57 protein-coding genes and 1 tRNA gene (1 of these 58 cut by a window edge) are annotated in these 56,585 nt (G+C 58.4%); 24 read left to right on the forward strand and 34 right to left on the reverse strand.

From position 1 onward, the window contains the following. Positions 1-68 precede the first annotated feature (68 nt). Complete coding sequence (locus tag IEW09_RS10190; protein ID WP_229739227.1) at positions 69-1,100, forward strand: isoaspartyl peptidase/L-asparaginase family protein; 1,032 nt, start codon at positions 69-71, stop codon at positions 1,098-1,100. Between the two features lie 217 nt (positions 1,101-1,317). Here the strand turns inward: IEW09_RS10190 and IEW09_RS10195 are convergent, their stop codons facing one another. Next, a complete protein-coding gene (locus IEW09_RS10195; RefSeq protein WP_188554030.1) occupies positions 1,318-1,788 on the reverse strand; it encodes a DUF3761 domain-containing protein in 471 nt (156 codons plus the stop codon). A gap of 187 nt (positions 1,789-1,975) precedes the next feature. Here IEW09_RS10195 and IEW09_RS10200 point away from each other — a divergent pair, with 187 nt between their 5' ends. The 4 genes from IEW09_RS10200 to IEW09_RS10215 all read left to right on the forward strand — a co-directional run bounded on the left by IEW09_RS10200 (position 1,976) and on the right by IEW09_RS10215 (position 5,575). Next, positions 1,976-2,164: a hypothetical protein gene (locus IEW09_RS10200; RefSeq protein WP_188554031.1), complete on the forward strand. Its 189-nt coding sequence runs from the start codon at positions 1,976-1,978 to the stop codon at positions 2,162-2,164. Between the two features lie 50 nt (positions 2,165-2,214). Then, positions 2,215-3,138, forward strand: a complete 924-nt coding sequence (locus IEW09_RS10205) for a TerC/Alx family metal homeostasis membrane protein (protein WP_188554032.1) — start codon at positions 2,215-2,217, stop codon at positions 3,136-3,138. A gap of 155 nt (positions 3,139-3,293) precedes the next feature. Then, positions 3,294-4,880 (forward strand): DHA2 family efflux MFS transporter permease subunit, encoded by a 1,587-nt coding sequence (locus tag IEW09_RS10210; RefSeq protein ID WP_188554033.1) that lies wholly within the window; start codon positions 3,294-3,296, stop codon positions 4,878-4,880. 335 nt (positions 4,881-5,215) lie between these two features. Beyond that, positions 5,216-5,575, forward strand: a complete 360-nt coding sequence (locus tag IEW09_RS10215) for a VOC family protein (RefSeq protein WP_188554034.1) — start codon at positions 5,216-5,218, stop codon at positions 5,573-5,575. Positions 5,576-5,897: 322 nt separating this feature from the next. Here the strand turns inward: IEW09_RS10215 and IEW09_RS10220 are convergent, their stop codons facing one another. From IEW09_RS10220 to IEW09_RS10245, 6 genes are read right to left on the reverse strand one after another with little or no spacing between them, the layout of a single operon-like run. Further along, positions 5,898-6,920 (reverse strand): type II secretion system protein, encoded by a 1,023-nt coding sequence (locus IEW09_RS10220; RefSeq protein WP_229739228.1) that lies wholly within the window; start codon positions 6,918-6,920, stop codon positions 5,898-5,900. A 16-nt stretch (positions 6,921-6,936) separates the two neighbouring features. Beyond that, positions 6,937-7,536: a hypothetical protein gene (locus IEW09_RS10225; protein ID WP_188554035.1), complete on the reverse strand. Its 600-nt coding sequence runs from the start codon at positions 7,534-7,536 to the stop codon at positions 6,937-6,939. Further along, the gene (locus IEW09_RS10230; RefSeq protein WP_188554036.1) at positions 7,533-8,210 is read right to left on the reverse strand and encodes a hypothetical protein; all 678 of its coding nucleotides are present in this window, start codon (positions 8,208-8,210) and stop codon (positions 7,533-7,535) included. Before IEW09_RS10230 ends, IEW09_RS10225 begins: the two co-directional genes overlap by 4 nt. Continuing rightward, positions 8,207-8,863: a PilN domain-containing protein gene (locus tag IEW09_RS10235; protein WP_188554037.1), complete on the reverse strand. Its 657-nt coding sequence runs from the start codon at positions 8,861-8,863 to the stop codon at positions 8,207-8,209. Before IEW09_RS10235 ends, IEW09_RS10230 begins: the two co-directional genes overlap by 4 nt. After that, positions 8,863-9,966: a type IV pilus biogenesis protein PilM gene (locus tag IEW09_RS10240; protein ID WP_188554038.1), complete on the reverse strand. Its 1,104-nt coding sequence runs from the start codon at positions 9,964-9,966 to the stop codon at positions 8,863-8,865. Before IEW09_RS10240 ends, IEW09_RS10235 begins: the two co-directional genes overlap by 1 nt. 53 nt (positions 9,967-10,019) lie before the next feature. Next, on the reverse strand, positions 10,020-11,654 hold the full coding sequence (locus tag IEW09_RS10245; protein ID WP_188554039.1) for a GspE/PulE family protein: 1,635 nt from the start codon (positions 11,652-11,654) through the stop codon (positions 10,020-10,022). Between the two features lie 164 nt (positions 11,655-11,818). Between IEW09_RS10245 and IEW09_RS10250 the strand changes: the two genes are divergently transcribed. Then, a complete protein-coding gene (locus tag IEW09_RS10250) occupies positions 11,819-12,382 on the forward strand; it encodes an HdeD family acid-resistance protein (RefSeq protein ID WP_188554040.1) in 564 nt (187 codons plus the stop codon). Here the strand turns inward: IEW09_RS10250 and IEW09_RS10255 are convergent. The 4 genes from IEW09_RS10255 to IEW09_RS10270 all read right to left on the reverse strand — a co-directional run bounded on the left by IEW09_RS10255 (position 12,379) and on the right by IEW09_RS10270 (position 17,762). Further along, positions 12,379-13,074 (reverse strand): DUF2306 domain-containing protein, encoded by a 696-nt coding sequence (locus IEW09_RS10255; protein ID WP_188554041.1) that lies wholly within the window; start codon positions 13,072-13,074, stop codon positions 12,379-12,381. The two genes, IEW09_RS10250 and IEW09_RS10255, sit on opposite strands and share 4 nt — an antisense overlap. 56 nt (positions 13,075-13,130) lie before the next feature. Continuing rightward, a complete protein-coding gene (locus tag IEW09_RS10260) occupies positions 13,131-14,330 on the reverse strand; it encodes a type II secretion system F family protein (RefSeq protein ID WP_188554042.1) in 1,200 nt (399 codons plus the stop codon). Between the two features lie 80 nt (positions 14,331-14,410). Further along, positions 14,411-16,096, reverse strand: coding sequence for an energy transducer TonB (locus tag IEW09_RS10265; RefSeq protein WP_188554043.1), 1,686 nt, complete (start codon positions 16,094-16,096; stop codon positions 14,411-14,413). Positions 16,097-16,118: 22 nt separating this feature from the next. Beyond that, positions 16,119-17,762 (reverse strand): DHA2 family efflux MFS transporter permease subunit, encoded by a 1,644-nt coding sequence (locus tag IEW09_RS10270; RefSeq protein WP_188554044.1) that lies wholly within the window; start codon positions 17,760-17,762, stop codon positions 16,119-16,121. 79 nt (positions 17,763-17,841) lie between these two features. Here IEW09_RS10270 and IEW09_RS10275 point away from each other — a divergent pair, with 79 nt between their 5' ends. After that, on the forward strand, positions 17,842-18,450 hold the full coding sequence (locus IEW09_RS10275; RefSeq protein WP_188554045.1) for a TetR/AcrR family transcriptional regulator: 609 nt from the start codon (positions 17,842-17,844) through the stop codon (positions 18,448-18,450). A 55-nt stretch (positions 18,451-18,505) separates the two neighbouring features. Here the strand turns inward: IEW09_RS10275 and IEW09_RS10280 are convergent, their stop codons facing one another. Continuing rightward, complete coding sequence (locus IEW09_RS10280; RefSeq protein ID WP_188554046.1) at positions 18,506-18,886, reverse strand: HesB/IscA family protein; 381 nt, start codon at positions 18,884-18,886, stop codon at positions 18,506-18,508. A 152-nt stretch (positions 18,887-19,038) separates the two neighbouring features. On the opposite strand from IEW09_RS10280, the gene IEW09_RS10285 reads away from it, so the two are divergent. Together IEW09_RS10285 and IEW09_RS10290 are read left to right on the forward strand one after the other, a co-directional pair. Next, entirely contained in the window at positions 19,039-19,212 is a 174-nt protein-coding gene (locus IEW09_RS10285; RefSeq protein WP_188554047.1) for a hypothetical protein, read from the forward strand. A 188-nt stretch (positions 19,213-19,400) separates the two neighbouring features. Then, complete coding sequence (locus tag IEW09_RS10290; RefSeq protein WP_188554048.1) at positions 19,401-19,673, forward strand: hypothetical protein; 273 nt, start codon at positions 19,401-19,403, stop codon at positions 19,671-19,673. Between the two features lie 90 nt (positions 19,674-19,763). On the opposite strand, the gene IEW09_RS10295 is transcribed toward IEW09_RS10290, so the two are convergent. Further along, positions 19,764-20,765: an aldo/keto reductase gene (locus IEW09_RS10295; protein WP_188554049.1), complete on the reverse strand. Its 1,002-nt coding sequence runs from the start codon at positions 20,763-20,765 to the stop codon at positions 19,764-19,766. Between the two features lie 80 nt (positions 20,766-20,845). Between IEW09_RS10295 and IEW09_RS10300 the strand changes: the two genes are divergently transcribed. Genes IEW09_RS10300 through IEW09_RS10310 form a run of 3 tightly spaced genes read left to right on the forward strand, consistent with a single transcriptional unit; the run spans position 20,846 to position 22,026 of the window. Then, on the forward strand, positions 20,846-21,280 hold the full coding sequence (locus IEW09_RS10300) for a winged helix-turn-helix transcriptional regulator (protein ID WP_188554050.1): 435 nt from the start codon (positions 20,846-20,848) through the stop codon (positions 21,278-21,280). Next, positions 21,277-21,420, forward strand: coding sequence for a hypothetical protein (locus IEW09_RS10305; protein WP_188554051.1), 144 nt, complete (start codon positions 21,277-21,279; stop codon positions 21,418-21,420). Before IEW09_RS10300 ends, IEW09_RS10305 begins: the two co-directional genes overlap by 4 nt. A 54-nt stretch (positions 21,421-21,474) precedes the next feature. Next, complete coding sequence (locus IEW09_RS10310; protein ID WP_308420545.1) at positions 21,475-22,026, forward strand: SixA phosphatase family protein; 552 nt, start codon at positions 21,475-21,477, stop codon at positions 22,024-22,026. On the opposite strand, the gene IEW09_RS10315 is transcribed toward IEW09_RS10310, so the two are convergent. Beyond that, positions 21,978-23,537 carry a Ppx/GppA phosphatase family protein gene (locus IEW09_RS10315; protein ID WP_188554052.1) on the reverse strand — a complete coding sequence of 520 codons (1,560 nt, stop codon included), beginning with the start codon at positions 23,535-23,537 and terminating at the stop codon, positions 21,978-21,980. The two genes, IEW09_RS10310 and IEW09_RS10315, sit on opposite strands and share 49 nt — an antisense overlap. 133 nt (positions 23,538-23,670) lie before the next feature. Between IEW09_RS10315 and IEW09_RS10320 the strand changes: the two genes are divergently transcribed. Further along, the gene (locus IEW09_RS10320; RefSeq protein ID WP_188554053.1) at positions 23,671-25,608 is read left to right on the forward strand and encodes an ArnT family glycosyltransferase; all 1,938 of its coding nucleotides are present in this window, start codon (positions 23,671-23,673) and stop codon (positions 25,606-25,608) included. 108 nt (positions 25,609-25,716) lie between these two features. Then, positions 25,717-27,660: an ArnT family glycosyltransferase gene (locus IEW09_RS10325; protein WP_229739229.1), complete on the forward strand. Its 1,944-nt coding sequence runs from the start codon at positions 25,717-25,719 to the stop codon at positions 27,658-27,660. A gap of 4 nt (positions 27,661-27,664) precedes the next feature. Here IEW09_RS10325 and IEW09_RS10330 read toward each other — a convergent pair whose 3' ends face one another. Then, a complete protein-coding gene (locus IEW09_RS10330) occupies positions 27,665-28,042 on the reverse strand; it encodes a PilZ domain-containing protein (RefSeq protein ID WP_263369121.1) in 378 nt (125 codons plus the stop codon). A gap of 62 nt (positions 28,043-28,104) precedes the next feature. Further along, positions 28,105-29,292, reverse strand: a complete 1,188-nt coding sequence (locus IEW09_RS10335; RefSeq protein WP_188554055.1) for a glycosyltransferase — start codon at positions 29,290-29,292, stop codon at positions 28,105-28,107. Between the two features lie 157 nt (positions 29,293-29,449). On the opposite strand from IEW09_RS10335, the gene IEW09_RS10340 reads away from it, so the two are divergent. Next, positions 29,450-29,980, forward strand: coding sequence for a dihydrofolate reductase family protein (locus IEW09_RS10340; protein ID WP_188554056.1), 531 nt, complete (start codon positions 29,450-29,452; stop codon positions 29,978-29,980). 37 nt (positions 29,981-30,017) lie between these two features. Here IEW09_RS10340 and IEW09_RS10345 read toward each other — a convergent pair whose 3' ends face one another. From IEW09_RS10345 to dnaK, 6 genes are all read right to left on the reverse strand, one after another. Beyond that, positions 30,018-30,452, reverse strand: a complete 435-nt coding sequence (locus IEW09_RS10345; RefSeq protein ID WP_188554057.1) for a MerR family transcriptional regulator — start codon at positions 30,450-30,452, stop codon at positions 30,018-30,020. 28 nt (positions 30,453-30,480) lie between these two features. Continuing rightward, positions 30,481-30,723: a hypervirulence associated TUDOR domain-containing protein gene (locus tag IEW09_RS10350; protein ID WP_188554058.1), complete on the reverse strand. Its 243-nt coding sequence runs from the start codon at positions 30,721-30,723 to the stop codon at positions 30,481-30,483. 32 nt (positions 30,724-30,755) lie between these two features. Beyond that, positions 30,756-31,988 (reverse strand): DnaJ C-terminal domain-containing protein, encoded by a 1,233-nt coding sequence (locus tag IEW09_RS10355; RefSeq protein WP_188554059.1) that lies wholly within the window; start codon positions 31,986-31,988, stop codon positions 30,756-30,758. 62 nt (positions 31,989-32,050) lie between these two features. Continuing rightward, a complete protein-coding gene (locus tag IEW09_RS10360) occupies positions 32,051-32,950 on the reverse strand; it encodes an Fpg/Nei family DNA glycosylase (protein WP_188554060.1) in 900 nt (299 codons plus the stop codon). Positions 32,951-33,075: 125 nt separating this feature from the next. Next, positions 33,076-33,339: a hypothetical protein gene (locus IEW09_RS10365; protein ID WP_188554445.1), complete on the reverse strand. Its 264-nt coding sequence runs from the start codon at positions 33,337-33,339 to the stop codon at positions 33,076-33,078. A gap of 153 nt (positions 33,340-33,492) precedes the next feature. After that, complete coding sequence (dnaK, locus tag IEW09_RS10370) at positions 33,493-35,409, reverse strand: molecular chaperone DnaK (RefSeq protein WP_188554061.1); 1,917 nt, start codon at positions 35,407-35,409, stop codon at positions 33,493-33,495. Positions 35,410-35,639: 230 nt separating this feature from the next. Between dnaK and IEW09_RS10375 the strand changes: the two genes are divergently transcribed. The 4 genes from IEW09_RS10375 (at position 35,640) to IEW09_RS10390 (ending at position 38,721) form a co-directional block, all read left to right on the forward strand. Next, positions 35,640-36,128, forward strand: coding sequence for a PepSY domain-containing protein (locus IEW09_RS10375; RefSeq protein ID WP_188554062.1), 489 nt, complete (start codon positions 35,640-35,642; stop codon positions 36,126-36,128). Between the two features lie 254 nt (positions 36,129-36,382). Then, positions 36,383-36,811, forward strand: a complete 429-nt coding sequence (locus tag IEW09_RS10380; RefSeq protein ID WP_188554063.1) for a nuclear transport factor 2 family protein — start codon at positions 36,383-36,385, stop codon at positions 36,809-36,811. A gap of 474 nt (positions 36,812-37,285) precedes the next feature. Next, the gene (locus IEW09_RS10385; protein ID WP_188554064.1) at positions 37,286-38,068 is read left to right on the forward strand and encodes a slipin family protein; all 783 of its coding nucleotides are present in this window, start codon (positions 37,286-37,288) and stop codon (positions 38,066-38,068) included. Then, on the forward strand, positions 38,065-38,721 hold the full coding sequence (locus IEW09_RS10390) for an SPOR domain-containing protein (protein ID WP_188554065.1): 657 nt from the start codon (positions 38,065-38,067) through the stop codon (positions 38,719-38,721). The genes IEW09_RS10385 and IEW09_RS10390 overlap by 4 nt, the downstream gene beginning before the upstream one ends. Here the strand turns inward: IEW09_RS10390 and IEW09_RS10395 are convergent. Genes IEW09_RS10395 through IEW09_RS10430 form a run of 8 tightly spaced genes read right to left on the reverse strand, consistent with a single transcriptional unit; the run spans position 38,700 to position 47,816 of the window. Beyond that, the gene (locus IEW09_RS10395; protein WP_188554066.1) at positions 38,700-39,434 is read right to left on the reverse strand and encodes a lysophospholipid acyltransferase family protein; all 735 of its coding nucleotides are present in this window, start codon (positions 39,432-39,434) and stop codon (positions 38,700-38,702) included. The two genes, IEW09_RS10390 and IEW09_RS10395, sit on opposite strands and share 22 nt — an antisense overlap. A gap of 4 nt (positions 39,435-39,438) precedes the next feature. Further along, on the reverse strand, positions 39,439-40,881 hold the full coding sequence (mpl, locus tag IEW09_RS10400) for a UDP-N-acetylmuramate:L-alanyl-gamma-D-glutamyl-meso-diaminopimelate ligase (RefSeq protein WP_188554067.1): 1,443 nt from the start codon (positions 40,879-40,881) through the stop codon (positions 39,439-39,441). Positions 40,882-40,897: 16 nt separating this feature from the next. Beyond that, positions 40,898-41,848 (reverse strand): S66 peptidase family protein, encoded by a 951-nt coding sequence (locus IEW09_RS10405; RefSeq protein ID WP_229739230.1) that lies wholly within the window; start codon positions 41,846-41,848, stop codon positions 40,898-40,900. Further along, positions 41,845-42,648, reverse strand: coding sequence for a diaminopimelate epimerase (gene dapF, locus IEW09_RS10410; protein ID WP_188554068.1), 804 nt, complete (start codon positions 42,646-42,648; stop codon positions 41,845-41,847). The genes IEW09_RS10405 and dapF overlap by 4 nt, the downstream gene beginning before the upstream one ends. Before the next feature lie 45 nt (positions 42,649-42,693). Continuing rightward, a complete protein-coding gene (locus IEW09_RS10415) occupies positions 42,694-44,382 on the reverse strand; it encodes an ArnT family glycosyltransferase (protein WP_229739231.1) in 1,689 nt (562 codons plus the stop codon). Further along, a complete protein-coding gene (locus tag IEW09_RS10420; RefSeq protein ID WP_188554069.1) occupies positions 44,369-45,307 on the reverse strand; it encodes a PfkB family carbohydrate kinase in 939 nt (312 codons plus the stop codon). The genes IEW09_RS10415 and IEW09_RS10420 overlap by 14 nt, the downstream gene beginning before the upstream one ends. Positions 45,308-45,359: 52 nt before the next feature. Beyond that, a complete protein-coding gene (mtnP, locus tag IEW09_RS10425) occupies positions 45,360-46,220 on the reverse strand; it encodes an S-methyl-5'-thioadenosine phosphorylase (RefSeq protein ID WP_188554070.1) in 861 nt (286 codons plus the stop codon). A gap of 15 nt (positions 46,221-46,235) precedes the next feature. Then, the gene (locus tag IEW09_RS10430) at positions 46,236-47,816 is read right to left on the reverse strand and encodes a hypothetical protein (RefSeq protein WP_229739232.1); all 1,581 of its coding nucleotides are present in this window, start codon (positions 47,814-47,816) and stop codon (positions 46,236-46,238) included. Between the two features lie 57 nt (positions 47,817-47,873). Between IEW09_RS10430 and ygfZ the strand changes: the two genes are divergently transcribed. Genes ygfZ through ribF form a run of 4 tightly spaced genes read left to right on the forward strand, consistent with a single transcriptional unit; the run spans position 47,874 to position 51,346 of the window. Then, complete coding sequence (gene ygfZ, locus IEW09_RS10435) at positions 47,874-48,932, forward strand: CAF17-like 4Fe-4S cluster assembly/insertion protein YgfZ (protein WP_188554071.1); 1,059 nt, start codon at positions 47,874-47,876, stop codon at positions 48,930-48,932. Positions 48,933-48,935: 3 nt separating this feature from the next. Continuing rightward, positions 48,936-49,544, forward strand: a complete 609-nt coding sequence (locus tag IEW09_RS10440; protein WP_188554072.1) for a DUF1844 domain-containing protein — start codon at positions 48,936-48,938, stop codon at positions 49,542-49,544. A gap of 3 nt (positions 49,545-49,547) precedes the next feature. Continuing rightward, the gene (locus tag IEW09_RS10445) at positions 49,548-50,348 is read left to right on the forward strand and encodes an MBL fold metallo-hydrolase (RefSeq protein ID WP_188554073.1); all 801 of its coding nucleotides are present in this window, start codon (positions 49,548-49,550) and stop codon (positions 50,346-50,348) included. Further along, complete coding sequence (gene ribF, locus IEW09_RS10450; RefSeq protein ID WP_188554074.1) at positions 50,348-51,346, forward strand: riboflavin biosynthesis protein RibF; 999 nt, start codon at positions 50,348-50,350, stop codon at positions 51,344-51,346. The genes IEW09_RS10445 and ribF overlap by 1 nt, the downstream gene beginning before the upstream one ends. Here the strand turns inward: ribF and IEW09_RS10455 are convergent. The 3 genes from IEW09_RS10455 to IEW09_RS10465 all read right to left on the reverse strand — a co-directional run bounded on the left by IEW09_RS10455 (position 51,279) and on the right by IEW09_RS10465 (position 55,279). After that, the gene (locus IEW09_RS10455) at positions 51,279-53,783 is read right to left on the reverse strand and encodes a penicillin-binding protein 1A (protein WP_229739233.1); all 2,505 of its coding nucleotides are present in this window, start codon (positions 53,781-53,783) and stop codon (positions 51,279-51,281) included. The genes ribF and IEW09_RS10455 overlap by 68 nt on opposite strands. A gap of 97 nt (positions 53,784-53,880) precedes the next feature. Continuing rightward, positions 53,881-55,092, reverse strand: a complete 1,212-nt coding sequence (locus IEW09_RS10460; protein WP_188554075.1) for a S41 family peptidase — start codon at positions 55,090-55,092, stop codon at positions 53,881-53,883. A 110-nt stretch (positions 55,093-55,202) separates the two neighbouring features. Further along, a tRNA-Met gene (locus IEW09_RS10465) sits at positions 55,203-55,279 on the reverse strand. A gap of 84 nt (positions 55,280-55,363) precedes the next feature. On the opposite strand from IEW09_RS10465, the gene kdsB reads away from it, so the two are divergent. Beyond that, entirely contained in the window at positions 55,364-56,113 is a 750-nt protein-coding gene (gene kdsB, locus IEW09_RS10470) for a 3-deoxy-manno-octulosonate cytidylyltransferase (protein WP_188554419.1), read from the forward strand. 23 nt (positions 56,114-56,136) lie between these two features. Here kdsB and IEW09_RS10475 read toward each other — a convergent pair whose 3' ends face one another. Further along, positions 56,137-56,585, reverse strand: partial view of a GH92 family glycosyl hydrolase gene (locus IEW09_RS10475; RefSeq protein ID WP_188554076.1) — the 3' end only. It continues 1,771 nt past the right edge of the window; only the last 449 of its 2,220 coding nucleotides appear in the window; the start codon falls outside the window, past its right edge; it ends in the stop codon at positions 56,137-56,139.

A 56,585-nucleotide genomic window follows, 5' to 3' on the forward strand; every position in this document is an offset into this window, starting at 1 on the left:
GCCGCCCCCACACGCAGCAACCACGCAAGCCTTCAAACTAAGTTTGTCTTGCTTCTACAATGGCTCGCATGCGTCTATCCTTCCTTATGCCGCTTCTCCTCTCCAGCCTCGTAGCGCAAGCACAACCCTGGGCCATCGCCATCCACGGTGGCGCGGGCGAGTCCGAATGGAAGAACATGGACACGGCGACCGCGGCCGCCTATCACGCTTCACTAGCCAAGGCACTCGCGGCAGGCTCTGCCGTGCTGGCCCGTCACGGCTCCGCGCTCGATGCCGTAGAAGCATCGGTCGAAGTCCTGGAAGACGATCCCCTGTTCAACGCCGGTCGGGGATCGGCCTTTGCCGCCGACGGTACCAACGAGATGGACGCCGCACTGATGAATGGCGCAACCCTCGAAGCCGGTTCCGTGGCAAGCATTCACTTCACGCGCCACCCCATCGCGCTGGCCCGCGCCGTCATGGAGAAGACACCCTACGTCATGATGGTCGGCACAGGAGCCGATGCCTTCTCCCGCGCCCAGGGCTTGCAGCAGGAGCCCCCCGCGTTCTTCTTCACCGAGATGCGCTGGCAGGAGTTTGCCGACGTGATGCGTGCCAGCGGCCGTCCCGTGCCTCCTCGCCCCACCGGCACGCCGCCTGGAGGAAGCGGCCATGCATCGCTCTCCAATGATCCTCACATCTTCTCGCATCGTTTTGGCACCGTAGGAGCGGTTGCACGCGATGCACAAGGGCACCTCGCTGCTGCGACATCAACCGGAGGCATGCAGGGCAAGCTCCCCGGCCGCGTAGGAGATTCGCCCATCATCGGCGCGGGCACCTATGCGAGCGACCACTCCTGCGCCGTCTCAGGCACCGGCGTCGGAGAGTACTTCATTCGGCTCACGCTGGCACGTCAGGTCTGCACGCTGGTAGAACAAGGCAAGACACCGCAGCAAGCCGCCGACCACATGATCCACACGGAACTACCCGCGCTCAAAGGCGGAGAAGGCGGTGTCATCGTGCTGGGCCGTACCGGCGCACCCGTATGGAGCAACAATACCGTCGGCATCTTCCATGCCCAGCAGGTCGAAGGCGGCGCAGCAGAAGTCTGGGTGAAGTAGGAATCCCCCATAGATGATGCACAAACGTCATCTCGACCGGAGCCGCGCGGCCTCATCGCGTGGCGCAGTGGAGAGACCCCTGTATTTCGTCTTTGCTTTTGTTGTTGACTGTTTTTAAATCTGAACACACCATCTGCCATGCCAGTTCCAACACCATTAAAACGTAGCGGCGGCACAAACCTCTGTGCCGCCGCTCTCTTCTAACCAGACCTAATCTCTATTTAGTGCAAGCTGTCCCATGGTCGGCGTGCGCACCCGAGGCCTTCGCATCCGCCTCGGACATATACTTCCCTTCCTTGGTCTTGCCGTAGTACTTCGTTCCCGGGCAGTGATAGACCTTCGTCGAGGTATTCACCCAAACCATTCCCGGTCCGCCGCCGGCCGCCTGCTGCATGGAAGCCATTGACTGGTGCGAAGCCTTAGCTGGAGCGGCTGTCATGGCAGCCGGAGCAGCCGCAGGGGCCGCAGCATTCGACTTCATCGCCATCGGAGCCGCAGCCGGAGCAGCATTCGCCGCATACCAGGTCTGCACTCCTTTATGTCCCCGGCAAGCACCCTTCTTGCTGGGAGCCGTCGTATACGTGCCGTCCTTGCACTGCCCAGTCGATCCTGCCGGGGCCTGCGCCATGGCCACATTTACGGCAAGCAGCGCTGCCGCAACCGTCAACAAGCGAGTACATATCTTCATAAGTTCTCCTGTAAGTATCGAGATCACTAACTACAGCTGAAATACCGACTTATGCTACGCCAACTCGGAAAAACTGTCATCAAAGTTCCCATTCCCACCTCACCCAAACGGTGTACGTGCTGCCCCCTTTCGGGGATGGTTGCTCCCTGATACCCGCTCCTACTCTCAAACTCAACGAGGTAGTACCATGCACGCGCCTACGCTTCACTCCACCTACGACAACGCTGCTGCGCCCACGCGCCGCGTCATGGCAGCCGATTTCCTGCTTACCCACCCCCTGCTCCCCGTCCTGCGCGGCGTATTTATCTCCTCGCTACTCTGGATCTTTCTGGCCCTGGTTCTCTATGGCGTCTACACCCTGATCGTCGCCCACTAGCAGATTCGACATGCACGTCCAGGCAGGCTCGCGATAGCATCGTAGGACAGATGCCCGCTGCCACCCCCATCAGCCACTGGATCGGCTTCCACCTCTTTCTCCTCGTCCTGCTCACCTTCGAGTTCTTTTACACTCGCCGTCGCACTCCTGCGCCCTCCCCTGCCAAGGCCCACCGCAACGCCGTCGTCTCCACTGTCCTCTGGATCGTCGCCGCCCTCGCCTTCGCCGGATTCGTCTTTTACACCCTCGGCAGCGAATCCGCCGTCCAGTACCTCGCGGGCTATGCCATCGAAGAGTCGCTCTCCATCGACAACCTCTTCGTCTTCCTTATGCTCTTCCGCCTCTTCCAGATTCAGCCGCTCAAGCAGCCTCGTGTCCTTTTCTGGGGAGTGCTCGGAGCCATCCTCATGCGTGGAGCCTTCATCGCCGCCGGCATCGGCCTGCTCGACCGCTTCGCCTGGATCAGCTACGTCTTCGCAGCCATCCTGCTCATCGCGGCCATCCGCCTTGTCCTGCCGTCATCTCACAGCGAAGAAACTCCGGTCTGGATTCGCTGGCTCTCCAAAGTCCACCCCGTCAGCCTCACGCAAGACCACTTCTTCGTCATCGAAGACAACCGCCGCATGGCCACCGTCCTCTTCCTCGCCCTCGTCGCCATCGAGCTGGCCGATGTCGTCTTCGCACTCGACTCCATCCCCGCCGTCCTCTCCATCACGCGCCATCCCTTCCTCGCCTATACGTCGAACATCATGGCGGTCATGGGACTGCGCTCGCTCTACTTCCTGCTCGTCCACTTCCTCGCCAAGCTGCGCTTCCTGCACTACGGCCTCGCCGCCGTGCTCGCCTTCGCCGCCATCAAGATGCTCTCCGGCCATTGGATCGAGATCGGCCCGCTGCTCTCGCTCGGCGTCATCGTCGTTCTGCTCGGCATCACGGTCACTGCATCGTTTATCGCGCAGCCTGCGCAAAAATAAATATTCCGAAAAATTCCTCTATCTCCACCACTGCCAAACTTTGCATCAAAATACCCAGTTTGCGCCTCTAACTATCTGTAAGGCCATCGAGAAACACATCATCGAACTGCGCGTGCCAGCTTGCGCCGAACCCCGTCAAGGATATAAATCAGTACATGGCCGCATCGGCGACAGCTCCGGCAGACCAGACGTTTGAAGCCACCCACGGCGTCAATCCCTGGCTCATCGCCGCCGCCGTCATGCTGGCCACCTTCATGGAGGTGCTCGACACCTCTATCGCTGCCGTAGCACTGCCCTACATCGGCGGTTCACTCTCGGCCACAACCGACGAGGCCACCTGGGTCCTCACCAGCTACCTCGTCGCCAACGCCATCGTCCTCCCCGCCAGCAACTGGTTCTCCCTCAAGTTCGGACGCAAGCGCTTCCTCATGTCCTGCGTCGTCATCTTCACCGCCGCCAGCTTCGCCTGCGGAGCAGCTCCCACCCTCGCCTTCATGCTCATCGCCCGTATCATCCAGGGCGCAGGAGGCGGAGCACTCCAGCCGCTCTCGCAGGCCATCCTGCTCGAATCCTTCCCGCCCAAAAAGCGCGGAGCAGCCATGGCCGTCTTCGCCTTCGGAGTCGTCGTCGCTCCCGTCCTCGGCCCCACCCTCGGCGGCTGGCTCACCGACACCTACTCCTGGCGCTACGCCTTCTACATCAACATCCCTATCGGCATCCTCGCGCTGTTCATGATCAGCCGCTTCGTCCACGATCCGTCCTACATCAGCAACAAGAAAGCACCGCTCTTCGACCGCTACGGCTTCGCCGCCCTCGTCATCTGGACCGGCTGCCTCCAGGTCATCCTCGACAAAGGTCAGGAAGTCGACTGGTTCGGCGCCACCTGGGTCCGCTGGGCCGCCCTCGCCCTCGTAGTCTCCTTCGTCTACTTCATCTGGCACTCCTGGGTGCACAAGGACACCCTCGTCGATCTCAAGGTCCTCAAAGACCGAAACTTCGCCATCGGCGCGACGCTCATCTTTCTCTTCGGCATAGCCATCTACTCGACCGTCGTCGTGCTGCCGCTCTTCTATCAGGAATTATTGGGCTACACCGCCTTCACCGCCGGTCTGGTCGTCGCGCCGCGCGGCATCGGAGCCATCTGCGGCATGCCTATCATCGGCTACCTCTCCAACAGGTCCGACCCGCGCTGGCTCCTCACCTTCGGCTTCTTTACCTTCGGCCTGACGACGCTCTACTTCGGCGGCCTCACGCTCGAGATCTCCCCGACGACGCTTCTCCTGCCTATCCTCATCACCGGATTCGGCCTCAGCTTCGTCTTCGTGCCCATCAACACCGCCGCCTACGGCACCCTCAGCAACGAGCAGATCGGCAATGCCAGCGGTCTCTTCAACCTGATGCGCAACGTCGGCGGCTCCATCGGTATCTCGCTCGCCTCGACCCTGCTCACCCGCCGCAGCGACGTCCACCAGAACCTCATCTCCGGCTCCGTCCCCCTCACCGGGCAGAACTTCCAGAACAGCCTCGCTGCCACGACCCACGCGCTCACCGGTTTCTTCGGCAAGTCCAACGCCACTCTCCCGGCCCAGACCATGCTCTACCAGCAGCTCCAGCGTCAGGCGCTCAGCTGGGCCTTCGTCGACGTATTCCGCTGGCTCTCCTTGCTCAGCTTCGGCTGCATCGTCATCGTCTGGCTCTTCAAGAAAGTTAAGCCCGGCCGCGGCCCCGCCGGAGCGCATTAAACCCACACCCCCTTCTCACCGCCACGGTCATTCCCTCCCCCTCTGTCATTCTGAGCGCAGCGAAGAACCCCCCATTTGCCGTTGCACTTGCCGCTGCTGTTGCCGTTGCATTTGCATTTGCACTTGCCTCTAGGTACACCAAGGCTTCAGCCTTGGTCCTCTCATCCCCCAAAAGAAAAGGGGGCTTTAGCCCCTGGGGTATGCCCCTCCCTCACCCAACCGCAAAATATCCATTAAAAATCCCGCCACGCCTCCTCCCATCCTCATCTCAACGAGTAAGCTTGGCCGATCAGCCTCACTCAGGGCCTCCCTAAAAATCCTAAAAGGAGCACTGCATGGCAAACCCTTTCGTACATCTTGAGCTCAACACCCCCAATCTGGCGAAGGCAAAGGCCTTCTACAAAGAGATGTTTCAGTGGGACTTCCAGGACATGGACATGGGCCCCTCCGGCACCTACTCCATCTTCAAGCCCGACTCCGGCCCCGGCGGCGGCATGATGAGCATGCCCCAGGCCCCCACGCACTGGCTCCCCTACATCGGCGTCGAGGACATCAAAGCCGCCACCGAAAAGGCCAAGTCCCTCGGAGCCGCCATGATGATGGAAAACCACGAGGTCCCCGACACGGGCTGGTTCAGCATCTTCACCGACCCCACCGGAGCTCTCGTCGCCATCTGGCAGGAAAAGGCCAAATAAATTACTCCGGCCATAAGTACGTCATCTCGACCGGAGCAACGGACGGCTTTATCGTCCGTTGCGCAGTGGAGAGACCCCTGTATTTCGCTTTTGCCTTACAGGACCCTTGACACCACTTGTTAGAATTAATCCAGAAGAAAGACCAGAGAGCCCGGCCAACAGCCGGGCTTTTTCATTGCCTAAATCCAGACCGAAGTCCAGACCAGGTCCGTACCCAGTTTGGACTTAGGTCCTTTCTTTCGAAGACTTTAGGACTTAAGTACGGGGGGAGGGGGTATACCAGTGCAGCACATAACCAAAAGCCGTCAACACCATGAAGTTCCTACTGAGGAGTATTCGTCGTCGGAGATGGATTCGGGCTCGAACTCGTCCCGCTCCCAAAGCTGCTGTTGCCAAAGCCTCCACTCGTAGACTGGCTGCCTGAGGTCGAACCCGACCCGAAGTTAAGGTCGCCCGTTGTCGACGACTTGGAATCGGCAGCCGATCCCAAATTTGCAGCATCCGTCGATGCCATGCCCCCGCCGAACAGACTCACCCTGGCCTTCAACTGCTCGATCCGCGGATCGTAGAGAAACTCCCACGTCTCGTAGGTCGTCTGCTCGTTCAGAGTCATGATCGAGTTTCCGGACTTCACCAGCCCAACCCCGACAATCGGACCGGCCTGAGCTGCAGCTCCAATCCCCGATCCGATGCCCGACTCGGACCCAATTCCGTTCGGGCCCGATAAGCCTGAAGGTGTTCCGGTGCCATTGCTGGATGAGCTCGACGAACTCGATCCAAAGGAAGAAGTTAGACCACCTGAACCGGATCCCGATGATGAGCCAAAGGACGAAGTCAATCCGCCAGTCGTGGATGACGAACCAAAGGTCGAACTCGTTGAACCTGCTCCGGCAGGCGAGCCTCCCAGGCTCGTGCTCTCGATCCCACCCAGCGGTTTGCCGAAGAAGCCCTTCACCGTGGTCTTGGCCTCGCCCAAATGAATAACGCGCCAGTCATCCTTCCCGGTCATCGGATCGATGTAGCGCTTGCGCAGGAAGCGGATGTTGTTGGTCTTCTCGAGCTGTTCAATCGACGTAGGATAGTTGCCCATCTTGAGGTAGTACACTTCGATGGCCCGCACATAAGCGTTGCCCCGGCGCACCGTCTCTACCTCGCGTTCGCGCCGCAGCTCATGTGCCGCCCGCGGAGCCGCAACGCCCAGCACCAGCAGTATCAGGAAGATCGCGACGATCAGCCCCAATAGAAGATAACCCTGCTCGCCCTCGCGTTCTGGCATGTCCGCATGCACAAATCCACCGTCGCGAATCTCTGGTCGGTGCAATCGGTGTGGAGCGGTGCGAATCATCGTCGTATTCCGTGTATCAATGCACAATCAGCGGCAGCGTCTGCGTATTGTTGTCGGTCAGGTCTTCAATCACAATCGAGTTCGCCGAGATCGTTCCTACTTTATAGCGGCGCTGCACAATATCTCCCGGCGATGCCAGAAAGACATCCTCGCCGTGGAGCAGGAACGCTCGCCGCACTCCCTGCGCCGAGGTAGCCGTTCCAAAGAACTTGAGGTCAATCGGTGGCGGAGGTGGCGGCCCCAGCGGCGCCGCAGGAACGACCGGCCCCTTGGGACGCGCCGGAGCGATTGCCTTGGGGATAACCACCGTCGGAACCGAATTAGCGGAGAAAATATTTCGTCCGCTGCCGGTGTAAACCAGCGCCTCCGTTACCAGCATCGCCTTCATATGCAGTGTCGGGTCGAGATGCGTCGCCGCAGTGCCGACGTTCCTGGCCTCGCCTGCCTTCGGCTGCACTCTCACGGGAACCGGAGCTGCCACCGTTGTCGTCACTGGTCGAGCAACATCCGGTGTAGAAAGCTCACTGTACATATAAACGATCGCGCCCAGCGCAAATACACCGACGATGGCGAGAATTCCGAGTTTTTTCTTGTCCTCCGCTCCCATCTTCATCATCGCGATGCACCCCCAGCGACAGATGAGCTAGCGGCATCGTTTGAAGTCGTGACGACGTTCTTCTCCGCGCCTTCTGTTCCCACCGGAGTACGCAGATACGTCACAAGCTTCAGGCGCAATCCAACCGTACCGTTCTGCTCCCCGGTCAGCGACACGCCGCGAACCAGAAAGAACATCTTGTCGCGCTCCAGCGAGTTGATGAACAACATCAACGGCCTGTAGTCGCCGCTGAGGCTGTAATCCATGCGCAGCTCCGTCAACTCACCGGCACTGCCGGTCATCACCGGCGAGGATGAATACGCTCCCTGGTTGAGCTTGACGCCCTGCTTCTTCGCCAGAACACCGAGCTCGCCCACCACCTCAGAGTCAGCAAACGGCAGCCGTCGTTTGTAAAACTCATTGGCCTCCGTTGTAGCCTGAGCCAGCTTCGCGTCCAGCCCTTCAAGCGGCTTCGTCGCAATCTCCGCCGTCTTCATCGCGATCGTTTGCTGCTCGATCGCCGTGGCATCCTGACCGGTTGCCGCCTTCCAGGCAAAACCGATATGAATCAGCAGATAAAGATTCACCAGCACCAATACCGCAACGCCCGCGTAATAGATATTCAGTTGCGTCAACAATGCGCGTGTCCGCTCTGACAGGTTCGGTGGCAGCATCTTACGGGTCGTGACCGTCATCGTCTGCCTCCTGCACCATCTGCGTTAACTGGCGTTGTCTTAGTCGTGACGACAGTCGCAGGCAAGGGATTGTAACCACTCAGGATGTCGAACTCCACGACTCCCGGCGTCTGCATCTGCATCGGATTTCGGTTGCCCTGTTGCAGTTTCTGTGCGGCCTCGTTGACCAGGCGCGGAGCGACAAAACGCTGCGACGTCTCCAGATTTCTCACCAACTGCACCGCTCGCTCGCGGTCGCCGCTCACCCGTAACCGAATACTGACCTCACCCTCCTTGCTGATGATCGGTTCGATGCTGGTAACCTGAACACCCTCCGGCAGTACCTTTTCGAGGTCCATCATCACTGCGGTCCAGCTAAAGCTCTTCTGCGCGAACAGGTCGTTGAGAAACTGAGAACGCTCCAGCACCGCCATGTTCTGCGGCTGACGCATCCTTGCCTCGTTCACCTGCCGCTCTCGCTGAAACTGATCCGTCTTCGCCTTCAAAGCGTTCATCTTCGCCTGCGCGATGCTGGCGCGGCCGTTGAGCGCGTGCAACCAGAACCCAAGCCCCACCGCCAGCACTGCGAGCGCCACCATCGCCAGCCGCAGCCGCGCAAAGAGCGGACGCAACTCGACGAAAGGACGTGTTGCCAGATTGACTGAGATCCGCATCAGCTCTTCAACGCTCCTCGAACGCCGGCCAGCCAGCTGCGAGGCACACTTGCCGATACCGCTCCCGCCTCCATCATCGTAGCGGCAACCATCTCGTGCACCTGTAAGCCATCCAACCCGTTCGCCTTCATCATCGCAGCCACCCCGTGCGCATCGATCGTTCCCGCTACCAGCAGCTTCTCCGGAGACGCCTGCAGCGTATCTTCAAAATATGCAGCGGCGACGCTGATCGCCTGGGTGATCTCGCTGGCCGTTGCCTGCGCAATCGCCGTCGCGACCCAATCGCGCATCTCGGCCCTCTCGATCACAGCGGTCTGCATAGCGGCCTCTGCGTCGAAACGGTCGTATTCAACCAGGTCAACACCTTGCCGCGCCTGCCACGCACCCTGTGCTCCCTCAAGCGACGTCCCAACCGCCGCAGCGGCCTCAGCATTCGCACTCAAATCCAACGCCCGGTGCAAGAGCAGAATTCCCCCTTTGACGATCGCGGTTGTCACCTCATTTGGCTCGGCATTCACAACCAAAGCGGGAGCGTCGGTTGCATCGAGCCCCGACAGTGCAGCCAGCGTGCTGGGCAACACCGCTCCGGGCTGGTAGCCCGCCGCCGTCACCACGCTCTCATACTCATCCAATACGTCCCTGGGCATCGCCACAGCCAGAACGCGCACGCCGCCACGCTCCGTCGAAAGCACCTGATAGCTCACCGCGGCCGTATCCGCGTCGAACGGCAACAGCTTCTTCAGCCGAAACCGCACCACCGGCAACGCCTCCGCAGCCTTCGAGGGCAACTGGTCGAAGTCCAACAGCAGCACGCGCACCGCGCCGTCCGGAACCACGAGGGTCACATCTCGGCCGACGCTGCGCTCCGAGCCTCTACCAGCGACCTCGTCCAGTGCCTTGCGAACTGCTGCCGTTACGCTCTCGCGATCAGCAACATTCCCCGCCTTCAGGCCGGGAACCACGGCTCCTGCTGCCAGATTTGCCCGCGACACCGCAGTCAGCAGCGCAGCCGCGTCCTCGGCGCGGGCAGCGACGACGCCCTCAGCCTTTACCTCAACAGCCAGCCGCGGCCGCGTGCCTAAACTTGTCGGTAAAAATTCCATGCCGTCTTAGCTTACCTTCTCAAACCAGCAACCATCGAACCAGTCTCTGAACTCTATCTTCCTGCCTCGATAAACGTAACCTTGTTGATCTCGCGCAGCGTCGTGATTCCAGCGCGAACCCGCTCCAACGCAGAATCGCGCAGAAACGCCATTCCCTTCTCTCTTGCCTTCTTGCGGATCTCGCTGCCGGGCTTCTTCGCCAGCAGCATCTCGCGAATTTCATCATCGAGCTCCAACAGCTCGTGAATCGCCGATCGGCCACGATACCCTGTGCCGCCGCACTCGATGCATCCCGCGCCCTCGCGGAAGTTGAAGCCGCGCCACTCCTCCGGCTCCAGCCCGCTTGCGATCAAATCGGCATCGCTGTACTGTACATCGCGTACGCAGAAGTCGCAGACCTGACGCACTAGCCGCTGCGCCAGAATGCAGTTCAGCGCCGAGACGAAGTTGTATGGCTCGACGCCCATGTTCAAAAAGCGACCAAGCACATCCACGACATTGTTCGCGTGGACAGTAGTAAATACAAGGTGCCCGGTCAGCGCCGAGTTGATCGCAATCTGCGCCGTCTCCGCGTCGCGGATTTCGCCGACCAGAATCTTGTCCGGGTCGTGGCGCAGGATCGACCGCAAGCCTCGAGCGAAGGTCAGCCCCTTCTTCTCGTTCACCGGAATCTGCGTGATGCCGCGAATCTGATACTCGACCGGGTCTTCGATGGTGATGATCTTGTCTTCCTCAGACTTGATCTCGTTCAGCGCGGCGTAGAGCGTCGTCGTCTTACCCGAGCCGGTCGGCCCGGTGACCAGCACCATGCCGTACGGCTCCTTGATGTAGCGCCGAAACCGCTCTAGATCTCTCTCCGCAAATCCCACCACATCGAGCGAGAGCTTCTTGAACTTTTCGCTCATCGACTCTTTATCGAGCACACGAAGCACAGCGTTTTCGCCATGCACCGTCGGCATGATCGAGACACGAAAGTCGATCAGCCTGCCCTTGTAGCGCACACGGAAACGGCCGTCCTGCGGCACGCGGCGCTCGGCGATGTCCAACTCGCTCATGACCTTGATACGCGAAAGGATCGTCTGGTGGTGCTCGCGTGCAATCGGAGCCATGGCCTGCTGCAACACGCCGTCGATGCGGTACTTCACCAGCAGCGAATCGTCGAAGGTTTCCAGGTGAATATCCGAGGCGCGGCGCTCCAGCGCGGTAAAGATCGTCGTATCCACCAGCCGGATGATCGGCGAGATATCGTCCTCGCTGGTCAGCCGCTCAATGGAGATATTTTCGTCAGCATTGTCTTCGCTCGAAAGCACATCGAAGGCAAGGCCTTCGCTTGCCTCGTCGAGCACGCGCTGCGACTGCTCCGTCTTCTTCAGCAGATCGGTAATCTGCGAGAGCGTTGCCACCCGCGTAATCAGCCGCGTGCCCAGCAGCCCCGATATCTCGTCCAGCACCATCAGCTTCGACGGATCGCTGACTGCGATCGCCAGCCGTCCCTCCCTCTGCTCGAGCGGAACGAAGTTGTAGCGGAACATCATGTCCACCGGGACGGTCTTAAACAGCTCATGCTGGATCTTGAAGTTCTTCAGGTCGACAAACTCCGCATGGTAACGCCGCGCCAATCCCTGCGCGCGCTCGGTCTCGTCCATGCCCAATTCATTGATTGGGATCGCCAAAGGTGCATTTGCCATAGCTGTAAGACTCCCTTCCACCCCATCCGTCACTGCCGGACGGCTCGAAGACCCGGAAATTTCGACCGTAACTCTATTATCTAGGATTATCTGGAAAGGGTGACCTCCCGTGGTATTCTCGTCCCTGATATGTGACAGCACTTTGCAGTTTCTGGAGACGATCCATGAACGATGCAACCACTGCCTGTTCCTCGATTCCCCCCAAAGCCCTTAATTGGTCCATCGCGCTCAGCATCTTCCTGATTCTGGCGGGACTTGTCGCTATCCTGCTGCCGCCCATCATGGGCCTGGGCGTCACCCTTTACATCGGCTGGCTGCTAATCGTCAGCGGCATCGCGCACTTCATCTTTGCCTGGAAATCGCACTCCGCCGGGGCTGTGCTGTGGGAGATACTCGTCGGCCTGGTCTATCTCTTTGCAGGAGGCTACCTTATCCTGCATCCCTTTGCCGGTCTGCTTTCGCTGACGCTGCTGCTGGCTATCTATCTGCTGATTGAAGGAGTCTTCGAGATCGTCCTCGGCTTCCGGCTCACCCGCAATGGACGGTTCTGGATGATCCTCGAAGGCGTCGTGACCATCGTCCTCGCCATCATGATCTGGAGGACGTGGCCGTTCAGCACCATATGGGCCATCGGTACGCTGGTCGGCATCAGCATGATCTTCAGCGGCTTCTCGCGCCTTATGTTCGCGCTCGCCTGCCGCCGCAGCCAAGCCGCCGTCCTCAATTAAGCTTCCGGCCCGGATGCCATTTTGGCACTCTGAAGCTGGTAGTTTTTGGAGTGCAGCCAGAGTTCAACAGCAATCGTATTGATCGAGAAGCCAACCCAGAACGCGATGCCGAAGAACTGTCTCGGCTCAAGATGCGTCAGGCGACTGGTAGCGAAGAATACCCCCATCACAGGGCGGGTGGTAGCAATACCAAGCAAGATTCCGATGGAACGTATCAACCAGCGTCTCTCTTCAGAAAATGCGCCTCGACGCAGATGCCAATAGGCACGTCCTAACGAGAATAAAAACAGGCTGTTGAAAAAGAGGACGGCGGAGCGTTCTATCCAACCTCCGATTGCATAGGCGCTCATTCCATAGGCAGTGATGCCTACGACCAATCCCAGGATAAAGAGCGCCTGTTCGAGCCATGCCGCTTTTGACCAGCGCAGAAGAACAATCGGGACCAGTACAACAAATGCCAGCGCCGGAAGAATATGGGCCAACGTCAGCCCTGCATGAGAAGCGAAGACCGCGTTCGTCTGAACCAGCTGCGGAGGCCCGGACTGCTGAGGAGAGGCAAGCTCAACGACCCTTCGCAACACCACGGCAATCGCAATGACGATACAAACCCAGAAGCCTATCCTCAGCCAGAGAGGATAACCGGCCTTCTCAACGCCATCTGTTGCTGCAGATCGTGGGGATACAGTGCTCATCACGGCCTTCTTTCCTGCGAGGAAGTCGACAGTGGAATGATAAGACCTGCACGCCCTTAGTGGCTCATTCCACCCGCGCTCAGGCTGAAGATCGGCAGATAGAGCGCAATCAGAATACCGGTCACGACGATGCCCATCACGATCAAAATCGCCGGCTCAATCAGGCTCATCGCCGCCGTCAGGTTGGCCTGAACGTCTTCCTCGAAGAACTCGGCCACCGAGTTGAGCATCTGCGGCAGCGCGCCTGTCGACTCGCCGACCTCGATCATCTCAATCGCCAGCTCCGGGAAAACTTTGGTCGACTGCAAGCTGGCCGACAGCCCCTTGCCCTCGCGCACCGTCTCCACTGACCGGTAGACCGCATTCGCAATCTGCCGCGAATCGATCGAGCGTGCCGCCGTCTCCAGACTCGGCACCAGCGGCAGGCCGCCGGTCAGCAGGGTTGAAAGCGTTCGGCTGAACAGGCCTACCTGATACTTCAACCAGACATTGCCGAAGATAGGCAGGCTGATGCGGATTCGGTCCACAGTCGTCGCACCAGAGTCGGTCTTGATCCACCGCGACACACCGAAGACCACCACGGCTACAACAATAGCCGCATAGATTCCATAGTGTTGCGCGTACTGGCCCATCTGCAGCATCGCCAGCGTCAGCCAAGGCAACCGAGTCCCCAACTGGTCGTAAAGCTGCGCGAACCGCGGCACGACGAAGGTAATCAGAAAGATCAGCAGCCCCACCACCATCACCACCAGCAACGCAGGATAGATAAGGCTGGCCTTCAGCTTCTTGCGGAAGGTCAGCGAGACGCGCTGGAAGTCCAGATACCGCTGCAACACCTCTTCGAGATTTCCTGACCGCTCACCGGCAAGCAGCGTCGTCGTATAAACGATGGGAAAGCCGCCCTGCGCCTCGAACGCCTGCGAGATCGACTCGCCGGTCTTCACCCTGGCGGCAACATCCTCGAGCTGCGCCCTGAAATGCGCATCTTTCTGCCGACGCGCCAGCAGCTCCATCGACCCCAGAATCGGCAACCCGGCCCGAATCAGCGTCAAAAACTGCTGATTGAAGATAAGAAACGTCTCCAGATTGACCTTTTTTTTGCTCGATCCCCCCAGCGCGCTCCGCGCCTTCACCGAGTAGACGTAATATCCCGCCTGCGTAAACCGCGCCCGCAACTCCTCCGCCGTCGCCGCCGCATGGGTCTGCTCCTGCACCCTGCCCCGTTCATCCGCCAGCTTAATTACAAACTCAGTCATCGAACCTTCACGCCCATAAACTCAAACTCCGTTCATCTTAGACGTTTATGGCTTCATCTTCCGCACACCTTCCGGATCGGTTACCTAACTTCATCCGTAAAAGCTCGCGTATATAGGTGCCCTTTTACAATGAACTTATCGGTTGGCAGAGAATTTCCCAGCTGAAGACTGTCCACATGCAGTCGTATGGTAAGTGTATTTTTCACACGTATATCAATCAGTTGTGCGACTTGTGAACCATCGAAGCTTGCGAAGTCACTTCGGTTTATTTGGGCTCCTGACGTAATTGCCTGTATCAACTTTCCATCTTCATCAAACCAGAATGCTCTGGAATTTCCTTCTTCCATCCTGCCCGCCGCATCCTCTGGGCCAACTGCTATCCGTATAGTTTTTATGCCATTAACCTCTTGCTTCTTGATTTTCCAGTCAGACTCAACAAAAGTATCTATCGCAGGAATCGGCTCCATCACATGAAGCAGTAAACTAAGAACCGACGCATCCGGCCCACTCTCCAGGCCATATCGATCCTCTCCATCTTCTGTACGGACAAGATAACTTTCTCCAAGCCGAGCCTCGCGTCTCCAATGGGTCGCGTTTGCCCACGTGTCCTGATATTGTCCGGTCATAACCGCACCAGAACTTTCCCGCGCTACGAATTCGGCGTGCAAGGTATAGGGGGCATCTCCTTTAGCTGACGGAAATCCAACTGCTCGCCCCCGCTCAAAGTAGGTGCGCGCACTTTCAAAACTCTCCGTTCCCGCTGGCCGCAGGGTCTTGAAGGAAAGAGTCAAAGTGCTTATTGCCTGTACCGGTAAACCATCCACCAAATATGGCTTGAATTTCAGTTGAGAGATCCATTGCTGAGCCACTGCATTTAATGCAGGATTATCACTTACCATCGTTCCGACATCCCTAACTCTGCCTTCCCGGTCAACGACGATTGTCGTCACCATCGCTCCAGTGAGAGGTCCATTCTCTACTTGCGGCCACTGTATTGGTTCATTCGCCAGTAGATTTTTGCGAAGCGATTGTTCATCCACCACTTGAGTACGAATTGGTTCAGCACTATTTCCCAATGCGCTACCGCTGAAGAAGTCCTCCGGTTCTGTCGGTAAGTCCTCCAATACGGTAATTTTTGCTGTCACCTCTGGCGATCCAACACTCACCACTCGAGCAATTTTGCGCCCATGAAAATCCTGATAATCATGGAAGAGCCCGCCCCAACCCACTTCGTCGCCATAAAACACAAGCCCATCGCTATCGTTTAGAGCAATCCCTGCTCCAATTCCTTTTGATACGACTCCATCAGTACCCATATTCATCCACTGAGCATGAGTTTGGCCCGCAATTTTATGTATGTCCGCAGTCTCCACTTCCAATAACACGTGGTCAATTGGAGGGACCGGCTTCACTAGTGCAACTGCAGTCTCTCGCAGCCATTCCGGAAAGTAATCTCCGTCGTTTTTCTGCCAGTCCTGCGTTCCATTCACAATCTCTATTTGATGAAAGTCCGGCGATTGTACTTCGCGACGCCATTGCGTTGGCGATTTCCACCATATTTCAATCTCACCCGTTCTGCCTGATTCTTTATCGCGCTCGAAACTAGGCGCCAATATTGCTTTCAAGTGAAAAGGCTTCGTTCCTGATTGGTCTAAAGTACTTTGCTTTACAGCATCTTGCACTCTCGCGGACAAATCCTCGGCATGGCACAGCCCATTCCACGCAAACGCTATTATCGTCAACGCAAATACTTGCCTCAGTCTCATAACCAACGAGTATATTGCGGAACTAGTGTGCTTCCAGCTCGATATGCTTCTGCACGGGCGGGCGCTTCAGGAAGAAGACCAGCGGCACCATGCACAGCATCAGAATGCACAACATCTTGAACTGGTCCATATAGGCAAGCAGCGAGGCCTGACGCTGCATCCCCGCGTAAAGCTGGGCCAGGGCGAAGTAGTGATTGTCCGCAGCGTTGCCGGGACCGGCGGCCATCTGCCCCACCGCCTGCTGCACTGCTGCGCTGGAAGCGGTAATGTGCTGGCCCAGCACTTGCTGAAACACCTGCGTCCGGCGCTGCAGCATCGTGCTGACCAGCGCGATGCCGAGGCTGCCGCCTTCGTTCCGCACCAGCGCATACAGCCCTGCCGCCTGCGAGCTCTCCGTCTTTGGAATAAACCGGAAGACCATCGTGCTGACCGGAACCGTAATCAGGCCAAGCCCCATCACCTGCACGATGCGCGGAAGGATCATATTCCACTCGGTGATATCGAGGTTGAGCGTGCCCATCCACCACAACGAAGAGGCGATCAGCATCATTCCTGCAAAGACCATCTTGCGCGGATCGTAGCCCCTGGTGAGCATGAATCCGACAAACGGCACCTCGATCATGGTGAAGATTCCCGCCGGAGAAAGAACAATGCCCGCAGAGGTCGCCGTATATCCCATCAACTGCTGCAAATACACGGGAATCAGATAAGTTGTCGCGTACAAAATCGCATAGAGCCCAAGGATGATCAGGCAGCAGAAGAGAAAGTTCCGCTCCTTCAGCAGCCGCAGATTGACGATCGGATTCTTGCGCTTAAGCTCCCACACCACGGCGCTGACCAACGCTATCAGGGAGACGCTGGCGAAAAAGACGATGAAGGGCGAGCCGAACCAGTCAAGCTCCTGCCCCTTGTCCAACACGATCTCAAGCGTAGCCAGCCCAATCGAGATGAAACCCAGCCCGCCCCAGTCGACCGACAGCTTCCGCGCCTTCGCCTTCAGCTCCTTCATATGCGGAGGATCTTCAAGCACAATGCGCGTAAGAATGACACAGACGATGCCCACCGGAATATTGATGTAGAATATCCAGCGCCACGAATAGTTATCCGTGATCCAACCGCCGAGCGTCGGTCCCAGCACCGGCGCGATCAGGATCGCAACGGTATAAAGCGCCATCGCCATGCCGCGCTTCTGCACCGAGAAAGTATCTGCCAGAATCGCCTGCACCGAAGGCTGCAAGCCGCCGCCTGCAAGACCCTGCGCTACACGAAACAGGATCAGCACGCCCAACGTAGGTGCCATGCCACAGAGCCCGGAAAAAACAGTGAAGAAGAAGACCGAGGTGAGATAAAAATTCTTGCGGCCAAAGACAGAAGAGATCCATCCGCTGATGGGCAGAACAATCGCATTGGCAACCAGATAACTGGTCAACACCCATGCGCCCTCGTCCTGCGAAGCCGACAGGCTGCCAGAGATATGCGGCAGTGCGACGTTGGCGATCGAGGTGTCCAGCACCTCCATAAATGTGCCGATGGTGACCACCAGCGCGATGATCCATGGATTGAAGACTTTAGGCTCGGGAAGGCGCTCATTATCGAACGGCGCCGCTATCTCCGCCAGTGCTTCTTCGGGTTGTACTAGCTCTTCTTCTTCCAGGACGGCTGGCATAATGACCCTACAGTCATTTTAGATGACCGATGAGTCATTACGATGCACGTTTATGCTTGTGAAGAACTTCCGAGAGCCCATGCCCCGAGCCGTAGTAGACCGAAAGCAAAAGATCGTCGCCGAGTTCCGCCGTTCCGAGATCCTCGCTGCGGCGACCAAGGTCTTTGGCAATAAGGGCTTCGAGGCCACGCGCATGGAAGACATCGCCAAGGCCGCCCGGCTGGCCAAGGGAACGCTCTATCTCTACTTCAACTCCAAGGACGCCATCTATCAGGCGACCGTGCGCCAGGCGCTCACCGAACTGGCCGCATTGACCGAGGAGCAGGTGCAGAAAGAGTCGACCATCGCAGGAAAAATCGCGGCATTCATCCGCGTCCGTGTCGCCTTCTGGAACGAGCAGCAATCGCTCTATGGTGTCATCCTCAGCCTCAGCCGCGAAGTCCAATACCGGAAACGCAGCATCGCATGGCAAAGGGAGACCGTGCTCTACCTTCAGTCGATCTTCACTGAAGGCGCAAAATCTGGAGAGATACCCGAGCAGGACTTTCTCGGTGCAGCCTGGACCATCATGGACGCCATCCGCGGCACCAGCGAGCGCAGAATCTACACCGAAGGCCGCTCGACCGAAGACGATACGAAGTTTCTGACCGAATTTCTACTGCGCGCCCTACAGATCAAGATGTCTTAGGGCAGCAAAAAGCCCCAGCCGAAGCCGGGGCCATGCGTCCACCAACAAACTCAAACTAAACGCTGAAGGAAGAACCACATCCGCAGGTGCTCTTCACCGCGGCGTTCTCGAACTTGAATCCAGCAGCCTCGAGCGTCTCAACATAATCAACCTGGCAATTGCTCAGGTACGCGGCCGAAGTCGCATCGACAAACACCTTTAGATCGTCGAACTTATAAACCTTATCCATCATGCCGCTCTGGTTCTCGAACGACATCGAATATTGGAAGCCCGAACATCCTCCGCCAACTACACCGATCCGCAGCCCGGCAGGGACGGGATCCTGTGTCGACATAATCTCCTTTACCTTCGCAATTGCGGCAGGAGTCAGATTTACGGGCGCAGTCGAAGTAGGCGCTCCAGTAACGACTTCAGGGGTAACGGTTGCAGTGGACATCGGGCAAATCTCCTTGATTACTAGTCTACTCCACAGTCGCGCCCGCTACCAGAGCGGAGGCACTTCACAATCAGATGCGCCTCTGGCTCGACGGATGCACAAAATCTTCCCGAAAAGCCGCTTCCGCAGGCGTGGGCTATCATCTCATTACCATGCGACCGCTACTCTTTCTGTCGAATGCGTTTATCAACACCTTCGGCATCACGCAGCCTTCGCCCAAGGATGAGCGCCGCATCGCCTGGTTTATCGCCGCCATGCTGGTCTTTGTAATTGCTGCAGTAGCAACGGTCGCCGCCATCGTTCTTCACGTGGCCTTTCACCGCTAAATTCCGGACTCTTCATCGGTTGGATTCTTGACCTAATTTCCACTGCGAAAAATCTTGCACCCTTCACCTGATTCAGGCGTATGATTCCCTCGGATGCCCTAGTGGTGCCCTCCGAGCCCGCAACCGGACCCGCCCGGTATCGCCGAGCTTCCCATAACCGGACCCTTCTCAGGGCGGAGGAAATAGCTATGAGCCACCTACCTGTTTTGCTCATCGTCTGGGCTGTATTGGCAGCCTGTTTCCTGGCGCTGCTCGCCTATCGCGGCCAGCTAACCCGTTACGAGGAGGACCAGCTCTTCCTCGGAGACACTCACTCCAACGAGCAGGACGAACAGACTGAGATCATCCGCAAGGTCAACAAGATCAGGCCCATGGTCAATCTCTTCGGCTACGCCGCTGCCCTCATGACGATCGGCATCGTCGGTCTCTTCACCTACGACGCCTGGCAGCATCTGCGGTAGTCTCCTGCAACCACTTCACTGGCCGGCCCTGTCCAAACGACAGGGCCGGTTCAGTGTCCTTAAGTCCTTCCTTTGATCTGCCAACACTGTCTACTTTTCGCTGTCCAGCATCGCCATCTGGTGCGGGTCATAACGGCTTCCTGCGATCTCAGCAGCAGGCACCGCTGCTTCGAGCCGTGCAACCTCCTCGGCCGAGAGCCGCACATCCAGAGCACCCAGCGCCTCTTTCACCTGCGCTACCTTGCGTGATCCGATCACCGGAACGATGTCATCGCCCTTGGCCAACACCCACGCAATCGCCATCTGCACAGCGGTCACGCCGCGCGACGCAGCCAGCTCTTTGAGTGACGCAGCCAATACCTGATTCTTGGCCAGATTTTCCCCGCTGAATCGAGGTAGCCGCGCACGGAAATCGCCCTTCGCCTGCGGCACCGATCCGCTCAGCAGACCACGCGAGAGCACACCATACGCCGTGACACCGATTCCCAGCTCGCGCAACCCCGGCAAAATCTTTTCTTCGATGCCGCGGCTGGCGAGGCCATACTCGATCTGCACATCGCACACCGGAGCCACCGTCTGCGCTCGCTGCGCTGTCTCCAGCCCAATCTCGCTCAGGCCGATGTAGCGCACATACCCCGCTACCACCATCTCGGCAATCGCGCCGACTGTCTCCTCAATCGGAACATTTCCATCCAGCCGCGCCGGGCGGTAAATATCGATATGGTCCACTCCCAGCCGCGTCAGGCTATGCGACAGGAAGTTCTTCACCGCTGCGGGGCGTCCATCGAAGCCCAGCCATGATCCATCCGGCCCACGCAGCGCACCGAACTTCACGCTCACCTTCACCTTTTCGCGTGCCGACGGACTCATCTCACGCAACGCCCGACCTACCAGCATCTCGTTGTGGCCCATTCCATAGAAGTCGCCTGTATCGAGCAGCGTCACTCCGCCGTCAACTGCCGCGTGAATGGCACGAATGCTCTCCGCCTCGTCGCTCTCGCCATACATTCCCGACATTCCCATGCATCCCAGCGCCAGCGGGAACACCTTTGGCCCGGCGTTGCCCAGCCTGCGAAAACTCTTGTTGCTCATCGATATGTCCTCCATATCGTCATCCTATGCAGGACACTCTCTTTTGGGAAGTAGGAACCTTTATGTTCTATACTTACCGCATGGGAACCATAGAAAAACCCACACATTCATCGACCGCATCGGACACAGCGCAACAGGCCCTCGTCCACGAGATGCTCGAGCGCATCGCGGACAAGTGGACGCTGCTCGTCATCGAAGAGCTGGCCCAGGCAGCGGCAGAGCTTCGCTTCACCCAGCTCTCCCAGCGCATCCCCGGCGTCAGCCAGAAGATGCTCACTAAAACGCTGCGCCAACTCGAGCGCGACGGACTCGTCACCCGCCGCGTCCATCCCGTCATTCCGCCGCACGTCGACTACACGCTGACCCCGCGCGGCGAAAGCCTCGGCGAGGCCGTCTGCGGCATCTGGCTCTGGGCCGAGAAGCACGGCAAGCAGGTCCTCCGCTCCCGCCATGCCTATGACAACCGCACCCGTATGCAGCCGCCCGCGTCGTCGCGAGCATCCTATACCTCATGAGTACGCCGCATCCCGATCCCGCCGAGCATGAAGTCGAGGACCCTATCCCCGATCCCGAGCCTGCCAGCCCGTCTCTCGACGAGCCTGATCCAGGAGTCTTCCATCATGACCCTGCAAAGCCCTCTCCTCCACAAACCTAGAGCACATTTATTCTTCTGTAATCAGCAAAAGCTGTTTCCTTCAGTACACTGACCATGAAAACAAGACCTATGAACCTCTTCATCCTCCGCCACGCGAGCGCCGGAGTCCGTCGCGCCAACCCGCTTCTCGACGTCAAGCGCCCCCTCGATAAAGACGGCAAACGCCATAGCCTCCAGCTCGCCTACGTCCTGAACGCATTGAACATCCAGTTCGATCTCATCGTCTCGAGCAATCTCAAACGCAGCCTGCAGACTGCCTCCCTTGTCGGCACCGAGATGGGCTACGAGTCCATCATTCAGGTCTCCAAAGCGCTCGCCCCCGAGGCCACCACTCGCGACTTCCAGCACCTGCTGCACGAGTGCCGCGACCACGAAAACGTACTCTTCGTCGGACACAGCCCCAACATCAATACCTTCCTTGGTTCGCTGCTCGTACCGGCCTCTACCCATGCAGCGGCCCAGGTGCGTCTGCGCAAAGGCTCGATCGCGCGGCTTTCGCTCACCCGCGGCCCGGCCACGCTCCAGTGGCTGCTCGATCCGCGCATCGTCCGCGCCCTCTACGCCACTTCGACGAAGAGCTCCCGGCGAAAGATCTCGCGAAAATAGTCCGCTTCCTTGCGCAGCGACCACGCTTCAAGCTCCGCTCCGCTGCGCCCCGCAACCAGTTCCAGCACGACGCGCTTGGGATAGACATGCACTCGCATACGCACCACGGCGCTCGCCCTGTCCTGGTTGAGGGCCACCGCCAGCCGCAGCAAAACCACCGCCCGCCTGACATGCTCATGCTCTTCCATCGGAATCGTCCGCATGGGCCGGTCGGTCGCATCGGGCCGCGTCTTGCCCAGGTAGCGGGCAATCACGCTCACGATGGCTCGCTGCTCCGGGGAGAACCCGAAGATCTCCGAGTTCGCAATAATGTACTGCGTGTGCCGGTAGTGTCCCTGGTGGTTCATGAATTTGCCAACGTCGTTCATCATCGCCGCCGACTCGAGCCACAGCTTGTACTCTTCCGGCAGCTCATGCACCCGCGCCATTGAGTCAAACAACTGCACAACATGCTGCCGCACCGGCTCAACATTCTTCAGTTGAACCCCGTACCTTTCGCAGACCTCCAACACGCCCGTCCACCGTTCGTCCTCGATCTTCCGATGCACCGAGGTTCGCAGGTCCGACTCCGCCAGCATCTGCGCCAAAATTCCGTCCCGCAGTCCCAGCGGAGAGTAGCGAAACCCCTTCAGCCCCATCCGCTCCAGCAGGCTCGCATAGACCAGTGCGCCGCCGACGATAATCTCAGACCGCCGTGGCCCGATTCCCGGCACCACCGCACGCTGCGCGTTGTTCATCTTCATCAGCTTGTCGGCGAGCGTCCTTACATCAGCCGTCGTTGCCTCATTCGGCTTCAGCCGCACAAACTTCTTCGGCGCAGATTTCTTCACCGGCAGCTTCTTCGCCATGGCCACGCCGGCCTCGGCCAGAGCCGCCGCTGTACCTGAGGTGGCAATCACCAGTCCCACCCTCGGCTGGCCGAGCTTCTTCTCGCCGCGCTTCAGCTCGCGGTCAATATATTGCTTCAGCCGCGCCACATCCTCCTTCGCCGGCGGGTCCGTCGGCAAAAACTCCTGCTGCAATCGCACCGCACCCAGCGAAAGGCTCACCATCGATTTGATCCGACCACCATCGGAGACCGTTACCTCGCAGCTTCCACCGCCCAGATCGATCAGCAGACACTTCCCCTTCGCGCCCGCCTCATGCGTGACCACGCCTAGATGAATCAGCCGTCCCTCTTCGAGGCCGGAGATGACCTCCACATCCCATCCCGTCGCCGACTTCACCCACTCCGTAAATGCAGCCGCATTCCGTGCATCGCGCATGGCGCTGGTTGCCACCACGCGCACCTTGTCCGCCGCATGAAGCTGCACCGCCTTGTAAAACCGCTTGAGCGCCCGAATCGTCACCGACATCGCCTCCGGCGAGATCGACCCGGTCTGAAAGACGCTCTCTCCAAGCCGCGTCACCTCGCGGTCTTCGTGCAGCGTCTTCAATCGATGCATATGCACAGAGGCAATCTTCAACCGACAGGAGTTCGACCCAATATCGACGGCGGCAAACGTAGGCATCGCTCTTCACACACCTCAAACGGAAAAATCACCCAACACAAGCAAGATACATCCTCATGCGCTTCTCTCGTATCCACATCGCAGCCATCAAATCCGCCCAACAATTTATGCTTACAAAAGCACTTTAAATTCCATGACTAACCAAACTCTCTCCGCAGTGCCAGCCTACCCCTCCGAGCTCTCTGCCGATACTCCCCGACGCTCCACCGCCGCCGCCATCCTTCTCGGCCTCTGGCTGGTCATCTTCTTTGCTTCGCTCTTCGCTCCACCACTGCTCGACGACGCCGACGCCACCCATGCGAACGCTGCCCGTCACATCGCCCTCACCGGCGACTTCGTCACGCTGCACGTCAACGGCATCCGCTATCTCGAAAAAGCGCCGCTCCCCTACTGGCTCGACGCCGTCAGCTTCCGCATCTTCGGCTTCAACACCTTCGCCGCCCACTTTCCCGAAGCTATCGGAGTTCTCCTGCTTGCGCTCCTCGGCTTCCACTGGGCCAGCCGCGCCTTCGGCAACCGCACCGGCTTCTACACCGGCCTTGCCATCCTTACCTCCATCGGCGTCTTCCTCTTCACCCGCATTTATATCCCCGAAGTCCTGCTGACTCTATTCCTCTGCATCTCTCTTTACTGCCTGCTCCGTGCTGTCGAAAGCAGCAACGGAGCAAAGCGCACCTTCTCCTCAGCCACCTATGCCTACATTATGTGGGCCTCGCTCGCCCTGGCTGTGCTTACCAAAGGGCTTGTAGCGATCGTCTTTCTGCTCGGCACCGCCATCGTCTACCTTGCGCTCACCGGCGACTACAAAAACTGGCGCGCATTAAAGCCTCTCACCGGAACCATCCTCTTTCTCGCCATCGCCGCACCGTGGCACATCCTCGCCGGCCTGCGCAACACCAACGGCATGAACGGCCACGGCTTCTTCTGGTTCTACTTCGTCAACGAGCACTTCCTCCGCTTCCTCGGCAAGCGCTTCCCCAAGGACTACAACAAGCTCCCCGGCTACCTCTTCTGGTCGCTGCACATCGTCTGGCTCTTTCCATGGAGCCTCTTCGTCCCCGCCGCCCTCGTCGTAGCCATCAAGAAATGGCGCACACGCAGCACACCGCTTCTCGCCTCCCTGCGCTCGCTCGACTTTGCCCGGCAGACGCTTCTGCTGCTCGGCCTCTACTCTGCGCTTGTCCTCGTCTTCTTCTCAATCTCCACCAATCAGGAGTACTACACCTTCCCCGCCTATCTCGCGTTGCTGCTGCTTCTCGCCGTCGCCCTTAATCGCGCAGAAGATACCTTCAACACCGACGCTTCCTCGCGCCGCTGGATCATCTTCGCCCATATCGCTTTCATGCTCATCGGCTTTGCCGTCGCCATCACCCTCGCCTACGGCCTCTGGAGCTCCCGCCACCTCGCCTTCGTCCCCGACATCGGCGATGTCCTCGCCCACCGCGACGTCGGCAACTATACCCTCTCCATGTCGCACTTCTTCGACCTCACCGACGCCTCCTTCGCCGCTCTGCGCCTGCCCGCAGGCCTCGCCGCCATCACTTTCTGCTTCGGCCCATCCATCGCATGGATGCTGCGCGCCAAAAAGCGCCACCTCGCCGCAACGACGACCATCGCCCTTACCTCCACGGTCTTCCTGATCGCCGCACACATCGCCTTCGTTCGCTTCGCGCCTATGCTCTCCTCGAAGAAAGTCGCCGACAAGATCGAAGCCCTCGAGGCCAGCGGGGCCATCTCCCACGACAACACCGTGCTCATGTACGGTGACCAGGCCTACGGCTCGTCCATCCCCTTCTACCTCGGCCGCCAGGTCGATCTCGTCGAAGGACGTTCCACCTCCATGCTCTTCGGCTCCTACTTTCCCGACGCTCCACACATCTTCCTCACCAACGAGGACCTGCTCAGGATCTGGGGTACCGGCGACCGCAAGCTCCTCTTCGTTCCTCTTGAAAAGAGAGACACCGTGGACCAGCTGCTCGGCAACAACAAAATCCTCCTGCAGGAGACCTCCGGCAAGGCACTTTACACCGATCGTCCTCTCGACCAGCCGAATCCCCAGCCAGGAATGTAGAGGTTATTTCTTTGCGCAGAGACGACGCTTTTGTCGTCTCGTCAAAACACTGGCTTTCTTTTTCGTCTCATATCAACTTATTTAAGGCGGCGCGACCTGGAACGATCCGTGAACGAAACCATCACCCAATCCGCACCCGCCCGCCGCTGGAGCCCTCTCTCCATCGCCATCCTCACCGTCACCTGGATGCTCCTCCAGATCGGCGGCCTCTTCACCCCTGGCCTGCTCGACGACGTCGACTCCATCTACATCGAGATCGCTCGCGAGATGCTCCGCCGCCACGATTTCGTCACCCCCTACGTCAACGGTATCCGCTTCTTCGATAAGCCGCCGCTCATGTATTGGATGGCAGCCGGTTCCATGCATCTGTTCGGCGTTCACGACTGGGCTGCACGCCTTCCGCTCGCGCTCGCCGTGCTCGCTCTGCTGCTGGCCGTCTATGCGCTCGGCATCCGCCTCTTCGCAGAGATCTCACCCACTGCCCATCCCGACCGTGGAGGCTTCTACGCCGCGCTCGCCATGGCCACCAGCATCGGCCCCTACCTTTACACCCGCTTCTACATCCCCGACATCCTGCTCGCCCTGTGGATGACGCTCGCCGTCCACCTCTTCCTCATAGCCCTCGACCGCATCAAGGAAACATCCCAAAATCAGACTCAAAACCAAGTGCCCCATGTCTCGCATCTGGGCCATGGGTTTTCGGCCATAAAATCACCGCTCCTCCCCTGCCTCGCCTTCGCTGCAGTCATGGCCCTGAACGTTCTCACCAAAGGACTCATCGGCCTCGTCTTCCCTATCGGCTTCGTCTTCCTCTACCTCGCTGTCACAAAACAGCTACGTCTCCTCACCCGCTTCCATCCGCTGTCGAGCACCGCCGTCTTCCTCATCATCGCCGCTCCGTGGCACATCCTCGCTGCGTTGCGCACCCCGGCCATCGCACTTCCCACCGGCCTCGGCCTGCCCGCCACCGGAGGCTGGGCATGGTTCTATCTCTACAACGAGCACATCGCCCGCTTCCTCGGACACCGTATCCCCCACGACTACGGACAGGTGCCAATTCCGCTTTTCTGGCTGCTCACTGCCATCTGGATCATGCCCTGGGCCGCCTTTCTGCCCGGCTCCATTGCCGATTACATCCGCAGCCTCCGCAATAGAGTTACTGCCACACCACGCAGCTACGAAGCGGCCCTGTCACTCTTGCTCTGGCCTCTGGTAGTCCTCGGCTTCTTCACCTTCTCCAGCCGACAGGAGTACTACGGTCTCCCCGCTCTGCCCGCACTCGCGCTCATGGCTGCTGCCCTTCTCACCCGCGCCAACAGAGGCGAATCCGACGCGCAGCAAAGCGCGCTCAACTGGTCGCTCTACTTCCTTCTACCCTTCGCCACCGCAGCTGCCATCGTCTGCGGCTACTTCGCGATCACCGCGCCACACCCGGCTCCCGGCACAGACATCGCCTCTCTGCTCGCGGCCAACCCCCGCTTCTACAACCTCTCCCTCGGCCACCTCTTTGACCTCACTGGAGCCGCCATGGGCCTATTTCGTGGCCCCCTGACAGCCGTCGCCGTCAGCATGGTCGCCATCGGTCTCGGCAGCTACGCACTCCGTCGCAAAGGACGCGCCTACGCTGCCAACCTCACTCTCGCCGCTGCCATGATTGTCACCCTTCTGGCCGCGCACGTAGGGCTCGCGCGCTTCTACCCCATCCTCGGATCAAAGGGACTCGCCGAAGCCATCAACGCAGACCAGCCCACCCCCAACGACTTCATCATTCTGGACGGCGAGCTGACCTCCGGCTCCGCTCTCATCTTCTACACTCGGCATCAAGTCCACCTCGTCGATGGCCGCGTCAACGGCCTCTGGTACGGCAGCTTTTGGCCCGACGCCCCTCATATCTTCGAGACTGAATCCACCCTTCGCCAACTCTGGGCCAGTCCTCAGCGCGTCTTTCTCTTCACCTACAAACCCGAGGCACGCATCAAGGACCTTACCCCGTACGCGCCAGTTCGCACACTCGCCACTTCAGGAGGCAAGACCGTTCTGACCAACCGCTAAAGTTCTACCAAATACGCCGCCTACGCAGCGGCAGACGATTGCGGTTGCGAGCCGGGACCAATCCAAGCTCTGCGACCAGTTCTGATAGCTGCATCTGCCCACGCTCGCTCAATCTCACAAAAGAGATTCCAATCAGGCCCGGTCTCGACCTGTCGACAAACGCGACATTGCCCAACATGCGCAAAGCGATCCCCTTCATCTGCACCACCAGCTCAACCGCAGCCCCCTGCGAGACATAGACCGGCAACCGTATCTCAATCAGGCACCCGCCACGGCTCAGGTCAATGATGCGGCCCGACCGGACGATGCCGGGTATCCGATTCAGCTTCACTTGCCCAAAGCAGAGATAGCGCGCTTCCTTCCGGCGTTCCTGCAACTCCATTGTGGATATATCGGCTGAAAATGGCAGCTATCTTAGCCGCGCATCGACACTCACTAAGAAAACTACTCGGGAGCCTCCACCTTGCCCCCGTCCTTGAGCCGATAGATCTTCCCGCGGTAATAGAACCGGTCGCCCCCATAGCTGCCCAGCCACAGGATGCTTCCGAGCAGGTCGCGTATCGGGTACAGCATCGTCCCCCGCACCCAGTCCGGATCGCCCATCACTCGCAGAATCGCCCCCGCCTGCATCCACCGCTGCACGATCATCCACGAGAGCCAGAGCACTCCCACCAGCGCATGGCCGCTTAACAAACCCCACAGCAGGCCCAGCAGACCGAAGGGCATGGCAAACGTCAGCCCGCTGCCCAGGTGCCCCCACGGACGCGACCGCCGCGTGCTCTGCATCCAGCGCAACTGATTGCGAAACGACAGTCCGAATGGAGTGTCCTGCACCATCAAACGAATCACGTGCGTCGCCATCTGCACACCGATTCCCTGCGCAGCCAGCCGATTGCCCAGCACAAAATCATCCGCGTAAAACTGGCCTAACTCCTCGAAGCCGCCCGCATCCTGAAATGACCTCTTGCGCACCGCCATGGTCGCGCCCAAAGCGAACTTCGTTCCCTCCAGCATGTCCGCCACCAGAACACCCGAGGTCATCTCCACGCTCTTGCCCACAGCGTCCAGTTGCGCCGAAAACCCTGCCGAAGCGCCGCCATCCACCGTCCCCAGATACACGCACGAAGCCAGCCCAATCTGCGGGTCCTTCAGGTTCTGCACCATGCGCCGCAGATAATCCCGTGTCACCCGCACATCCGCGTCGCTGGTGATATACAGCTCATGCCGCGCTATCGAGTCCAGCTTTGCCAGCGAGTACACCTTCGCGTTATGAAACTTGGGTAACGGCTCCCCGCAGGTCACAAACTTCGCGTCCACATGCGGATAGCGCTCGGCCACCCGCTGCGCCAGCCGCAATCCTTCGTCGGTGTCGTGTCGCGCACAAAACAGCAGTTCGAACTCAGGATAATCCTGCTCGAAGAACGTCTCGAGATTGCGCTCCATCCCCGGCTCGGTGCCGTGTAGCGGCTTCAACACGCTCAATGGCGGAAAAAACGTAGTTTCGGCGGAATCCTCCCGCCGCTTGCGCAGACCAAAGCGCGCCGCTGCCGCCATCACCATCAGGCAGTAGATCGTAGAAGTCACTGAGCCGACGAGCGCGACCCAAAACAAGATATGCAGCAGAAGACTCATCTCACCCTTGCGAAACCCTGATTAATACGCAGTCTTCAAGTTTATCGCACCGCAGTTTAAGAGCTTCTCGCACACCGGCCGGATGCAGCGTTCAGACTTATCTCCGCGCGACATCGGTTAGGCTATTTTGAATAAACCCGGAAAGGAGATTTGCAGCATGGCCAAACTTGTCTTCGAATTGAACCAGTCCCTGGATGGCTACATCGACCACGAGAAGTTTGCACCTGATCCCTTGCTCTTTCTCCACTTCGTCGAGCGCGTGCGCAGTCTCGCCGGGATTGTCTACGGTCGCGGCATGTACGAGGTAATGCGTTATTGGGACGAAGACCGTCCGGATGATGAGACACACGAACACAACTTCGCCTCGGCGTGGCGGAGCCAGCCTAAATGGGTCGTATCGCGCTCGCTCAAGTCAGTTGGCCCCAACGCCACGCTTGTCACCGATGACGTCGAGGCGACAATACGGAAGCTGAAGGCTGAGCTGGCTGGCGAGATTGAAGTTGCCGGATCAGGCTTGGCGCAAAGCCTGACCGAGGCCGGTCTTATCGATGAGTATCGAATGTACCTTCATCCCATCGTGCTTGGCAGCGGCAAGACATTCTTCGCCGGCTCCCGTCCGCGACTCCGATTTGCGGCCAGCGATCAAATCACGGAGAACGTAATTCGGTTGACGTACGTTCCTGCTTAATCGCGCAACTCGTCCTATGGACTGCGTCCACACACGACTACTTCTTCTTTCCCTTCGTCGTCCTTACCGAAACCGTCTTTACCGAAACAACCTTCACCGGCGCCACCATCGGGCGCCGCATCGGGACCAGCCCCGTTCCCGGCTCCTGTTGCTGCTGCATCCGCGACAGCATCTCCTTCCGCACATAGTCGACAAAGCCCTGCATCTGGCGGTTCATCTCTTCCATGCGTTCGCGCATCTGCAACACGATGGCGATACCGGCAATATTCACGCCCAGATCGCGCGCCAGGTTCAGAATGAACTCCAGCCGCTCCAGGTCTTCGTCGGTATAGAGCCGGGTATTGCCCTCGCTGCGCGATGGCCGCAGCAGTCCCTCCCGCTCATACAGACGCAGCGTCTGCGGATGGATCTCATACATCTCCGCCACCGACGAAATCATGTATGCGCCCTTGCTCTTCCGTTTCGTCACCATCTCATCTACCTCGAAAATCCAGTTCTTCTCACGCTTCTTCGCTGCGGTCTCGACCTTTTGCGCTGATAAGCCTCAACGCTGTTCCCTTGTGAATCGCCACATGGTCGGTCTTGTCACTGGCAATCATGTATTGTGGCTTCTCTTTCGAGGCGTGATGTACGTATCCCTCGACGGTCAGATTGGAGACAAGCTTTTTCTTGATGACACCGCTCACTCTGCCGGCCTCCGAGTTCCACTCAACATGGTCGCCAACCTTGAATACCTTCGTCATCGCCATTCCCTCAGGCCAACCCGCCGCTTGCTCTACACTCCCTCAAACAAACCGACTCGCGGATCGTCCGGATTCAGCTTCGCCAACTCGCGCAGAATCTCCTTGCTCCGTTCATCCTGCACCTTCGGCACCACGACCTTTACTTCTACAATCTGGTCGCCGCGCGTGCCTTCGCGGGCCGCGCTCTGCACGCCCTTCTCGCGCAGCCGCAGCTTCTGCCCCGCCTGCGTCCCCGGCGGAATCTTCAACTGCGTTCGCCCGTCAATCGTAGGCACCTCAATCTTCGCGCCCAGCGCCGCCTCCGTAACTGTAACCGGAACGGTGACATAAATATCGTCACCGCTGCGGCTGAAGGTCGGATTCGTCCCGACCTTGATGATCAGGAACAGATCGCCCGCAGGGCCGCCGTTCGTCCCGGCGTTGCCCTTGCCCGCCAGCCGAATCCTCTGGCCGTCGCGCGTCCCTGGCTTGATGCGGAACTCCAGCGGCTCGCGCTTGATCACAACTCCCGCACCATCGCAGGTCTTGCAGGCGTTCTGTATCTTGCCTGTACCGCCGCACTGCGGGCACTGGATGTTGAACTTCATCCGTCCTCCCATCTGCGTCACCTGCCCGCTGCCGTGGCACTCCGGGCACTCGATGCTGCCGCCGGTCGTCGATTTGCCTTTGCACGACGGGCAGACCTCCTGCCGCTGAATCTCCAGCCGCGTCACGCCGCCGCGCACCGCCGTCCAGAAGTCGATGCTGACCTGATACTCAAGATCGGTGCCCGGCTGCGGCCCACGCTGCGCCTTCTGGCCTCCGCCGGTGAACATCCCGCTGAAGATGTCCTTGAAGCTGCCGCCAAATCCGCCGCCCGATTCCTGCTGTCCGCCGCGAGCGCCCGCCTGAAAGTCCGAGAAGTCGAAGCCCCCGAAGTCGAACGGAACCTCCTGCGCGCCGCCGCCTGCCCGTGACCGTCCGCCGCCACCTCCGCCCGGAAAGCCGCCGCCATAGCCGCCGCGAGCCGCAGCCTCAGCCGCCGCCGGATCGATATTGTCGGAGTAGAAGCCGAACTGGTCGTAGATCTTGCGCTTCTTGTCGTCGCTTAAAACATCGTTCGCCTCGGAGATCTCTTTGAACTTCTCCTCAGCCTTCTTGTCGCCCGGATTTACGTCCGGATGATATTTGCGTGCAGCCTTCCTGAACGCCTTGCGAATGTCATCCGCAGTCGCCGTCTTCTTCACGCCCAGCGTGCCGTAATAATCTTTCGTCTGTGTCGCCATAGTCTCTCTTCAGCCTCTTCCATTCTGCAACAGCGCGCACCTCGCGCACCTCGAAATCTGATTTACTCCTCTTGCTTCTTCCCAGCCTGGCATGTCGGACACCAGAACAAATTCCGCCCAGCCATCACCTTCGTCAAAATCTTCGTCCCGCAGACAAAGCACTCTCTGCCCTGCCGCCGATAGACATAGTGCGCCTCTTCCTTCAGCACCTTGCCCCTTCGATGAGGACGGTCCGAAGCCCTGGTCGTCACAATGCGCCGGTCGACCATGCCCGCCTTCATCAAACCCCCCGCATCCTTCCATATCGACCGCAGCCGCTTCTCCTCCACCTCATTGCCCGGAGTAAACGGATTCAGCCTCGCCCGATAAAGCAACTCCGCACGATAGATATTTCCAACCCCTGCCGCTACCGTCTGGTCCATCAACAAAGCGCCAATCGCCTTCTTGCTCTTGCGAACTTTTGCAATCATCTTCTCCGGCCCATCGCCGTTCAAAGGATCGGGACCCAGCCGCTTCAGCAGCTTCTCCCACATCGCCTGCGTGTACACCGAGCAGTCCATCGGTCCACGCAGCTCAACCCACGCAACCTTCTTGGGAGCAACATGCCCCGTGCCGTCATCCTCCGAGTACCAGCCGTGCCGCTTGCTCACACCCGGCTCAGCCGGACGCTTCACCGCCGCCGCATTCCACATCCGCAGCCGCAGCGCTCCACGCACTTCAAGCAACGGCCCCGAGCCCTCCGTGAAATCTCCCTGCAAGCCGAGATGCACATGCAGAATCCGGTCTTTGCCGAAGTCATAGCCCAAGTGCTTGCCGACCGCCATCACGCGCACCAGCTTGCGTCCGTCGATCACCGCCGCATCGGTAAACCGACCCTGCGGCCCGTCTACCTTCACCGGCCTTCCGGCAAACGCCGCCGCGTGCCGCTCAGCCCATCGGTGTATCTCGTTTCCTTCCGGCATCGATTCGGTCGCCTCTCTCGCAAAATCTCGTAAACACGAGCAATGGCGACGGCGCTGGTCAACCACCAGAACAACCGTCGCCACTGCAACTACAGAAACTAAAAACTAGATCTTGCTAAATCTTTTTAATTCCAGACCTGGCTGGCTTCAATCGCCTCGATCGAAAACGTCTGGTCCGGCTCCATCTGCTGCATCCGCTGCATAAACTGTTCTGCTTCGGCCTTGGTATCGAACATCATGCGGTTGTACAACTGTCCTGCCCTCACCTGATCGCATCTCCACATGGTCTCGGTCATCGCCTTTCCTCCAAGCAATCGATTGAGCTCCAGTTTCTCCAGCCACATCACGTCTGCGTAGTGATCTTCCTTGCTTCCATTCCTTCTATCCACTTCAACACCTTTCCTGGTAATAAGACGCACTCTACACGTCAAAGATTCCCATCAGGTCTTATAAAGCAAGAGGGGCATCCTCGCAGGCACACCCCTCTTGTGTTACGTAGCAGCCATCCCTGCGGATGGCCTGCTATTTTCACAACCTGTTACTTACTTCTTTTCATCGACATCGACATACTCCGCATCGATGACGCCTTCGTCCTTCTTCGGCTCTTCGGTAACACCTTCAGCAGCCGTCGCGCCATCGGTCGGCGGAGCAGCAGCCGCAGCCTTGTACATCGCCTCGGCCAGCTTGTGGCTAACAGCCGTCAGCTTGTCCTTGGCGGCGTTCAGCTCCGTCGCACCCGGCGTGCCCGCCAGCGTGCTCTTCGCATCAGCCAAAGCTGCTTCAACCTCGCTCTTATCCGGGTCGGCAACCTTGTCGCCGGCATCCTTCACCATCTTCTCGACGTTGTATACCAGCGAGTCCAGGCCGTTGCGCGCTTCAACCGCATCGCGCTGTTCCTTGTCCTCGGCAGCGTGAGCCTCGGCGTCCTTCGCCATCCGCTCAACCTCTTCTTTGCTTAGACCCGAAGAACTCGTAATCGTAATCTTCTGGTCCTTGCCGGTCGCGTTGTCCTTCGCCGTGACATTCAGAATGCCGTTGGCGTCGATGTCGAACGTGACCTCGATCTGCGGCACGCCACGCGGTGCATTCGGAATCCCGCCCAGCTTGAACTTGCCCAGCGTCCGGTTCTGCGCCGCCATCGGGCGCTCGCCCTGCAGCACATGCACTTCGACCTCGGTCTGATTATCTGCCGCCGTCGAGAACGTCTCCGACTTCTTCGTCGGAATCGTGGTGTTGCGTGCAATCATGCTGGTCGCTACGCCGCCCATCGTCTCGATAGAGAGAGTCAGCGGTGTCACGTCGAGCAGCAGCAAGTCCTTCACCTCACCCGCCAGCACGCCAGCCTGAACCGCCGCGCCGATAGCAACGACTTCATCCGGATTGACGCCCTTGTTGGGCTCTTTTCCGAACAGCTCCTTCACCAGTTGCTGGATCTTCGGCATACGCGTTTGACCGCCGACCAGAACCACTTCGTCGATCTTGCTCGCGTCGATGCCCGCATCCTTCATCGCCTGCTTGCACGGCCCAATCGACCGCTGCAACAGGTCGTCAACCAGCGACTCCAGCTTCGCCCGCGTCAGCTTACGAACCAGGTGCTTCGGCCCGCTCGCATCGGCAGTGATGAACGGCAGATTGATCTCCGTCTCCTGCGCCGTCGACAGCTCGATCTTCGCGCGCTCCGCGGCATCCTTCAACCGCTGCAGCGCCATCTCGTTGCCCTTCGAGGTCAGGTCAAGCCCGGTTTCCTGCTTGAACTCCGAGATCAGCCAATCCACAATGCGCTGGTCGAGATTGTCGCCGCCAAGGTGCGTATCGCCATTGGTCGACTTCACCTCGATCACGCCCTCGCCAACCTCAAGAATCGAGACGTCGAACGTTCCGCCGCCGAAGTCATACACGGCAATCGTCTCGTCCTTCTTCTTATCGAGACCGTAGGCCAAAGCAGCCGCCGTCGGCTCGTTCACAATGCGCTTGACGTCAAGTCCGGCAATCTTTCCGGCATCCTTAGTAGCCTGCCGCTGCGCGTCGTTGAAGTACGCCGGAACCGTAATGACGGCCTCCGTCACCGACTGTCCGAGATAATCTTCCGCAGCCTTCTTCAACTTCTGCAAAATCATCGCCGAAACCTCAGGCGCGGTGTACTCCTTGCCCTGCGCCACCACGGCGATATGGTCGCCCTGCTGCACAACCTTGTACGGCACCATCTTCATCTCGTCATTCACTTCATTGAAGCGACGCCCCATAAAGCGCTTGATCGAGTAAATCGTGTTCTCGGGGTTCGTAATCGCCTGGCGCTTGGCCACCTGGCCCACCAGACGCTCCCCGCTCTTCGTAAACGCAACGACAGAAGGCGTCGTTCGTCCGCCCTCTTCATTGGGAATCACCTTCGGCTCGCCGCCTTCCATAACGGCTACGCACGAATTCGTGGTTCCCAGGTCAATACCGATAATCTTTGCCATATAGAAATCCTCATTCTTCCGGGCCCACGGCCCATTCACATGTGCGACTTACCAAGAATCTCACCTTGAGTCACTTACTGTCAATCTATCTGATGCTTAAACCAGCATGAAGTTGCGCCCGCTTACTCTAATTTCGATGCAACCTATCTTCAACACGTCATCCGTATTTTCACTGAAATTAAATAGGACTAAACTTGTCGTATATCGAGACTTTATGTAAAAAGGAAGAGATGGCACGAAAGCACCTTTTCCTCCACTACACCCGCTACACCCACCTCTACCTCGGGGTCTTCATCGCGCCCGCCCTGCTCTTCTTCGCCTTCACCGGAGCCCTCCAGACCTTCAGCCTCCACGAGACGACCCGCGGCAGCTCCTACAAGCCGCCCGCCTGGATCGCCACTCTCGCCCAGATCCACAAAAAACAGACCATGACCGTCCCGGTCCGCAAGCTCCCACTTCCAGGTGCTCAAGCCGCAAACCCCAAATCCGATAAAACGGACAAGCCAGACAAGATGGACAAACCCCAGCCATCGGCAGTTCTAGCTAAACAGCACAATCCTTTACCTTTAAAGCTGTTCTTCCTTCTGGTCTCAATCGGCCTCTTTATCTCGACCCTCTCCGGGCTATACATGTCCTACCGCTACAGCCGCAACCGCAAGCTCATCACCGCGCTCCTCATCACCGGAGTCGTCATCCCCATAGCCCTGCTCTACCTCTGACCACCAACGCAAAAAAGCCATCCCCTCTTTCCTCAACGTATGCCAGATTGCTTTTGCTTCTAGGTACGCCAAGGCTTCAGCCTTGGCCCTCTCCCGAAGCCAACAAACATGGGGCTTTAGCCCTGGAGTATGCCTTCCTCCCCACAACCCGCACTTCACGTCATCTCGACCGAAGGCGAAGCCGAAGCGGAGAGACCCCTGCATTTTGCCCTTTGCTGTCTCTGCATTTGAACCTGAGACCATACAATCCCTCCATGGCCCCCAAGCCCGTCTTCACCCACACCGAACCCAACCTGCTCCCCATCCTCGAAGAACTACGCCGCCGGGAGCCCATCTTCCACACCCCTGAATTCGGCACGACCAACGCCGACTTCGAACGCATGATGGCACCCGGCTACTGGGAGGTAGGAGCCTCAGGCCGCCGTTACAGCCGCGACTTCATCCTCAAATGGATGTCTGAGGCCACGCCCATCGACGCCGCCTCCGCAGGCTGGCAAAGCTCCGACCACGCCCTCCGCCGTCTCGGCCCGGACACCTATCTCCTCACCTACACTCTCCGCCAGGCCGAACGCCTCACCCGCCGCTCCACCATCTGGCAGAGCACAGCCGAGGGCTGGCGCATCCTCTACCATCAGGGCACAATCGTCACCGCCGAAGAGGACGATCTTCCCCCCACCTCATAATCACAGACCTCGAACCGAAATAACCCCTTCAAAAGCGGGCAGAGATCCATGTCAAGCCCTCCGACCCGCTGCTATCTGGAAAATCAATCGGCAAACCACACAAAATAAAACATTTGCGAGCCGAAAATTATACTTCCCCAAACTGCAAAACAGTTTCTCCCCATCTTCTAAACTGGAAGTAGACGAGAAAAGCCGAGGTCAACACTCATATTGCGATAACCCATTTAGAAAGAATGGGTTATATGTAACTCGTGAAGAATGAAGACTTTGCAAATTAAGTCTAATGAATGGAAGACTTTAGGACTAAAGTACCCCCAGGGGGGTACTTGCAAAAAAGCGAGAAAGTAAAAGATAATCGGCAGGCAGGTACTAACTGGAACCCTCCACCCTAGTCTCCTGTCACATCCGCTCAGGTGCTGCTCTACAATCGTAGCGGCGGCCGCACGCTGTCTCCGCCTGAGGTTCTACGCAACCATGTCCATCCCCGCGCTCTTCGCCATCGCCATTGTCGTCCTCTACCTGCTCAATTCCATCAAAATCCTCAAAGAATATGAGCGTGGAGTGATCTTCCGTCTTGGCCGTGTCATGGGAGCAGCGAAAGGTCCCGGCGTCATTCTGGTCTTCCGCCCGCTCGACCAGATCGTTCGCGTCAGCCTTCGTCAGGAAGCGATGGAAGTTCCGCCGCAGGACGTCATCACCCGCGACAACGTGACGCTGAAGGTGAACGCCGTCATTACCCTGCGCGTGATGGACCCGACCAAAACCGTGATCGAGGTAGCGAACTACGTCTACCAGACCTCGCAGTTCGCGCAGACCACGCTGCGCTCCGTCCTCGGCGAGGTCGAACTGGACGAAGTGCTCGCTCATCGCGAGATGCTCAACCAGCGCATTCAGACCATCATCGACGGTCACACCGCGCCCTTCGGCGTCAAAGTCGTCTCCGTCGAGGTCAAGCAAGTCGATCTGCCCGAATCGATGCTGCGCGCCATGGCCAAGCAGGCCGAAGCCGAGCGCGAGCGCCGCGCCAAGGTCATCCACGCCGAAGGCGAATATAACGCTGCGGCCAAACTTGTAGAAGCTGCGCAATTGATGAGCACGCAGCCGATGACCCTGCAACTGCGCTACCTGCAAACCCTCACCGAGATCGGCGTCGAGAAGAACACCACCATCGTCTTCCCGCTGCCGCTCGAGATGATGAACCTCTTGAATAAAACTCTGATGTCCACAGTGACACCGGAGACGAAGGACCTACCGTGAATACCCTGTACAGCCGCAACAGCGATCTGGAAGAAGACGACGAGCCCAATGGGCGCGATCGTGAGATGACCCTGGGAACATCCTTCATCATTGGCATCTTCTTTGCCCTGGTATTGATCTGCGCCATCTTCTTCGCCTTCGGCTACTCGCTCGGCAGACGGTCCGCGCTCCCCGCTTCGGGCGTCGCTGCCCCGGCGGCCAGCCAAGACACAGGCTCCGGCGCGGCAAAACCCTCCTCGGGAGTTCCCGAATCTCAGGCAGCACCCGCCGATTCGTCAGCCAATTCATCGACCGACGTGCCGGACGACAGCTCGTCGAACGATCAGACTCCGGCAGTTACGCCAACCCCAACGGCTGTACCGGCAAAGCTGACAATCAAGCCAACTCCTGTGAGTCACGCCGCTGCGCCATCGGCACCGGCAGCAGTCGTCGGCGCAGGACAGTCAGTCGTTCAGGTAGCCGCTGTCTCTCGCCAGGGAGATGCGGACATGCTGGTCGCAGCTTTGAAACGGCACGGTTATAACGCAGCGATCCATCAATCGCTGCAGGATAAGCTGCTGCACGTACAGATCGGGCCGTTTGCCACCAAGAAAGAAGCCGATGCAATGCGTCAGAAGCTGACCGCCGACGGCTATAACGCCATCGTCAAGTAGTCTTCAGGCTTCATCTCGTCGGGCAGCGCGTCGGCAATGGCCTTACGCACCGCCTTCAGCAACTCCTCGCGCGTCTCGTACTGCGTAGGCTCAATCACAGGCAGCAACTGCACTTTGGCCACTCCCGGCGTGATAGCAACGCTTCCCTTCCGCATCATGCGCTCTGTACCTGAAAGCGCAATCGGAACAATCGGTGCCTGAGTCTGTTGCGCCAGAAAGAACGGCCCTTTCTTGAAGACGGAGAGCCTTCCATCCTTCGAGCGAGTGCCTTCGGGAAAGACCAGAATATTCAACCCGGAGCGAAGCGCATCAGCCGCAGCCGTCACGCTGGCCTGCGCGGCCTCGCGACGATGCCCGCGTTCCACCGGCACAAATTTACCCATCTTCATCGCCGTGCCGAGAATGGGAATGCGCATCAGCTCCTTCTTCAGCAACACCGAGCAACGTCCCGGAAGCAGCGGAAGCACAACCGGCGGATCGAGATTCGAAACGTGGTTGCACATATAGATGCACTGGCGGTCGGAAGGAACATTCTCCAGACCGCTGACCTCAATACGAATGCCAGCCGCGCGAACACCCGCGTTGGCGATCCACATCGCCACCCGATAGAGACGGCTGATGTCCTGCACCAGAAGCGAGTAAGGCATGCCGATGATGCCTGCGAGCGGCCCCAGCGCGGTGTAGACAAAAAGAAGTTTCAGCGTGGCGAACATGTTTTTAAGCCCGTTCTACAGCGGCAACCGAATGGGCAATCGCGTGAGGAAGTTTTTGATAGATGCTGCCAAAGCCGCCATTGGACAGGATGGCAACGACATCCCCGGTTTTGAGTTGCGGCACCAAAGCTTCCACAATCGCATCGGCATCCGCATAAACGGCTGCGGGTGTCCCAATCTGATTGAGACGAGCGACGACGTTCTCTGGAATGAGCCGCTCGTTCGCAGGAATGTTCTCGGACTTGAAGACATTCGCGAGCACAACGCTGTCAGAGAGCTCCAGACTTTCGACCAGATCGGCCTCAAAGACATTGCGGCGCAGCGTGTTCGAGCGCGGTTCGAGAACAGCGATGAGGCGTCGTCCCGGATAAGATTCGCGCAAGGCACGCAGCGTCTCGCGGATAGCGGTCGGATGATGCGCAAAGTCGTCGATGATGGTGATGCCTTCGACAACCGAGCTGACCTCGAGCCTGCGCTTTACGCTGCGGAAAGTTGCCAACGCCTCGATGATCGCCTCGACCGGAACTCCTTGCCCTGCGGCGAGAGCAGCAGCAGCGGTTGCATTGAGCGCGTTGTGCTCGCCCGCCATCGGCAGGCTCAGCTCGGCAAATGCCGCGCCGTTGCGGGAGAGCGTCCAGCGGCTCAGGGCTTCGTCGTGGCGAAGGTTCGTGATGTGCCAATGCGAGTCCGCAGAGAAGCCATAGCGCTCCACCGCACAGAAGGCCTTGGCGACACACTCGCTGACGTTTTCGCTGCCATCGAAGGCAACGACGCGGCCGCGCCGAGGGACAAGATTGACGAAGCGCTTGAACGCCGTTTTCACCGCAGCAAGATCGGGATAGATGTCGGCGTGATCGAACTCTACATGCGTAAGGATCGCCGCGTCGGGAAAGTAGTGCAGAAACTTGGGGCCTTTATCGAAGAAGGCAGTGTCGTATTCGTCGCCTTCGAGCAGGAAAGGCCGCGTGGACCGCACCATGAAGCTGGTACCGAAGTTCTCCGCCACACCTCCGATCAGAAATGACGGCGCAAGGCTGGGATTGCCCCGCGAGGCGACCTCGTAGACCCAGGCCAGCATACTGGTCGTTGTCGTCTTGCCGTGGGTTCCGGCAACCACCAGCGATTCGCGCCCGGTAAGAAACTCGTCGTGCAAAATGGCAGCCATGGAACAGAACGGGATGCGCTGGTCGAGAACATATTCGAGTTCAACGTTGCCACGCGAGATGGCGTTGCCGACGACTACCAGATCGGGCCGTGGCTCAAGGTTGCGCTCCGCGTATGGCTCGCGAACTTCGATGTTCAGGCCACGCAGCAGATCGCTCATCGGCGGATAGGCAGCAGCATCGGAACCGGTGACGTGATGGCCTTGCTGTTGCAGCATCCCCGCGAGAGACGCCATCGCTGTGCCGCAGATGCCAATGAGATGAATGTGTTTGAGCTTTTGCATGATGTCAGCTTCGAGGCTAGACGGTAACCGCCGCTTCGAGAAAGTGCATTCGCGGGCTCCCCGCGTCGGCCAAGTCCAGCTTAACAGGAATGCCCAGCGGCAGGGTGATATTGGGCACGCCTACATGACCGCTGCTCAGGCCAATGGCGATGGGCCCATCGAAGTCGCGCAGCGAGTGCAGGATGGCGCGTTCCAGATAATCGTTCTCCTCCTCGGTGACGCATTGGCGCATATCGCCGAATACGATTCCATGTACCTCTTTCAAGACTCCCGCATAACGCAGATGGAGAAGCATACGGTCCCACTGATAAGGCTTGGTGCCGATGTCTTCAAGAAAGAGAATGCTGTCAGTAAACCGAGGAGCGTAAGGAGTTCCAAGAGACTCTGCGAGGATCGAGAGGCATCCGCCGCGCAAGGTGCCTTCGGCTGTGCCACTGCGAAGCACGCGCAGGCCATCCGCAACACCTACTGACCATGATGCGTTGCCTTCGATGGCGTGTCGCCAGCTTGGCAGGTCTATGCCGTCTTCACGAGCAAAGTCGGCCGCGACCATAGGACCGTGAAAGGTGACGAGATTCGCTTCGTTGTGGAGCCAGCTATGCAGCGCAGTGTGATCGCTGTAACCGATAAATGCCTTTGGATTGGCGCGAATCAGTGATGCGTCGAGAAATGGCAAAAGCTCCGCCGAGCCCCAGCCGCCACGCGTGCAGATGATGCCGTCAATCACCGGATCGGCAAAGGCTGCATGAAAGTCTTCAAGGCGCTGCTCCAACGTGCCTGCGTAGTAGAGCGGTCCGCGATCCAGCGCATGCTTGCCGAGGACGGTCCGATAGCCCAGCTCATGCAATCTGCCGATGCCGCGATGCACCAGATCAGACTTGGGAGTGCTCGCCGGCGACAGCACGGCCAGTGTTGCGCCGAGACGCAGCGCAGCAGGCTTTACCATCGCAGTGCGCGATGTGGTCATAGCGCTGCAACCTCGCCACGGCAGATGATCTCGGCTGGCCCGGTAAGGCGCATCACTGCATCGTTGGCTGGCCAGACTGTCCGTTGCGCGCCGCCTTCAGCGATAGCTGTCAGAGAGCGGCTTGCCTCGCGCAATGCCATTGCCGCCGAGGAAGAAGCGCAGGTGCCGGTACCTGAGGATGTTGTTGGACCGCAGCCGCGCTCGTAGATGCGGAAGGCAATCTCTTCCGGTGAGATGACGCGCACGAACTCGACGTTGGTGCCGTGTGGGAAGAGCGGACTTGTGCTGATGCGTGCACCAAGATCCTGCCAGCTTTTGCCGTGTGCGCTGAAATCGTCGGTGTCCACAAAGAGGACGAAGTGCGGGTTGCCTACGTTGACCATTGCGCCGTCGACGTTGCCAATTTCCGGAAGCACGATGGTGCGCGGCATCACGCGCGGGATGCCCATCTCGCTCTCGATGAGGAAGTAGGGATCGGCGGCTTCAATCACCTGGCAAGTACGCACGCCGCCGTGCGTGCCAAGGGCTACGTTCTGAATGCCTTCGCTGCTGGCCAGCCATGCGGCGACACAGCGGGTTCCGTTGCCGGAGAGTTCAGCTTCGCTACCGTCGGCGTTGAAGAGGCGGAGAAAGAATTCTCCGTTGGGCTTGCGGTCGAGGAATTCGATACCGTCCGCGCCGACGCTGGTGTTGCGGGCGCACAGCTTGCGTGCCAGATCCGCGTGACGCCGCTGAGCCAGAGGTTCTTCGATAATCAAAAAATCATTGCCGCAGGCGTGTGCCTTTACAAAAGGAATCATGTTTCTCTTATTCTGCCTCAACCTTCTAAAAACCAATGAGTACGATTACGGCGTCTTTGGCGTCGATCCAAACTTGTCGGAACGATAGATTCGCGCGCAAGGCTGGCCGGTCGTACACAGGATCGACATCTCCGTCAGCCCCTGTGGATTGGCATCGACAGCCTTCGAGACTGGGTCGCCCTTGATGGCAATCACATAGGCCGCGTGGTCTGCGGGATCAGCGAGGGCTGCCTTCCAGCTATCGTAGTCGCCTTCATTTACTGTCTGCTTTAGCGGGATTCCCGCATCCTGAATAGCGCCGATATGGTCCGAGTTGTACATCAGGATAGGAACGCCGGGCGGGAAGGACTGCAGCACTTTTGCAACCGATGTTTCAAGCGACATGCGCGTCGTGGCGTTTACCATTCCCTCTTTCAGCACCAGAGGGATGAAATACATCATGGTGAGGGTATTGAGGACGACAAGAAGAAGGGTAATCGGCTGAAGGAACCGCGCCTTGTCCGGTTGCGACTGGCTCCATCGGCGTTCTACCCACTCGATGGCAAGAAACATGGAGACCGCAAGCGCCGGCAACAACTCCATTCCGTAGCGCGCGTTGTAGTAAGAGTGCGGCCACAATTGCGGAATGAAGATCGGCACGGAACTGTAAGCGATGGCGTAGACATAAAACGGCAGCGGCAGCCAGAGCAGAAGCGATGGCAATGCAATGCGGCGGCAGATGGCGAGGATCAACCCGGCGAGGGCGACGATCATGACCGCGAAACCGGTCTCCCATACGGAGGCATCCACCTGGGCGGTGCGGGTGAAGAAGAGCAGCGCCCAGCCGGGATTGTGCCATCCGCGATAGTGATGCGACCCGGGAGGAGAGGTCTTCTTCTCGATGGCGGATGCAGAGTACGGGCCGCGCATGAAGTCCAGCGGGTCGTGATAGAAGTGCTGATTGTAGCCGAGCCAACTGAGAGGTGCGGCGACAGAGAGAAGCGTAAAGACAATGAACGATGGAGCGACTTTGCGCCAGACCGCGGGATTCCGCGCAAGGCACCAGGTGACGATGCACCAGGCTGCCGCGCCGAGGATCCAACCGTCGTAACGAGTGAAGACTGCTGCGACGATGAGGAGAGCGATGTAGATCAACCGCCGGTTTACCAGGCTGTGGCGCGACTCGCGGATCGCAACCGCGCACTCCATCGTGAACAGCGTCATCCAGATAAGCTCTGCAAGAAACAGAGGCTCGGTCATCGCCGTCGTAGAGAGGTAGAGCAGGTTGGGATTCAGTGCATAAAAAGCCGTGGCGGCGAAGGCCCAGCGCGGTGTCATCATGCGGCGTGCGAGCCGATAGAGACCGACCACACTGGCGATAAAACAGAGCAGCGAGGGCCATGCGCCTGCGAGACCGTTCTGCCACCACTCCATCTTCTGCACGAAGGGCAATATCAGCAGATGAGGCAGTGGCAGCCAGACTCCGCCAAGCTGTGCCAAGCCGGGATTGCGCGAGTCGAAGATGCGGCGCGCAATTCCAAGGTGTGCGACCGCATCTCCATAAAGCAACAGGTAACCGCGCGAATAACAGAGAGCCAGCGCGGCAAAGGCGAGGATCACCGAAAGAAGAGCAATTGGAAAACTCTCTTCTTTGGTAGCCGGGCGCACCTCATCCGGCGACGCTTCTCCAGCAGGAGAAGTGACCGCGTTCAAAGTCGTCGGCACTAATCGCCTCGTCGGTCTACGCTCCTTCAAGGTGAGAGATCTCCTTGAACAGGTTGAAGCGCTCTTCAATCTCTTCGCGCGTGACGTTCTGCAAGCGCTCCGTACCAAATCGCTCGACGGCGAACGATCCCATCACACCGCCGTAGAACATCGCCGTACGAAAGACCGCTGGTGTCAGCTCCGGCTGCGATGCCAGATAACCGTAGAAGCCACCGGCAAAAGAGTCTCCCGCGCCGGTTGGATCGACGACTTCGGCCAAGGGCAACGCGGGGGCGCGGAAGGGACGGGAGATCTTGGTTTGTCCTCCGAAAGAACGATCGCTGAAGAATGCCGTGGCTCCGTACTCGCCATGCTTGACGATGAGGGTTTTCGGCCCCATGGATAGAACTTTTTCGGCGGCCAACACCAGATTGCGCTCGCCCGCGAGCATGCGAACCTCACCATCGTTGATCAGCAGAACGTCGAGATCGCGTAAGACTTTGGCGAGGTTCTCGCTGTGATCGGCGATCCAATAGTTCATCGTGTCGCCGCAGACCATGCGGACCTGCGGCATCTGGCTGCGAACGCGAGCCTGAAGAACAGGATCGATGTTCGCAAGGAAGAGGTATTTGCTGTCCTCATAAGCGGCAGGGATCTTGGGCTCGAAGGTCTGGAAGACATTCAGATCGGTTCCCAGCGTCTTGGCCTCGTCCATGTTTCCCGCATAAGAGCCTGTCCAATGGAAACTGAGACCCTTGGCCCGTTCGAGGCCCTGCGTGTCAACGCCACGCTTTGTCAGTACGCCCTCGTGCACTTCGGTGAAGTCTTCGCCGACGACCGCAATCACGCGCACCGGGGTGAAGTAGCTGGCGGCCAGCGAGAAATGTGTCGCCGCACCACCCAGGCAGTGGTCCACTGCGCCGTGCGGGGTTTCGATGCTGTCAAACGCTACGGATCCTACAACAAGAATGGACATAAATTCCTTTTCACACGAGTTAGTTACTTGGATGAATCAGCCTGCTCTTGGCTTACATATATTTATCCAGCAGCAGCGACAACTTTTGCCGCGTGGCAGCGGGAATTGCTTTGGGATCGGTAAGAACCGCGTACTTGAGCGCATCGACGCAGGCGCATGTTCTCTGCGCAGGCATCGCTGCTACGGCGGCGCGAACTACCTTTGCCGCGTTGTCAGCATTCTGGTGGAGCACAGCCACGATCTGGTCGATGGTGACATCGTCATGACCTTCGCGCCAGCAATCGTAGTCGGTCACCATGGCCATGGTTGCGTAGCAGATCTCTGCTTCGCGGGCCAGCTTTGCCTCCTGCAGGTTCGTCATACCAATAACATCTGCGCCCCAGCTTCGGTAGAGATTCGATTCGGCGCGAGTCGAAAACTGAGGACCTTCCATGCAGACATACGTTCCGCCATTTTTTCCGACGACGCCAACCTCGGCACATGCCTTCTCAAAGGTAGAAGCCACCGTCGCACAGACCGGATCGCCAAAGGCGACGTGAGCTACGATGCCATCGCCGAAGAAGGTGGAGATGCGAGCGAAGGTGCGATCGATGAACTGATCGGGCATCAGAAAATCGGTGGGCTTGTGCTCCTCTTTCAGCGAGCCTACGGCGGAAACCGAAAGAATGCGCTCGACGCCCAGTTGCTTCATGCCGTAGATGTTGGCGCGAAAGTTCAGCTCGCGGGGAAGCAGGCGATGTCCGCGGCCATGCCGCGCCAGAAAGGCGACCTGACGGCCTTCAAGCTCGCCGAGGACATAAGCGTCCGAGGGATCGCCGAAGGGAGTTTCGACCCGCTCTTCGCGCACATTCGTAAGTCCGGGCATGGCATACAAGCCGCTGCCGCCGATAATTCCAATCTCTGCCTTCTTCAAAATGCCTTGCTCCTTTTACCGAGCGGTGCTCGGATAACCTTCAAAAGTATATCGTTGCAGCGCTGCCGCCCGGATGATTCCAAACGATGACAGCGTGTGGGCCAACCCAAGCGACAGCTCATGCGGCTGCACCTGTGCCGTCTGTAACGGCCCTGTCGGCTGAATACCTACAATCTGATCGCGCAACTTGCGCGCCAAGGGAAGCTCGAAGCCTTCGCTGATAAAGACTCCGTCGCCGGAGATGGAGAGCAGCACATCGCCTTCATTGGTCGAATAGATCTGCTCGTTCCCATCTGCCTCATCCTGCGTCCGACGAACGACGCCGGAGTATTTACGGGGTATCTCCGAAGCATAGACGCACAAAAACGAGCGTGCCGCATCTGCGTTTTTCCAGCGCGAATAATAAAGCAGTGCAATCGAGGCTGTAGAGTCCTTCTCCGCTTCCGTCACCGCGGATTTGCGCTGCGCAGCATAGTAGACGCCGCCTGCCCACTGCGGCGCCAGTGCAGTCGCTACCTTCCGACCTCCGAACAACTCTGTCAACATGCGAACGTCCAACTCGCCCATCACACCTACGTCATACGGTGTGTACTCCGCGTCCAACAACGGGTGGATATCCGGCAACCGCAGCACCGGCACAGGCGCATGAGACATATATGCCTGGGGATTCATGATCTCGAAGCTCGAAGACGGCGGATTTTCCAGAACATCGGCAAAGGCCGCCTGTGCTCCTTTTTTCACAAGAATGGCCTGCTCGAAGCTGAGCCCATCGGTGTAAGGAAACAGTAGAGACTGCTGCAGTAGCAGCGGAGCCCTTGCCATCACCGGCGAACCGTTCGAGTCGGCAGCCATGTCCTGCAACCGGTCTCCCAGCTCAGGAGCATCGGCCAGCGTTTTGCCGGTAGGCCGCAGCGTGTAGTCCACAAAGACCGCCATCGCCTGTCCTTCAGCGACCGCATCGCGCGCTGTGTCCGCTTCATCCATCTGGATGTGCTGATTATCCTGCTGCACATTGTTCGCGGTGTTTTCAAGGGTTACGTCAGACCACTTCGTCAGACCCACCTTCTGGTCCTGCAACGCGTGCGTCAGCTCATGCGCCAGCACCGGCTTTTGCTGGTCGGGCGGAATCCAATCCAATAGATTGACCGTCTTCGTCTTGTTGTCATAGAAACCGGCAATCTGCTCTGTCAGCAGAGAAAGCAGAAAAGGGCGCAGATGAAAGTCACGATCGAGCAGCCCGAACTTCTTCAGCACGATCTCGGAACGCTCCATCCGCTTCGTTCCTTCGTCTTCATTAAACTTCTTCGTCAGGTAGCGGTTGACCTGGTCGCGCGATATCAGCTTTCGCTTCACCCTATGTTCAATCGGCAGCTTGGAGTCGCTGCTGACAAAGCTCATAATCTCATCGACTGACCGGAAGAGTTCCTTCGCCTGCGCCTTGGTCATCGGCGCCTGTGCCGTTGTGGAAGATTCAGGCTGTTGTCCGGCCGGAGCCGCCGTCTGCCCTGCAAATGCCGCGCAGGGAACCATACAGGTTGCAATCGCCGCGAGCCATCCCGCCAAAATCAAACCTCTGCCGCCAAGTCCTCGCTGCAACCTCAACCTCCGCATACATCGCTATAATCAAGTGTACGCAGAGTTTTCCTTATCGTGATGCCCCCCCTAACCAATCTCGAGATCAGTTCTTTGCAGACGCCGAACCCGGCCCAGCAACTCGCCGCCCTGCTTGATGGTGCGGGGCTGTCTCCGATCGATAACGTTGGCTGGATTCGAGTTACCGGCGAAGACCGCGTTCGCTGGCTCAACGGCATGGTCACGAATTCCATTCAGAACCTAAAGCCATCGAAAGGCTGCTACAACTTCCTGCTTAGTGTGCAGGGACGCATTCAGGGCGATGGCTACATCTTTGCCGAGCCCGATGCCCTTCTGCTCGAGACCGCCTCCGAGCAGGTTCCCAGCCTTATGTCGCTGCTCGACCGCTTCATCATCATGGATGACGTGGAGCTATCCGATAGCAGTGCAGACCAATCCGGGTTTTCGATCTCCGGCCCCAAGGCTGCAGCATTGCTGGAAGGCATCGGAATCTCTGCTGCATCTCTTGGCGAGCTTGAGTTACGGACTACGGTCTGGAACTCGGCCAAGGTCACTATCATTCACGCCTACAGCCCGCTCGTTCCCCGGTTTGAACTCTGGGCGGCGTCAGAGACCGCTGTAGTTCTGTCTCAGGCACTCCTCAGCGCCGGAGCCGTAACCTGCGATCAGCAGAGCCAGGAATGGCTGCGTTTGCTTGAAGGCACGCCGCGCTACGGAACCGATATACGCGACCGCGAGCTACCGCAGGAGACAGGGCAAACCCGCGCTCTTCACTTCTCCAAGGGTTGTTATCTTGGCCAGGAGATTGTGGAACGTATCCGCTCGCGCGGCAATGTACATCGCGCCTTCACCGCCTTTCGACTTGAGGGAGTTGTTCCCGCTTCGAACACCCTGCTGGAAGTGGAAGACAAGCAAGTCGGCGAACTGACCAGCGTCGCGGCAATTCCGTTGCCCACAGGTACGATTCAACTGGGCCTCGGGTATGTTCGCCGTGAGGCGCTGGAGCGTAATCTTCCGCTTCAATATCCTGGGGGGACTGCAATTCCTATCTCTCGTCCTTTCAATACTGTTGAAGCCTCTAAGTCCCCATCTGCATCTGAATCTTTTGAGAGAGTGTAGCCAATGTCCGAGCAGAACAAACCTTTCGTCGTCACCGACCGCCGCAAGTTCACCGCTGAGGGCGAACTTCGCCCCGATGCGCCGCCTTCAGAGGAGAGAGAGCGTCACGATCCCCCTGCCGCCGAAGCGCCGGTTGCTGCCGAGCCAACAGCTTCCACTCCTCCACAGGAAGCTGCACCCAAAGAAGAGCTGCCACCGCTTACAGAGGAGCAGATCAATCAGGCTCGCACTGCCTATCAGGCGACGGCAGACCGTCTCGATACCGCGATTCGCGCCACCAACCCCGGCATGGAGCATCCGCCGGCGATGAGCTTCGAGCAGATCGTCCATTCGGTTTATATGACAGCCATCATGCAGCTTGGCGGTGCGACACCCGAGGGGCAACAGCCGCAGGTCGATCTTATGGGAGCTCGCCAAAGCATCGATATGCTCAGCGTGCTGGCGGAGAAGACCAAGGGCAATCTCAATCCCGACGAGAGCCGCCTGCTGGAAAATGCACTCTTCGAGCTTCACATGGGCTTCCTCGAGATTACCCAGGCTCTGGCGCGTTCGGCAGCAGCAAAGGCACAAGGCTCCGGCCCGGCTCCCGGCCGGCCAAGCATCGTTCGCTAAACGATGGATGCGACCCTCACCTTTCTCGGCAGCGGCACATCGATGGGTGTGCCAACGCTGGGCTGCGACTGCGCTGTGTGCACCTCGGCCATGTCACCTACGGGTGATCCTCGCAACCGCCGCACAAGGCCATCCATTCGCCTTGCCTATAACGATCACACGGTCGTCATCGACACTGGCCCCGACTTTCACGCACAGGCTCTCCGCGAAGGGGTTCGGCGACTCGATGCCGTTCTCTACACCCACGGCCATGCCGATCATGTGATGGGGTTTGACGATCTGCGCCCGTTGAGCTTTCACGCCAAAGAGAACCTGCCAATCTACGCAGACGCCACAACCGCAAGCGATATCGAGCGCATCTTCGACTACACGTTTCGCAAAGAAGACCGCTACCCCACCAGCGCCCGCGTGGAGATGCATCGCATTGACTCTGCCCCAGGCGCAGGCTTCGACCTCTTTGGAGCGTGGTTCCAACGCATCCCGGTCACGCATGGAAGCCAACAGATCACGGGTTATCGTTTCGGCAGTGCAGCGTATCTCACCGACATGAGCGACATTCCCGCCGAGAGCGCCGCGCTGCTTCAGAACCTCGATGTTCTCATCCTCGATGCGTTGCGGCGCGATCCTCACTCCAGCCACTCGCACCTTGAAAAATCAATCGCCTTCGTTGAGCAGCTCAAACCACGCCGAGCCTTTTTCACTCACATGAGCCACGACCTCGACCACGCCGCGACGGAAGCAATCCTTCCCCCTCATATCCGTCTTGCCTATGACGGCCTTCAAATCAAGTTCGAGATTGCCTGATGAAGATCTATCGTCATCTCTCAGAGATTCCTGCGAACTTCGGACCCTCGGTTGCCACCATCGGTAACTTCGATGGCGTACATCGCGGGCATCGCGGAGTGATCTCAGAGGTAGTCGAGCGCGCTCGTGCCCTTGGAATCAGCTCGGTCGCCATTACATTCGATCCGCACCCAGGACGAATTCTCAGGCCACAGGCACACCAGCCATTAATTACTCCGCTAGTGCAGAAGATCGAGTTGCTCGCGACCACCGGGATCGATGCGCTGCTGGTATTGCCTTTCACCGGCGACTTCTCCCGAATGACCGCGCGTTCTTTTGCTATCGAAGTCTTGCAACGGAAACTTCACGTCACTGAACTGCACGAAGGAGAGAACTTTCGTCTCGGCTATCAGGCCGAAGCAGATGTCGACAGCCTTAAGCTGCTCGGGGAGGAATTAGGCTTCAGCCTGTGCATCTATACTTCGCGGATCATTCGCAGACAGGCAATCTCTTCGAGCCGTATTCGGCAACTTATTGCGCAGGGCAATGTCAGCCAGGCTCGCGCTCTGCTTGGACGCCCGTTTTCTATCACAACAACGCCGGCCTCGGGGCGAGGCTATGGCACTCGCTACACAGTTCCCACTATCAATATGGCGGCCTATCCTGAGCTGTTGCCAGCAAACGGCGTTTACATCACTTCGCTGACTGTCGGCGCCGGGACATCACAAGAGACATTTGATGCTGTCACAAACGTCGGTAATCGGCCCACGTTTGGCGCGGATTCGTTCGCCGTCGAATCTCATCTATTGAACTTTCATCCGATTGAATTGAACGAGTACATACCGTTGACGCTGACCTTTTTGCAACGGATTCGCGCCGAGATGCGCTTTCCTAACCCGGAGGCGCTACGCGAACAGATCGGCAAGGACGTGCTCAAAGCGCGACGCTACTTCACCTTGTGCCATTCGGTCTCGAAACCCAGAAGCTCTGGGGCTCCGACGACTGCTTTGCTCCGCTAGATCCGCTGGTCTTTTTAGCTGCGCTTCCCGGGGGCGGCGGCTTCGAGACCCAGAAGCTCTTAGGCTCGACAAACTTCGATGGGGCTGCAGCTTTTTTCGCGTCGGGTTTGTCTACAGATACCGCTTGCCCACCGGGGGTCTTCGGAACAACCGGCTTCGCAGGAGGTGCAGCCTCTCCCAACTGGCTACCCTGTACATTTAAGGTCTTCTTGGGCGCGCCACCGGTCGCAAACGCTTCATTCGGTTTGTCAGCAATCGCAGCCCGCATAAACTCCATCCATATCGGCAAGGCAGCGCGCGCGCCTGTCTCCTTGTCTCCCAGTGACTGCCGATTATCAAAGCCAATCCACGTGCCACACGTTACCGATGGAGAAAAGCCGATAAACCAGGCATCGGTATAGTTATTGGTCGTGCCTGTCTTTCCTCCCAGCGGATGATTCAATTGAGCCGCCGCGGTTGCCGTTCCTCCTCGAACGACTGTCTGCAGCAACTGCATCATCTCGCGCGCCGTCTCCACCGAGATGACCTCATTGATTTGTGGAGGTTTCTCATCGAGCGGCAGCCCGTTCGCCTGCGTCACCCTGCGAATATAGTGCGGCTCAATGCGGATGCCATCATTCGGAAATACGCTGTATGACCCTACCTGTTCAAATAACGTGATATCCGCCGCGCCAATCGCTACCGGTAGAAATGCAGGAATATCGCTGGTGACACCGAAACGGTGTGCGGTCTCGATGACCTTTCGGATTCCGTATTTGTACGCCAGCTTCAATGCGGGAATATTTCGCGACTCCGCAAAGGCGTTGGTCAATGTCATTGCCCCTACATAGTTTTTCTCATAGTTGTGTGGCGTGTAAGGCCCGCTCGGCGTCGGAAACGTAGTCGGGCCGTCCACGATGATATCTGTCGGTTTCGCGCCAGCTTCAAATGCCGTCGTATACACATACGGCTTGAAGGACGATCCAGCCTGGCGCTCTGCCTGGGTCGCTCGATTGAACTGTGACAACGCAAAGTCACGGCCACCCACCATGGCAACCACCTCACCGGTCGCATTATCCATCGCCATCAGCGAAGCCTGCGCGCCTGAGTCCTGCTGTAGCGAAGCACGCAGCGTACCGTCAGGACGGCTTCCTTCCACCTCGACATAGACGATGTCTCCGGTTCGCAAAAAGCTGTCACCGTCCACATTTTGCGTCCACGCCCAATCTTCCGGCCCCAATACGGCCTGCTGATTGCCCAGTTTCACGACGACCCGTTTCGCAGTAACCTGCGTCACGACTCCATGAACATAGCTTCCCTTGACAACTTCCTGTGTCCAATCAGGGCTCTTGTAGCTATCCAAGTCCATTCCTGAGAGCACCACATTCCGTAGATTGCCCTTCCATCCTTCGCGGCGCTCGTAGGATGCTGTGCCATCCAACACAGCCTTGTTTGCAACCTCTTGCAGCCCGAGGTCGAGCGTCGTATACACTCGCAGTCCCGCGCCGTGAACCTCTTCCACACCGTACTCTTTCTCCAGTTGCCGCCGCACTTCCTCCACAAAGTAGGGCGCCACACTGTTGGCGGGAGCTTCAAGATGTAACCCTAGCGGCGCATTCTTCGCTGCATCAGCCTGTGCCTGCGTAATCTTGCCATCCTGCAGCATTTCGCTAAGCACCAGATTGCGCCGCTTCAATGCGCGCTCCGGATACCGCACCGGCGAGTAATACTCCGGCCCCTTGGGCAATGCAGCCAGAAGCGCGGCCTCCGGCAAAGTCAGATCGCGTACGTGCTTGCTGAAGTAATACTCCGAGCCTGCCTCGAACCCATAAGTTCCTCGCCCCAGATAAATTTGATTCGCATAGAGCTCGAAGATCTGCTGCTTCGTGAACCGCCGCTCGATCTGCATAGAAAGAAATATCTCCTGCAGCTTGCGGCCATAGGTCTTTTCCGACGAGAGAAAGAGGTTCCTCGCCAGTTGCATAGTGATGGTCGATGCACCCTGCGCCCGCTGGTCTTCATGCAGATCGCGATAGGCCGCCTCTACCGCTCGCACCAAATTTACGCCCCAATTGCTCTCGAAGCTCTTGTCTTCAATGGAGATAATCGCCTCTCGCAGCATGGGAGGGAACTCCGCGTAGGGCACAACGACGCGGCGTTCCAGCGCAAAAGATCCAAAGACCCTGCCATGAACATCCAGCAGCTCAGTCGTTGTGCTGGGACGATACCGCGCAAGATCAGTCATTTGCGGCAGGTTGATGGAGTAGATCAACATCAGGCCGCACATGCCGCCAAAGACTGCGGATGCACCGAGCAACGCAAAAAACGTCATCCGGCGCGCGATCCGCCGGCTCGGATAGTCCGGCCCGTTCAGCGTAGCGCGCCGAATGACCCGCTGCCATGTCGGTTCAGTTTCGACCTCGGGGGGTCGAGGTCCACGGCTGAATAAACTCTGCACGACATCTTCACGATAGCACGGCCAGCCACGAAATCGTGGCTGGCCGTTATGTCGAAATCAAAGCCGTCAATACCCTTTCGGGAATCCTGCGAAAGATTTAGGCTGCCTTATTTTTCAACAGGTCAAGCGCCTTCGTCAGTTGATCATCCACAGTCACAGCAGGCTTCTGCGCAGGTTTGCTCTCAGAGGTCTCGTCCTCATCTTCGTCAGGGATGTTGGAGGCCACAAGTACCTCCGGCATAACTGCATCGTCCTGCAGCTTCTTGCCCGAAGGAGACTCGTACTTCGCAATGGTAAGAATTACCGCTCCGCCATCAGGAAGCTCGAACGTCTTCTGTTGCGCTCCTTCTCCAAAGGTCCTCTCGCCGACCAGTTCGGCGCGCTTGTTGTCATTCAGCGCAGCGGCCACCAGCTCTGCCGGTCCTGCCGTTCCACGATTGACCAGAACCACAACAGGCGCCGTCGCGTTGATGGTCTTCGACGGATCGACGGAGAACGTCTGCTTCTCAACCTTCTGTCCTTCCAGTGATGCAATCGTTCCGCTTGGCAGCAGGAAGTTCGCAAGCCGCATCGCATCAGGCATATCGCCGGCAGCAACATCGCGCAGGTCAAGTAGGATCTTCTTGTTCCCGGCCTTCTGCATGCCTTTCAGCTTTTGTTCCACCTGCAGCACATGCTCGTGGTCCAGAACGTCGGGCTTCAGGTAAAGGATCGACGAATTCTCATACATCGTCTCGGTAACAGGCGGATAATCCACCACCGTCCTTGTCATGGTCAACTTGTCCGGAGCAGCCTTGCGTGGCCGCACGACCGAGATCGTCAGCTCGCTTCCAGGATCGCCTTCGAGCATCTTGCGAATCATGACCAGCGAGAGATCTCGTGTGTCCTCTGCTCCGATCGCTTCGATAATGTCGCCGTCATTCAGATTGGCCTTGTCCGCCGGGCTGCCGGGAACCACGGATACAACGGTCGCGTAGCCAAACCGCTTCGAAACATTGATGCCGACCTGCGCTTTGCCGTCCTTGTCGGTCTTGTACTGTTTGTACTCCTCCGGCGTCAGGTAGCTTGAGTCCGTATCCAGCGACTCCAACAGGCCGCGCAGGGCGCCGTTGGTCACTTTGTTGATATTAGGATCAACAACATAGTCCGTCTGGATATGCCGCAACACTTCACTGTAAACATTGATCTGGTTGTATGCGCCGTCCTGCTCCGATGCCGCACTTACGCCGCTCGAGTTGACTCCCAAAAAGACGGTCAGTACCAGAACAACCGAGATGACGAGCAGCAATATCTTTGAAATCTTAGGCATAAGGCGAAACAATCTCCACGGACATCGGCGAATCAGGGATTAGACGTGTCCCACTACCGAAATGATACTCTCGTACGAAGATTGCGCGATACGGGTTGGGAATACAACATTGGTGGCGGTGGACAGAATCGAACTGTCGACCTACGGGTTATGAGTCCGTCGCTCTAACCATCTGAGCTACACCGCCCTGAATGTGTATTAGCTGTACCAGCAGGAACATCGCGCGACGAGCAGTTTCAGGAGAACCGTCGCGGCACAGCCAGTTCCAATCATACTTGATTCGCGCCCACTCGAAAAGCAGGCGCCCATCGTCCTTGGCGTCATTCCCGCACGGCTGGCTTCAACCCGCCTGCCCCGAAAGGTCCTGCGCACCATTGCCGGTAAACCTATGCTGGCGTGGGTGTACGAGGCGGCCAAAGCCTGTCCCCAGCTCAACGATGTTCTCATCGCAACCGATTCAGCCGAAGTCGCAGAGCTTTGCGAGCGCAGTGGCTGGGCTTTTCAGATGACATCACCCAAGCTGGCCAGCGGCACTGACCGCGTTCACGCCGTCTCCCAGCTCGTCCACGCCGATATTTATGTCAACATCCAGGGTGACGAGCCTCTGCTGAAGCCGCAGCACCTTACGGCACTCCTCAGCCCGTTTGGTCGCCCTCATGTCGAGGTCTCAACCCTCAAAGTCCTCTGCACCGCAGAAAATATTGGCAATCCCAACGCAGTCAAGGTCGTTACCGCAATGGATGGCCGTGCACTGTACTTCTCTCGCGCCACAATTCCCTACGACCGCGATCAGACCAATCCGCAATACTGGAAGCACATCGGCCTCTACGGGTATCGCAAGGCTGCTCTCAAGCGCTTCCCTACGCTTCCCGCAAGCACACTTGAGCAGACCGAGCGGCTCGAGCAGCTCCGCTTTCTCGAGAATGGCATCAGCCTCTATGTCGAGCCCACGGAGTATGACACCGTCGGCGTCGACACCGAGGACGATCTTCTACGAGTAGACGCCATCCTTCGCAGCTAATCTCCCCCGGCTTAACCGCCGGGTTACTGAATGGCCTTGGCGCGCCACTCAGCGGCCCAATGCGAAGGCTTGGGACCCATTACAAAGTGGAGCGTCGAACCGGCCATAATGTCCTCGTATCGGATCACAGGATTCGAGAGCGGTTTGCCGTTCAGCGTTGCCGACTGAATGTACACATTGGCACTGGAGTTGTTGTCCGCAATTACCGTAAAGCGCTTTCCATTCGCCAGCCGAAGACTCATCCTGCTGAACAACGGGCTACCTATCATGTAGTCTCCGGACGCCGGGTTCACAGGATAGAGACCAAGCGCAGTGAACAGGTACCACGCCGACATCTGTCCGCAGTCATCGTCACCATCAAGCCCCACAGGCTGGCCTGCATACTCGGCCGCTGCAATCTCACGAACCTTTGCCTGCGTCTTCCAGGGCTCTCCGCTGAAGTCGTAGAGGTAGCCATAGTGATGGCTCGGCT

Source organism: Edaphobacter dinghuensis, assembly GCF_014640335.1.
In the GTDB taxonomy this organism is placed as follows: Bacteria; Acidobacteriota; Terriglobia; order Terriglobales; family Acidobacteriaceae; genus Edaphobacter; species Edaphobacter dinghuensis.

Coding starts and splice junctions, on each gene's coding strand:
- IEW09_RS10340 (WP_188554056.1), top strand. CDS start 29,450: ATGGCCAAACTTGTCTTCGAATTGAACCAGTCCCTGGATGGCTACATC.
- IEW09_RS10190 (WP_229739227.1), top strand. CDS start 69: ATGCGTCTATCCTTCCTTATGCCGCTTCTCCTCTCCAGCCTCGTAGCG.
- IEW09_RS10260 (WP_188554042.1), bottom strand. CDS start 14,330: ATGACTGAGTTTGTAATTAAGCTGGCGGATGAACGGGGCAGGGTGCAG.
- ygfZ (WP_188554071.1), top strand. CDS start 47,874: ATGCCCCCCCTAACCAATCTCGAGATCAGTTCTTTGCAGACGCCGAAC.
- IEW09_RS10445 (WP_188554073.1), top strand. CDS start 49,548: ATGGATGCGACCCTCACCTTTCTCGGCAGCGGCACATCGATGGGTGTG.
- IEW09_RS10395 (WP_188554066.1), bottom strand. CDS start 39,434: ATGTTCGCCACGCTGAAACTTCTTTTTGTCTACACCGCGCTGGGGCCG.
- IEW09_RS10285 (WP_188554047.1), top strand. CDS start 19,039: ATGCGACCGCTACTCTTTCTGTCGAATGCGTTTATCAACACCTTCGGC.
- IEW09_RS10355 (WP_188554059.1), bottom strand. CDS start 31,988: ATGGCGACACAGACGAAAGATTATTACGGCACGCTGGGCGTGAAGAAG.
- IEW09_RS10460 (WP_188554075.1), bottom strand. CDS start 55,092: ATGCCTAAGATTTCAAAGATATTGCTGCTCGTCATCTCGGTTGTTCTG.
- IEW09_RS10270 (WP_188554044.1), bottom strand. CDS start 17,762: ATGCCAGCCGTCCTGGAAGAAGAAGAGCTAGTACAACCCGAAGAAGCA.
- IEW09_RS10345 (WP_188554057.1), bottom strand. CDS start 30,452: ATGGTGACGAAACGGAAGAGCAAGGGCGCATACATGATTTCGTCGGTG.
- IEW09_RS10255 (WP_188554041.1), bottom strand. CDS start 13,074: ATGAGCACTGTATCCCCACGATCTGCAGCAACAGATGGCGTTGAGAAG.
- IEW09_RS10290 (WP_188554048.1), top strand. CDS start 19,401: ATGAGCCACCTACCTGTTTTGCTCATCGTCTGGGCTGTATTGGCAGCC.
- IEW09_RS10205 (WP_188554032.1), top strand. CDS start 2,215: ATGCCCGCTGCCACCCCCATCAGCCACTGGATCGGCTTCCACCTCTTT.
- IEW09_RS10320 (WP_188554053.1), top strand. CDS start 23,671: ATGACTAACCAAACTCTCTCCGCAGTGCCAGCCTACCCCTCCGAGCTC.
- IEW09_RS10315 (WP_188554052.1), bottom strand. CDS start 23,537: ATGCCTACGTTTGCCGCCGTCGATATTGGGTCGAACTCCTGTCGGTTG.
- dapF (WP_188554068.1), bottom strand. CDS start 42,648: ATGATTCCTTTTGTAAAGGCACACGCCTGCGGCAATGATTTTTTGATT.
- IEW09_RS10220 (WP_229739228.1), bottom strand. CDS start 6,920: ATGATTCGCACCGCTCCACACCGATTGCACCGACCAGAGATTCGCGAC.
- ribF (WP_188554074.1), top strand. CDS start 50,348: ATGAAGATCTATCGTCATCTCTCAGAGATTCCTGCGAACTTCGGACCC.
- IEW09_RS10210 (WP_188554033.1), top strand. CDS start 3,294: ATGGCCGCATCGGCGACAGCTCCGGCAGACCAGACGTTTGAAGCCACC.
- IEW09_RS10245 (WP_188554039.1), bottom strand. CDS start 11,654: ATGGCAAATGCACCTTTGGCGATCCCAATCAATGAATTGGGCATGGAC.
- IEW09_RS10440 (WP_188554072.1), top strand. CDS start 48,936: ATGTCCGAGCAGAACAAACCTTTCGTCGTCACCGACCGCCGCAAGTTC.
- IEW09_RS10235 (WP_188554037.1), bottom strand. CDS start 8,863: ATGCGGATCTCAGTCAATCTGGCAACACGTCCTTTCGTCGAGTTGCGT.
- IEW09_RS10275 (WP_188554045.1), top strand. CDS start 17,842: ATGCCCCGAGCCGTAGTAGACCGAAAGCAAAAGATCGTCGCCGAGTTC.
- IEW09_RS10405 (WP_229739230.1), bottom strand. CDS start 41,848: ATGACCACATCGCGCACTGCGATGGTAAAGCCTGCTGCGCTGCGTCTC.
- IEW09_RS10380 (WP_188554063.1), top strand. CDS start 36,383: ATGGCCCCCAAGCCCGTCTTCACCCACACCGAACCCAACCTGCTCCCC.
- IEW09_RS10330 (WP_263369121.1), bottom strand. CDS start 28,042: ATGGAGTTGCAGGAACGCCGGAAGGAAGCGCGCTATCTCTGCTTTGGG.
- IEW09_RS10295 (WP_188554049.1), bottom strand. CDS start 20,765: ATGAGCAACAAGAGTTTTCGCAGGCTGGGCAACGCCGGGCCAAAGGTG.
- IEW09_RS10385 (WP_188554064.1), top strand. CDS start 37,286: ATGTCCATCCCCGCGCTCTTCGCCATCGCCATTGTCGTCCTCTACCTG.
- IEW09_RS10305 (WP_188554051.1), top strand. CDS start 21,277: ATGAGTACGCCGCATCCCGATCCCGCCGAGCATGAAGTCGAGGACCCT.
- IEW09_RS10200 (WP_188554031.1), top strand. CDS start 1,976: ATGCACGCGCCTACGCTTCACTCCACCTACGACAACGCTGCTGCGCCC.
- IEW09_RS10350 (WP_188554058.1), bottom strand. CDS start 30,723: ATGACGAAGGTATTCAAGGTTGGCGACCATGTTGAGTGGAACTCGGAG.
- IEW09_RS10230 (WP_188554036.1), bottom strand. CDS start 8,210: ATGACGGTCACGACCCGTAAGATGCTGCCACCGAACCTGTCAGAGCGG.
- IEW09_RS10335 (WP_188554055.1), bottom strand. CDS start 29,292: ATGAGTCTTCTGCTGCATATCTTGTTTTGGGTCGCGCTCGTCGGCTCA.
- IEW09_RS10215 (WP_188554034.1), top strand. CDS start 5,216: ATGGCAAACCCTTTCGTACATCTTGAGCTCAACACCCCCAATCTGGCG.
- IEW09_RS10250 (WP_188554040.1), top strand. CDS start 11,819: ATGAACGATGCAACCACTGCCTGTTCCTCGATTCCCCCCAAAGCCCTT.
- mpl (WP_188554067.1), bottom strand. CDS start 40,881: ATGCAAAAGCTCAAACACATTCATCTCATTGGCATCTGCGGCACAGCG.
- IEW09_RS10280 (WP_188554046.1), bottom strand. CDS start 18,886: ATGTCCACTGCAACCGTTACCCCTGAAGTCGTTACTGGAGCGCCTACT.
- IEW09_RS10420 (WP_188554069.1), bottom strand. CDS start 45,307: ATGTCCATTCTTGTTGTAGGATCCGTAGCGTTTGACAGCATCGAAACC.
- IEW09_RS10310 (WP_308420545.1), top strand. CDS start 21,475: ATGAAAACAAGACCTATGAACCTCTTCATCCTCCGCCACGCGAGCGCC.
- IEW09_RS10225 (WP_188554035.1), bottom strand. CDS start 7,536: ATGATGAAGATGGGAGCGGAGGACAAGAAAAAACTCGGAATTCTCGCC.
- IEW09_RS10265 (WP_188554043.1), bottom strand. CDS start 16,096: ATGAGACTGAGGCAAGTATTTGCGTTGACGATAATAGCGTTTGCGTGG.
- IEW09_RS10300 (WP_188554050.1), top strand. CDS start 20,846: ATGGGAACCATAGAAAAACCCACACATTCATCGACCGCATCGGACACA.
- IEW09_RS10375 (WP_188554062.1), top strand. CDS start 35,640: ATGGCACGAAAGCACCTTTTCCTCCACTACACCCGCTACACCCACCTC.
- IEW09_RS10360 (WP_188554060.1), bottom strand. CDS start 32,950: ATGCCGGAAGGAAACGAGATACACCGATGGGCTGAGCGGCACGCGGCG.
- IEW09_RS10240 (WP_188554038.1), bottom strand. CDS start 9,966: ATGGAATTTTTACCGACAAGTTTAGGCACGCGGCCGCGGCTGGCTGTT.
- IEW09_RS10195 (WP_188554030.1), bottom strand. CDS start 1,788: ATGAAGATATGTACTCGCTTGTTGACGGTTGCGGCAGCGCTGCTTGCC.
- dnaK (WP_188554061.1), bottom strand. CDS start 35,409: ATGGCAAAGATTATCGGTATTGACCTGGGAACCACGAATTCGTGCGTA.